The sequence below is a fragment of the Levilactobacillus angrenensis genome (assembly GCF_003946085.1).
Lineage (GTDB): Bacteria > Bacillota > Bacilli > Lactobacillales > Lactobacillaceae > Levilactobacillus > Levilactobacillus angrenensis.
On record NZ_RHOB01000004.1, the window covers coordinates 57,672 to 115,342 of the forward strand.

Genomic DNA, 57,671 nt, shown 5'->3' on the forward strand with positions numbered 1-57,671 from the left:
CGTTTTGAATCATTTGCAAAGCCCGGTGAATGTGTGGCGTTGCTTCGACGTGGACCCCGATGATGTCGGCGCCAGCCTTGGCGAAGTCTTCCACGTAGCGTTCTGGGTTTTGGACCATCATGTGCACGTCTAAGACCATCTTGGTGATTGGGCGAATGGCTTTGACCCAACCTGGACCGTAAGACAGTGCTGGGACGAAGTTACCGTCCATGATATCGATGTGTAAGACTTCAGCTCCCGCTTGGTCCACCTTTTCGATGTCTGGTTGTAAGTTCACATAGTCGGCACTTAAAATTGAAGGCGCTACTTTAATCATAAAATCTCTTCCTCATTTCTTCTTGTTATAAATTGGTTTTTGGTTCTTTAACAACGTGAGTAATTGTAAATAATTGTCGTAACGGCTCTGCATGAGCTCGCCCGCGGCCAGCGCCGCCTTCACGGCACACCCTGGCTCATTGACGTGCACACAGCCCCGAAAACGGCAATCAGCGGCCAACGCCATGAATTCTGGGAAGTAGTGACACAGCTCCCGGTAATCCAGCGTCAGCGTTTCGTACGATGAGAATCCCGGTGTATCAGCTACCAGGCCACCCGCAATGGGCATCAAGCTCACCTTGCGCGTCGTATGGCGGCCCCGGTTGAGCGCGGTCGAAATCTCACCGGTCGCCAGGTCCAAGTCCGGCGCAATGTGGTTCAGCAGGGTCGATTTCCCGGCCCCGGTCTGGCCCATGATCACCGTTTCCTTATCCGCTAAGGTCGCCTTGAACTGGTCCAAACCAGCCGTTGAAAAGGGTTCGCGACTCAAAATCACCGGATAGCCGATCTGGCGATACCCCGCGGCCAGCTGCTCAAAATACTGGTACCGGTCGTCGTCGATCAAATCGGTCTTCGTAAAGTAGATGACTGGAGCGATGCCGCTAACCTCTAAGGCAATCAACTGCCGATCAAGTAACCCCGTCGAGAATTCCGGTTGGGCCACGGCGGTCACCACGACCCCCTGGTCAATGTTGGCCACTGGGGGCCGCGTCAGTGAATTATCCCGTGGTAAAATCTCTAAAATATAGCCCTCTTGCGGCGTCGAACTTTCAAAGGTCACCCGGTCACCGACCAACGGCGTAATCTTACGTTTCCGAAAATTACCGCGCGCGCGGGTCCGGTACAGCTGACCATCGCTAAAGACATCGTAGAAGCCACTGAGCGATTGACGAATCTGTCCTTCTGTCAATGCGCACCTCCTTTGTGGGTTTGTTTCCAGTTTACACTACTTTTCAGATTGGCACTAGTTTTACTGTGGTTGTGTTAAATATCACAACTAAGGCAGTCGTCTCGCTACCCATCCACTAAAATGCCGCCTACCGTTAGGCAAAATTGCAGCCCTTACCTGGCCAGTCGCCTATGGCTGCCAGCTGTGTCGACGGTGTTGGCTGAGGTCTTTTCTCAGCCTACAGCGTGCGGCGACTTTGGAGACTGACTGGTTTTGTCAGGCTTCAAAGCGAACCGGAAGCCCGCTCTTCAGGCTGGAGGTGTCCGCCATAGCAGGCGGAATCTCTGGCTGCCGCAGGCTCCTGGTTTGACTAATTTTAATGAACAGGATACTGTCATTTCGGGAATTACCGCGTTAATGCGACTTTCAATCTCGTCGTTTAACCCTAACAACGGCAAAAAAAGCCCAATTCCCATTATACAGAGAATTAGGCTCAAATTGCAGAAATTTCTTAATTTTTCGTGACATGACTATCTGACGCAATCACGTGACCGTCACGAACCACCTTGTAGGCGCCGGCCTTACCGGAAGCCACAGTAAATGGCAACGTGACGCTGGTGTCAGACGTAATCGTCATTTGCTTGTAGACGGTACTTAACGAGTGGTCCTGGTCCTTTAAGTAGATCTGCACCAGGTTGGAGGCCGACGAGCTACTACTGCTACTGCTATCGTCATCGTCTTCCTCGTCACTGGAGCTTTCGCTAGCACTGTCGTCAAACGGAATCTTCACGTTCACGCTGAACTGATCGACGCTGGAGCTGCTTTCGCTTTCCATGCCGCGTGACATGGTCAGCGTCACCTCGTCACCTTCTTGGACCACGGCGCCTTCGCCAGGCGATTGCTTAATGACCCGGCCCTTGGCCACATCATTGGAGTAGGCGTAATCAAACGCCAGGTTCAAGTTGTGATTGGTGGCGTAGCTTTGTGCCTGGGCCTTGGTCTTGTTGGTCAAATCGGCCAAGGTGACCGTCGCCGACCCGGTCGAAACGGTAAAGGTGATATCCGTGCGGGCAGGCACGACCTTTTTCCCAGCCAAGACGTTTTGTTGCATGATCCGACCGGCGGGCACACTGGTCGAGTGGACCGACTCACGGTGGACCGTGAAGCCCAGCGCCTCTAATTTCGCGGCGGTACTGGCGTAGGCATCCCCCTGGTAATCAGCCAGCTGGTAACGCTTGGGACCAGTACTGATCCACAGGTCCACGACCGTGTGCCGTTTCAGCTGGGTCCCGGACCGCGGTTCTGTGCGCACGGCCCGATGAACCTTGACCGAAGCACTCGCCGTCTTGTGGACTTTGCCCACCGTCAAGTAGGCGTCTGTCAAACGGCTCTTTGCCACCTTTTCCGTTCGCCCGGACACACTAGGCACGCTGGTCATTTGCGGCCGAAAGAGCGCCATGCCAATCAAGATGCCCGCCACTAACAGGAGGACGACTAACCCAGCCAACAAGAACTTACGGCGACGGGGATGGCGGGTCTTCTTACGGCCCTTTTTTCCCTTAGCCTTCACCGGTGTCTCGTCTGAGGCCGTCTTTTCTTGGGGTTGCGTCTGGGTGGCCGCCTCGGCCGACGTCGGCGTCAGGCTACTCAACGCACTGAGGGGCAGGACCTTGGTCTCACCATCATCGTCTTGTGCCGGTGTGAATTTGACTTCACCCGCGCGCTTCGGTGACAGCGAAGTCTTCAGGTCCGCCGCCATACTCGCCGCATCGGCGTAGCGGTCTTCGGGCCGTTTGGCCGTAGCCTTGAGGACCACGTTTTCCAATGCTTGGGGAATGCGGGGGTCGATTTCTCTGACCGACGGAATCTCCGATTGGAAATGCTTCAAGGCAATCGAGACCGCCGTTTCCCCTTCAAAGGGCACCGTACCCGTCAACAATTCATAGAGGATGATCCCCAGTGAATAGATGTCGGACTTCTTCGTCGCCATCCCCCCGCGGGCCTGTTCCGGTGACAAATAGTGCACCGAACCCAGCACCGTGTTGGTCTGCGTCAGACTGTGCTCTGACAAGGCGACGGCGATACCGAAGTCGGTAATCTTGGCCACCTTGTGTTGGTCGATCAAAATATTTTGCGGTTTCAAATCCCGGTGAATGATATTGTGCTCATGCGCCGTTTGGACCGCGCTCAAGATCTGCGTCATGATGTGAATGACTTCTTGATAGGCAATCGGAAAATGGGCCTTGATGTACGCCTTGAGGTCGGTCCCCTCGACGTACTCCATGACCAAATACTGCATGCCATTTTCCTCACCGACATCATACACCTGAACGATGTTAGGATTGACCAGTTCGGTCGCGGCCAGCGCCTCGCGTTGGAACCGCCGAATCGTGCTGGGATCATCCCGCAGATCAAGTCGTAATAATTTCACTGAAACGTCACGATCTAAAATCAAATCGTGCGCTAAATACACGTTGGCCATACCACCCTCGCCGAGCGCGCGAACGATGCGATACCGGCCACTTAACGTATAACCTGTCCGCATTAGTCCGCCACCTCCCGCGAGAAGTTGGTCAGGAGCAAGACGGTAATGTTATCGAGGCCCCCGGCATCATTGGCCAATTCTACCAAGTAATCACATTTTTCTTCCGTCGAGCGGTCACTGGTCAGGACCGCTTGAATCGTTTGGTCATCGACCATGTTGGTCAACCCATCCGTACACATCAACAGTTGGTCGTTTAAGACCAGCGGATAGGTGTTGAGGTCAAAGTGCGCATCGTCAGAAATACCCAGCGACCGAATGATGACGTTCTTTTGGGGATGGTGCCGCGCTGCTTGGCGACTGATCTCGCCACGTTTGACCAGTTCATTGACCAACGAGTGGTCTTCGGTCAGCTGGCGCAGTTGCCCGTCGCGTAACAGGTAGGCTCGCGAATCCCCAATGCTAGCGATGACGACTTCTTCCGTGAAATACAGCGCCGCCACCAACGTGGTCCCCATGCCGTTCAGATCAGCAAATTGATTGGATTTGTCAATGATCGACTGGTTTTCCGCGGTAATCTGTTGCGTAATCCACTCACTAGCCGTTGCGGGCGTGGTGAGCCGGGTCTGTTCAAACTCGTGGCCCAAGTGGGAAACGGCCATGGCACTGGCCACGTCGCCGCCCTGATGCCCACCGATGCCATCCGCGATAATGGCCAAGTGTTGCCCGGCTAAATTCGTGAAAACATCGACATAGTCCTCGTTGTCATTGCGCTGTTTACCAATGGACGTGCGGTATGCCACTTTCATGACGACTCACCCCTACTTTTTCTTCCGAAAGGCACTGACGAAGAACCCATCTGAATCGAAATCATCCGGATAGATGTTCAGCGTGTCCGTGGTCCGGTCAGCCTTCACGTCTAAGGCCGTTTGGACCCGCATGGACTCAAAGTCGGGATGGGCGGCCAAGAACTTGGCGGCCACGTCCGCGTTTTCCGTGTCCAAAATGGTGCAGGTACTGTAGACCAGGATGCCATTCGGCTTTAATTTTTCACTCACTGCATCCAAAATACCCAGTTGAACCCGTTGTAACTGCTGGATATCTTGGGCAGTCTTTTCATAACGAATTTCTGGTTTCCGGCGAATCAGGCCTAACCCAGAGCACGGTGCATCGACTAAGATCCGGTCAAATTGCTTCTTCGGGAACTTGTCGTTGATCTTGCGGGCGTCTAACGCCACGGCGTCGACCCGGTCGGCCACGTGCAAGCGTTCGGCGTTGGCTTCGATCAGGTTGACCTTCTTAGGATGCAAATCTAAGGCCGTAACTTTCCCTCCAGAATGGGCATCGAGTAAGGCCGCAATCTGGGTAGTCTTGCCACCAGGGGCTGCACAGGCGTCTAAGACCTGGTCACCTGGCCGGACCTGTAAGGCCTCGACTGGCAACATGGCACTCTCGTCTTGAATCGTCAGCTCGCCGGTCTCAAAGACGTTGCTTTGGTTGGCGGCTTTGTCATCTAGCCGAAAGGCGTTGGCCGCAACCACACTCGGCGTCACGGTGTAGCCTTGATCCGTCAGGGATTGGGCGACTTCTTCCTTAGTGGCCACCGCCGTGTTGACCCGCACGGACTGCGCGGCCGGTTGGTTGATGGTCTCTAAAATGCTAACGGCTTTGTCGTCGCCGACTTGCTTTTGAATCGCCGTTACCAGCCATTCCGGCACGGAATACTGCAGGCTCAACCGCTTGGTAGCATCTTGAATCTGGCTGATGTCGGGTAAGCCTTGCCGGTCAATGGCGTGCAGCACACCGGTAATAAAGCGCCGAATGCCTTCGTGGCCCCGGTCCTTGGCCAATTGAATGGCTTCATTAAAGATGGCCCGCTTGGGTACCCGGTCCAAATAAAGTTCTTGGTACAAGGCCACCAGCAAGGTCATTTTGACCCACGGCAGGACCTTTTGGTTGGGCTTGATGAAGCCAGCTAAGTAGTACTCCAGCGTCAATTGATGTTGGATGGTCCCGTAGACCAAGTTGGTCACAAAACGCCGATCCACGTCACTTAAGTTGTGACTTTCTAATGTCTGTTCCAGTTGTAAATTTGAGTAAGCCCCGTTTGCGACTCGGGTCAGTGCCTCGACCGCTAAAGCCCGCGGTGTTGTGTTTTTTGTCATTATTCAGCCACCTGTTCGCCAATTGTCAATGCGTCACTCGTCCCGTTCAGAAAGTCCGTGATGCTTAATTTGGGCTTGCCTGCCGGTTGAATCTCGTCTAACCCTAATACGCCGTGTTCGCCGGTCGCAATCGCCAAGTGGTGCTTGTCATGGCTGACCAGAGCCCCTGGCTGCAGGTCGGTCGTCTGATCTAAGACCGTGACCTGCCACAGCTTGGTGCGCACGCCATTCAGGTAAATGTGGGCGATGGGGGCTGGCCGCAATGCGCGGACCTTGCAGTCGATGAGGTGAGCACTGAGATTCAAGTCAATGCGTTCTTCATCGGACTTGATCGTCGGTGAGAAGGTCACCAAGTCCTCGTCTTGTGGGACTGGCGTGATCTCTCCCGCCAACAGTTTAGGCAACGTCTCTAACAAGAGGTCGCGGCCCAAGTCGCTGAGCTTGTCAAACATCGTGCCCACATCATCTTGGTCCGTAATGGGAATGGCTCGTTGGGCTAGGACATCCCCGGCATCCATCTTCTTTTCCATGAACATGATGGATACCCCGGTCTCCTTGTCGCCGTTCATGATGGCGTAATGCACGGGTGCACCACCACGGTACTTTGGCAGTAAGGAAGCGTGGACGTTAACGGCCGCCACCTTGGCTGCCTTGAGCAGCTTGGTCGGCAAAAATTGCCCAAAGGCCGCCGTAACGATGAGGTCCGGTGCCAATTCAATCGCCCGAGCCATTTCTGGACTACCCGAAATTTTTTGTGGTTGGAGCACTTCGATATCGTGGGCCACCGCTACTTCCTTAACGGGCGACGCGGTCAACACGTGCTTGCGCCCCACCCGGCGATCCGGTTGGGTCACTACGGCTAAAACATCGTAGCCGTGGTCGATTAAACTACTGAGGATGGGCGCCGAAAATTTCGGCGTGCCCATAAAGATTACTGAAGTCATGTACTGCACCATACTTTCTGATAATTTTACTGATTATTGGTTCAATTTAAAGCAGAATCTTGCGGTCCGTCTTACCGTTACAGGAAATTCTCGGCTACTTTAGCAGTTATCAGCCACAACACCAGTGACCGTCAGGAACAATCCTACTCCTACATAAAGTTCATCGGTTCAGGGTCGATGGTGATGGTCAGGCCGTGGCGGGCCGGAATTTGGGCCGCCTGGCGGATCTTTTCCAAGACCGGCTTGAGTTGCGGCTCTTGCTTGTATTTAATCACAACTTGATAATAATACTTCCGCTTGACCCGCGCAATCGCCTTGGGCGTCGGCCCTAAAATAATGGCGTTGTCGCTCAGGCCCTTTTGAAGCTGACCCACGATCTGATACATCGCCTTAGCCGCCTTGGCCTCGTCTTCATGACTAGCCGTCAGCTGCACAGCGAAGTAATACGGCGGATAGTTGCCTTGATGGCGCATGTGCATTTCCGTCACGAAGAAGCGCTCATAGTCTTGTTGCTGCGCCAGTTCGATGGCGTAATGGTCCGGGTTGAAGGTCTGGATAAAGACTTCACCCGGCTTTTGCGCCCGCCCGGCCCGACCACTGACCTGCGTCAAGAGCTGGAAGGTCCGCTCACTAGCGCGGAAATCGGGCAACCCCAGCGCAGTATCGGCGTTCAAGACCCCGACCAGCGTTACGTTGGGAAAGTCCAACCCCTTGGCGATCATCTGAGTCCCCAGCAAGATATCGGCTTGGTGCTGACCAAATTGCCGCAGGATTTTTTCGTGAGCGCCCTTACGCCGCGTCGAGTCGACGTCCATGCGTAAAATACGGGCCGTCGGAAATTCCTTTTGCAGGGCTGTTTCCACCTTTTGCGTTCCGGTGCCGTAGTAGCGAATCTTGCGACTGTGGCAGTTGGGGCAGATGTGGGGAATGGCTTCTTCGTGGCCGCAGTAGTGGCATTTCATGGTGTGCGTATCCATATGCAACGTCAAGGAGATGTCACAGTTGGGACACTTCAGCACAAACCCACAGTCCCGGCACATGACAAACGACGAGTACCCCCGCCGGTTGAGCATCAAGACCATCTGTTCTTGCCGGTCTAACCGTGTCTGAATCGCGTTGATCAATGGCTGGGAGAAGTCGCCGTCACTGCGTTGCTTGACCTCTTCGCGCATGTCAACGATGTGGACCGTTGGTAGCGGATGATCGTTGACCCGCTTAGCCAAGACCAGCCGCGTGTACAAGCCCTTAGCCGCTCGTGCGCGCGTTTCTAGTGACGGCGTGGCACTGCCAAGCACGACGGGACAATGGTTGTAGCGTCCCCGCCACAAGGCCACGTCGCGGGCATGGTAACGCGGATTTTCATCTTGTTTATAACTACTTTCATGTTCCTCATCCATGATGATGATGCCAAGGTTGCGGACGGGAGCAAAGACTGCCGACCGTGCGCCCACGACCACGGTTGCTTCCCCGCGGTCGATGCGGCGCCACTCGTCGTACTGTTCGCCCTTGGACAAGCCACTGTGGAGCACGGCGACTCGGTGACCAAAGCGGGCCTTGACCCGGTTGACCATCTGCGGCGTCAGCGCGATTTCTGGCACCAACATCAAGGCGGTCCGTTGCTGTTGCAAGGCGACCGCGATGCTTTGCAGGTAGACCTCGGTCTTCCCACTACCGGTGACTCCTTCGACCAAGAAATTCTCGGTCCGTTGCGCATCCACGGCACTGGTGATCGCCGTCACGGCCGCTTGTTGTTCAGCGTTGAGCTGGAGCGGCTGGGTCGGCTTGACTGGTTGATGGAACGGATCGCGGTAAACTTCCAGCGGCTGTTTGACCAGCCAGCCTTTATCCGCCGCAGTCGAAATGACCGCCGTACTGACATCAGCGGCGTGGCTAACTTGGCTTTGGGCTACCAATTTATCCGGGGTCATCGTCTGCAAATACGCCAGTAACTCGGCTTGCTTCGGCGCCTTTTTAGCCACCGTTGCCTGAATCTCTTGTAGCTTAGCGACTGGCAACGCCGGCTTGATGCCCGTCGTGGTCTTGGCGGCCGCCTTGCTGGTCACCTGGTAAACCACTTCGACCTTACCGGCACGCTGGAGGCGCAATAGCCCGGCCAGCGTGGGAGCATCTAATTTACTGGTATCAAAATCTCGCGGCGCCCCGTCTGGAAAATACGCCTGCATCTCGGCCGGGGACAAGGGTTCGGTCGGCTGAATCTGCCGTTCCGTTTGGGCCTTCAATAAGTTGGGCAACATGGTCTGAATACAGGTGATGCGAAAGGCGTAGGTCGTGTCCGCCAGCCACTTCGCTAGCTGTTGAAGCTCGTCATCCAGCACGGGGGCGAGGTCTAAGACGGCCTGAATCGGTTTTAATTGGCCATCGAAGGTCGTGACATCACTGAGGCCAACCACGACGCCTGACACCACGCGATGACCGCGACCAAACGGTACCGTGACCCGCATCCCCAGCTGCACTTGATGTTCCAATTCAGCTGGAATGGCGTAGGAATAAGGTTCATTCGTCTGCATGGTTGGCACGTCGACAATAATTTGGCCAATCTGGGCCATGGTGGTTCACCTCACTTTTCTGCGAATAATTGCGCGACCCGGTCGACTAACGCCCGGGCAATCACGACTTTACTGGTTTTAGGCGTCTGGTCCGTCACGCCATCTGGCATGATAAAGGTGACCTGGTTGTCATCACCGTTAAAACCGATATCGGCCCGGGAGACGTCGTTGGCGGCCAACAGGTCTAGTGACTTGCTTTGCAGCTTTTTCTGACCGTTAGCCAGCAAATTTTGCGTTTCCGCGGCAAAGCCGACCGTCACCTGGCCTGGCTGTTTGATTGCCGCCACTTGTTTTAAGATATCTGGGGTTTTCTTGAGTTTTAAAATAAATTCATCATTATCGGCCGTCTTCTTGATTTTTTGGTCGGCCGTAACTTCCGGTTGGAAATCGGCTACGGCCGCGGCCATGATTAAGGCATCGGCTTTCGGAAACGCCGCCAAGACCGCTTGAGCCAGGTCCGTGGTACTTTGAATCGGCACCACGGTGACGCCGGCTGGCGGAGTGAGCTTGGTGGGCGCCGTGATCAGCGTCACGGTGGCACCGGCTTGTTGGGCAGCGGCCGCAACGGCATAACCCATCTTGCCAGACGAGTCGTTGGTCAAGAAACGCACGGGGTCGAGCCGTTCCCGTGTGCCTCCAGCCGTAACGATGACCCGTTTGCCCACTAACGTTTGGGGAGCAAAGAGACCCAGGTGGCTGACTTGGTCCACAATTTCTGCCGGCTCTAAGAAGCGCCCTTGGCCCGAATAGCCTTCCGCTAATTGGCCAGTCGCCGGAGTCAACACGTGGGTCCCGTCGGTCGTTAACAATTGCACGTTCCGCTGGGTCGCTGGGGCTTGCCACATGTGACTGTTCATGGCGGGCACCACGACCTTAGGCGCTGCCGTGGCTAACCAGGTGGCACTGGCGGCGTCATTGGCCAAACCATTAGCCAGTTGCGCCATCAAGTTGGCCGAGGCCGGCGCCGCGATTGCCAGGTCAGTCCAGTCGGCCAGCTCCACGTGGGCAATCTGCCCTTGGGCCTGCCACCAACTGTCGTCCGTCAGGACCGGGGCCTTCGTCAGCGCCGCAAACGTCGCCGCGGTCACAAATTGGGCCGCCCCGGCAGTCAACACGATGCGCACTTGTGCCCCGGCGTGTTCCAGTTGGCGGGCCAGCAAGGCGGCCTTATACGCCGCCACGCTGCCACCCACCGTTAACGTGATGTGTTTGTCTTCAAACATTGCCTTTCCTCCAATTCACCTTACCGCGTCCTTGATAAAAAAGGCCAGATTACCCAACGGCAACCTGGTCTTTCCTGAACCACCCAACTTAGGCGTCCAGATCCTTTTCGTCCGGATCGATCATTAAGGCACCGGCAGCGATTTCTTCCAATGCCCGACCAATCGTCTTGGGCGACTTGTAATCGGTCAAGAGTGGCTTCGCACCGGCGTCTAATTCATGCGCCCGCTTGCTAGCCAACATAATCAAAGAGTAACGGGAATCAACTTGTGCTAATAAATCATCAACTGAGGGATAAAGTAACATCTTTTATTCGTCTCCAATCATTTGTTCGTAATCCGGCATGACCCGGGTCACCCGTAAACGTTCACTGCGGATAATCATTTGGATGCGGTCAACAGCCTTGCCGACCTCGTCGTTCACCACGGCATAGTCGTAGTTACGCATCATCCGAATCTCACCAACAGCCTTCTTGATACGTTTGTTAATGACGTCCATGGCATCTGTGCCCCGACCGATCAGACGGTGCTTCAATTCCATCAAGTCCGGTGGTGTTAAGAAGACAAACACAGCGTCGGGGCAGTTAGCCCGGACCTGCATGGCCCCATTGACTTCAATTTCCAAGAAAACATCTTTTCCCTGATCAAGGGTCTCATTTACATATTTTAACGGGGTACCGTAGTAGTTGTCAACATACTTGGCATACTCCAGCATTTCCCCATTACGAATGTTCTCTTCAAATTCTTCCTTCGAGACAAAGTAATAGTCGACCCCATTGACTTCGCCTTCCCGCGGTTTCCGGGTGGTCATTGAAATGGAGTACGAAAAGTCGGTCGCCCCCGTTTCAAACAGCGCCTTACGAACCGTTCCCTTACCAACTCCGGAAGGACCCGAGAGCACAATGAGCATTCCACGTTTAGCCATCGTTTAAAAATCCCTTCATCACAAAATTTAATTAATCCGCCAGCCCCCAAATGGGTTGACGGTTAGCACCAGATTGCTTGGCGCAAACTATAATCTATAGGTTACTATATTACCACTATTCAGCGATAAATACTGCATATCCGGCCTATTTGTCAAAAAAAACCGCCAATTGCGGGTCAGAACTGATTTAGCGAAGCCACTGAGTATTTTGGGGCCAGTGAACCGGAAATCGTCGGCTTTCTTTGGGTGAAAGTCAGGCTGGCCGGGGATGTTCCCCTATCGGCCAAAACAATCGAACAAAAAGGCTTGCAATCTCAAACAAACGTTCGTATAATAAAAATACAAACAAACGTTCGAGGTGATCAGCATGCAAAATTCAATCGCAAAAAGCGTTACCCTGTCTGATCGGGTAGCCACCCTGTCCCAGGAACTCTTCAGTCCGTTACCGGTCATTGATGGCCAAGTCGTTTACGCTCAGATGCCTGACTTCCAGTTAGCCCTCTTCATCCAGCAAGCCATGGACCGCCACTACTTGGTCCGGCTCCAGTTCAAAGCGGCCCCAGACGTCGCCCCCGCAACCGTCATTGGCCAGTTAAAAGAAGACGCCGCTGGTCACCTCATTTTAAAACAAACCAAACAGCTCGCTACCATTGTGACCCCCGCGCTATTGCGGTCGATTCAACGCGTAAAGTAAACCAAACGACCATGATAGGATTCTTGCGTTCTACCATGGTCGTTTTTTTTTGACCTAATTTTTAGTTTTTCCGGGTACGGCGGTATTGCCAGATGCTTAGACTACTGCCAAGCAATAAGAGTCCCCCGATTGCGACGTAGATAGTCTTAGCTTCATTGGTCTTAGGTAGAAGTCGGTCGGCCATGCTGCGGTGGTGTTGGGTTGGGGTGTTGCTAGTACTCCCACCAGCGTTCAAATCGTCAGAAGATTCATTATTGGTTGGACTGAAACTAGTCTTATCTGCGTGACTTCCCTTATTATCAGTGGCGCTTGTGGAACTACTTGATGTCATTGAGTAGACATTACCGCTGTCAGTATCTGAAGAGGCACTACTCGATTGTGTACTCTCCGATGAAGAGCTCAGAGATCTACTGGATCTACTGGAACTACTGGTACTACTCGAGCTACTTGAATCACTTATGCTGCCAGAGCTATTACTATCAACAATCGAGCTGGAAGTTGTCAGATTATCACTGCTCCCCGAGCTGCTATCAGAACCGCTCTCTGGTTCATCTCGTTGTTCAACTGAAACAGCAGCAGTATCAGTTCCTTGTGTATCAGCAATAGTGAACGAAATTGGTGTTTGATCCAATTTATATCCATTCGGCGCTTGTTCCTCAACAAACTCATAGTTTCCTGGTGCCAGCCCCGTAACCGTCAGTGTCCCATCAGCCCCAGTCGTGTACGCTTCAGATTCAACCGGTGAGCCAGCATTATAGTCAGTCCATCCTGATCCATACGCTAATTGATACTGCGCACCCGGTAACTTTTCCGGAGACTGACTATCTAGTTTCGTCAACTTTACCGACCCTTTAGTATCTACCTGACTAACCGATTGCTGTGCAGTGGTATTGTTAGAACTGATTGTAAACTGGATTGGTGTGGAATTGATTTGATAGCCACTAGGAGCCTTAGTCTCGATGAACTGATAGGTCCCCTCGGGTAAGCCATAATCATTGAGAATCCCGTTGCCATCAGACGTACTGGTGGTTGTTAATTGTGTTTGGTAATCCTCAAATAATTTAGTAGTATCATTTTGCTTTTGCAGTTTGTATTCGGCTCCATTCAGCTGCGTACCATCAACTGCTGTTTTAGTCAACTTAACATCACCAATGTAGGTGCCATTAATATCCGCAGAACCACCCCACTGAATATTCTTATGTGCATCTCCCGCTATCGTCGGATCATCTGGATTAGTTCCCGAGCCTGGGTCTGTTCCCGCACTACCAGTTTCACCATCCTCAGCCACCAAATTAACACTATTACTGAGAAAGCCACTGGTTGTCCCACTGAAATGATCAACATCTACCTTTGTATAGTAACTCAGCGTTATCTTACCAGTTACTTTGGTAAATGTGATGGTTAACTTGGAGCCATCAACCTGAACTGTAGGATTCAAGGTGTCCCCAGTTGTATCATCTGTGGCTTTAAGCCCACCAGCATAGGATTGATAGGCTCCCAAGGTATCAGTTAAAGTTACTGTTCCCATACTCTTAGCGGCTGGATTAAAAACAATCTGCCAGACCGCCTGTTTAGGTATACCATTCGCATCAAAGTCATCTTTTTGAATCCAACCGTTTTTGGCAATAACGTAATCATTATTGCCAGAACTCGTATCATCCGCTGTTCCTGTAACTTGAAATGTCAGGCTTCCTTGACGATAAACATTGGCATTCGCTAGTTCATCATTAAAGGTAATTGTTGCCGTATGGCCGGAATCTGCCTCTAAATCAAAATGACCAACTGTGATTTGATTTTGATCACCCGTTTTAACATCAAAACCGACCGCACCATGACTCGCCGAATCAGGTAGGGTCACTGTCGCGGTGTCTTTATCAGCAATTTTAGTACCGTCAGTGACCGTCCAAGAATATGTCAGTCTATAATTTTGACCCGACTTTAGCGGCTCCCCCGTGTCCGTAATATCTGTAAAAGTATTATTCCCTGTCTCTTCTTCAATTTTGCTAGGCACATCTAATCCCGTCACATGATTATCAATACTAGCTGCACTAGCTCTACTTGACCCTCCCCACAAAATCAGAAATCCTACAACCAAACTCAGTAGTCCTAACCCTATCCGTTTTAGCATCTCTCACACCTCATTCAACTTGTTACATTCACATTAAGTATAACGCAATTAACGAATAAAATCGTATGGAATTTGTTAATTGACTAAATAAATTCGTGAAATAAATTTGGCGTAAACAAGCAAAGAGTCCATCAACCCAAGTTTGGCCGATGGACTCTTTTCAAATTATTTCTGTTTCTTCGCATGCTTTTCCTTAACCTCATCAGCCAACCCCAGCAACTCATTGGCGTGTTCCAATGCCAATTTCGTGACTTGGGTGCCGGCTGACATACGAGCGATTTCGCTCACGCGGTCCTTTTCACTCAACCGCGTCAGCTTGGTCTCGGTCCGTTCGCCCACGATTTCCTTAGCAATGAAGTAGTGGTGATCGGCCATCGCGGCAACCTGGGGCAAATGCGTGATACATAACACTTGCGAGGCCCGGGCGATGCCACTGATCTTTTCAGCAATCGCCTGAGCGACCCGGCCGCTGACCCCGGTATCCACTTCGTCAAAGATGATCGACGTGATGCCTTGTGACTCGGAGAAAATCGTCTTCAGCGCCAGCATGATCCGTGACAATTCCCCACCGGAGGCAATCTTCGCTAACGGCCGCATGGCTTCACCCGGGTTAGTTCGCAGGTAAAATTCCACGTGGTCCAAACCAGTGCTCAAAATCGGTTGGGACTTGGAACGGGTAAAATGCACAGCAAAAACCGTCTTATCCATGTACAGGTCGGCCAGCTCGCCGTGAATAGCCGCCTCGAGCTTTTCGGCTGCTTGTTGGCGGGCCTTACTGAGTTGTTCGCCCAGCTTCAACAACGTCGTCCGCTGGGTCGCCACTTGACCCTCCAAGTCGTCAGCTGTCTCGTCGGTGGCTTGCATTTGCTTCAATTCGGCCGCAATCTTGTCGAAATACTTCAAGACCTGCGCTTCGGAATCGCCATACTTGCGTTTTAACTGGTTGATGACGTCTAAACGCCGCTCGATTTCGTCTAACCGGCCTTCGTCCCATTCCAATAAATCTAGCTGAGAGGAGACATCCCCCACCGCGTCGCTCAACGCGTAGTAGGCCGTTTCCAAGCTACTGGCAATCTGCTTGAAGGCTGGGTCGAAATCTGCAATACCTTGCATCGCCTGCATGGCACCACTGATCTGGTCGGTCGCCCCGGGGGCGGTGTCTTCTCCCGTCAGTGTGACCTGAACCAGCTGCAGGGCGTCATTGATTTTTTGGAAATTATCCAACCGGTCGCGTTCCGCTACCAGGCTATCTTCCTCGCCAGGTTCCAGTTGGGCCGACTCGATTTCGTTGACCTGAAATTTGAGCATATCCAGGTGCTGGGCCCATTCCTTTTCATTGGCCCGCTTATTTTCCAACGTCGCCCGCAACTGGGTGTATTGCGCATAGACCGCCTGGTAACGCTGCCGCAACTTGGCCACCGTGGCGCCGGCAAACTCGTCCAGCATCCCCAGGTGCTTTTCTGGCTGCATCAACTCTTGATGCTCGTTTTGCCCGTGAATATCCACGGCCGTTTCCCCGATGCGCTTGAGCGTGTTGGTATTGACCAGCATCCCATTGACCCGACAAGTGTTGCGACCATTTTGATGAATCTCGCGCTGCAAAATCACGCTCCCATCATCGTGGTCGATACCCAGGTCGTCGAGGACCTGATACGTGGTGCCACCCTCAGGAAACACAAAACTCCCTTGGATGATGGCTTTATCGGTGCCGGTCCGGACAAAGCTGGCCGACCCGCGACCACCCGCTAACAGCCCCACGGCATCGATGATAATCGATTTCCCGGCACCCGTTTCCCCAGTGAGAACGGTCATGCCATTTTTAAATGCCACGTCGAGTTGGTCGATGATGGCAAAATTTTTAATAGACAGCTCTTGTAACACGTTGTGACCCCCTAAAAATAAAAGACCACTGCTGCTTCGTCAGCTTTTGCTGGTCGTCAGTCGTGGTCTGGTCTACCTAATCCGCAAGCATGCGGTCAATCGTCTTTTCTAATTGTAAGGCACCCTGATGAGAAACACAAACGGTCAAGACGGAACTGTCGTCACCCACCGTGCCAAAGACAAATTCATACCGCATCTGGTCTAACAGTGACGCAATCACCGGACCGTTTCCGGGCAGGACCTTTAGAATCGTAAATTGGTCTTGGACCGCAAAGGATATGTACGCATTTTGTAAGGTACGTTGTAACTTCTTTTGGGTGTCGATCTTTTTTTGCACGGGAAGACTGTAGCGGTAACCCCCAGATTCTGCCGGAAGTTTGACCAGTTGCATCTCCTTGATATCCCGCGAAATGGTTGCTTGCGTCACGTGGATACCATCTTCTTCTAATAGCCGGACAAAGTCCTCTTGTCGTTCAATTTCTCGTGATGTCAGTAATCGCTTGAGCAATTGTTGGCGTTCCTGCTTCTTCATACCTAGCCCCCCTTATGTGATAAAAATGCATAATCTTATCATATACCAGACCTAAGTATTTGGAAAGTAAATTCTCATAAATTTCTCATAATCTATTGTTTTAAGCCTTTGTAGGCAGCGTCGATGGTGTCAGCCACTGAGACCGAACTTGCACAAACTGCATGTTTATCAACCGAGCGTAAGTGCACGAGGAACTCAATGTTGCCTTCGCCCCCACGAATCGGCGAGAAATCAAGTCCTAACACGCTGTACCCGGTTGCCACGGCAAAGTCGATGATCATCTGAACCACGCGGGTATGGACGTCGCGGTCACGCACGATGCCGTGACTCCCCACGTCTTCACGGTCCGCCTCAAATTGGGGTTTGATCAGCGCAACCACGTCACCGTTTAACGCCAAAATAGCCTTCAATGGCGGCAAGATCATTTTCAGGGAAATAAAGGACACGTCGATCGACGCGAACGTGGGTTGACCCTTGGTGAAGTCAGCTAACTTACTGTACCGGAAATTGGTGTGCTCCATGACGATGACCCGCGGGTCTTGCCGGAGTTTCCACACCAACTGGTTGCTCCCCACATCGAGGGCGTAGCTGAGCTTGGCGCCGTTTTGTAACATCACGTCGGTGAAGCCCCCGGTCGATGACCCAATGTCTAAGACGACCCGGTCGGTCACGTCGATGTCAAAGGACTTCAGGGCTTTGGCTAACTTAAAGCCACCGCGGGACACGTAGGGTAAGGGATGGCCCTTTAAATGTAGTTCCGTATCAATGGGAATCAAGGACCCCGGCTTATCCAGGCGTTCCTCGTTCGTTCCCAGAATCTCCCCGGCCATTACGGCCCGTTTGGCATCATCCAGGGATGTGTATAAGCCCTGTTCGACTAGTAAATCTGCGACCCGTTTCTTCTTCATCTACTTCACCCGTTTCGTATCAAAATAACTAAAGAACGCGGCCAACAAATCGGTATCCACCGCCGTTGGCACCGTCTGCAGGGCGGCTTGGCCCTGAGCAATCGTCTTGATCAAGGCCTGATTGGCCCCCGCCAAGCCCAATTTGCCTGGATAGGTGTTCTTGGCCTCACCGGCATCCTTTTGAGTCGCCTTGCCGAGCTCGGCTGGCGTACTAACAACGTCCAAGATGTCATCGTAAATCTGAAAGGCCAGCCCAAAGGCGTCCGCAAACTGGATGTAGGATGACCACTGCGCTTGCGGGGTTCCAGCCAAAATCAATCCGGCTTGCACAGCGTAGTGCAGAAGTGCCCCGGTCTTTTCGCGGTGCAAGACCCGCAACCGGTCCATCGGCAAATCCACGTGCTCATTTTGAATGTCCTTGGCTTGCCCGGCCACCATTCCGTGGGGACCCGCAGCGACGGCCAAGGCTTGCACCAATGCCGCCTGGGTTGAAACTGGCAGTGCGGTGGCCGTCAGCCATTGAAAGGCCAGCGTCAACAGCCCATCGCCAGCCAGCGTCGCCATTCCAGCCCCAAACTTCATGTGGTTAGTCGGCTCGCCCCGGCGCAAGGCATCGTTATCCATGGCAGGCAAGTCATCGTGAATCAAGGAATACGTGTGCAACAACTCCAGTGCCATGACCGGTCGCCAGTCGCGATCGGCAGTAAACGTCGCGCCGAGAGTTTGCATCGTCGCGACCGTCAACAGTGGCCGTAACCGTTTACCGCCCGCCAAAACGGAATAGCTCATGGCTTCGGCTAAGCGGTCATCCCCACTGTCAGCAGCGATGGCGTCCGCCAGCGGCGCATTTAGCCGCGGGACCCAGGTCGTTTCAAATGTTTGGAGCCGCGAATCAATCGGCATCCCCATTGCCCCCTTGTGGCGTTTCAAAGGCGACTTCTTGGTCAGAATCTTTCATCATGGTCGTCAACGTCTTTTCAGCATCCTGTAAGGTGGCTTGCAGGCTCTTGCTCAACGCCACCCCTTTTTGAAATTGGTCCAGGGCCTGTTCCAAGGGAATGTCACCTTGTTCCAGTTGGGACACGATGGTTTCCAAGGTCGTTAAATTCTCTTCAAAAGTTGGTTGTTTTTCATCACTCATGGTTATCCTCCGTTGCTGGTGTGATTGTCTGAATCTGGGCCTCAGCCGTCCCGTCGCTCAAGTGAATCGTGGCGGTGGCAGGCTTCAAATCGGCCACACTCTTGACTACATGGTCGTTTTGCGTCACGTAACTATAGCCGCGACCCATGATCTTTAGCGGACTCAAGTAGTCCAGGCCGTTGATCAATTGGGCCACATGTTCTTGCTTCGTCGTCAAGTAGCGTTTGGCTTCGGTATTCAACCGCGCCGTGGCCTGACTGACGGTCAATTGGTCACGGTGCACCCGTTCTAATGGTGACTGACCGCGCAGACCTTGACGAGCCAATTGGAACCGTTGTTCGCGTTGACGCAATTGGTTTTGCATGGTTTGTCCCAAGGCCTGTTGGGCGCGGTCCAGCCGCTGCACGTACGTTTCGTACAAGCGCTGAGGTTGCCGGAACACGTAGGCCGTCATTAATTTGTTCAGCCGTTCTTGTTGGAAATTGATGCGGTTGTTCATCGCATTGTACAGCCGCGTGCGTTGCTGGCTGAGCTTGAGTAATTCCTCACTCAAGACCGGCACTGCCAGTTCGGCCGCCGCAGTCGGTGTCGCTGCCCGAACATCAGCCACCAAATCGGCAATCGTTGTATCGGTTTCGTGGCCGACCGACGAAATGATGGGCAGACGACTGGCCGCAATGGCGCGGGCCACGCTCTCTTCATTGAACGGCCACAAGTCTTCGATCGACCCACCACCCCGACCAATGATCAGGGTGTCAAACGAACCGTTGGCGTTGGCCCGTTGAATCTGCCGCACGATGTCAGGCGCCGCCGCTTCCCCCTGCACGACCGCCGGATATAGCACGATTTGTGCAATGGGATAGCGCCGCCGAGTGGTCGTAATGATATCGCGAATCACGGCCCCACTGGGACTGGTCACAACGGCGATGCGCTTCGGAAAGCGTGGTAAGGGGCGCTTGGGGGCCGTAAATAATCCCTCGTCAGCCAATTTTTGCTTCAGCTGCTCGTAGGCTTGATACAACTGCCCGACGCCATCTGGTTCCATGCGCTCCACGTAGATTTGATAATTACCGGTCGGTTCATACAGCGAAATCCGGCCAGTCACCAGCACCTTCATCCCGGTCTCTGGCGTGAATTTTAACTTCTCAAAGGCCGACTTGAACATGATTGCGCTGATTTTGGCGTGGTCGTCCTTTAAGCTGAAATACTGATGAGCGTGTGGCCGTAGCCGAAAGTTAGAGATTTCTCCCGTTAGATAGACTTTCCCCAGGTACGGGTCCACGTCGAATTTGCGCTTCAAATATTGGGTCAGCGCTGTGACCGTTAAATAATCAGTTTGTGCCACGTTCCTCACTCCACTCACAAAGGTCAACCGTCTGTTGCATCAGGGTCGCAATCGTCATCGGCCCCACGCCACCAGGTACTGGCGTAATCGCGCCGGCCCGTTTAACAACGCCATCAAAATCCACGTCGCCGGTCAACTTGCCGTTTTCGTCTCGATCCATGCCGACGTCGATCACGATGGCGCCGGGCTTGACGTCTGTTTCTTTAATTAAATGGGTGACGCCGGTCGCCACGACCAACACGTCGGCTTGTTGGGTCAACGCACTCAAGTCCTTAGTGTACACGTGGGCGACACTGACCGTCATGTCGGCGTTCAACAGCATCGACGCCATCGGCCGCCCCACGATCATACTACGGCCTACGACCACCGCGTGTTTGCCCCGCAAGTGCGTATGCAACGAGTCGAGCATGGTCATGATGCCCCGAGGCGTGCAGGAAACGGGATGATGACCCGGTAAATTGGCAAATAACTTGCCGACGTTCAACGGGTGAAACCCATCCACATCCTTGGCGGGGTCGATGTGGGCCACCACGGCTTGTTCATCCAAGCCAGTTGGCAGCGGTGACTGAACCAAGATACCGTGAATCGCCGGGTCTTGATTGTATTCTGTTACGACTTGTAACAGATCTGCTTGCGAAATCGTTGCGGGAAGCTGCCGTACGACTGAGTTGATGCCCAGTTGGCCGGCCTTCTTGTGCTTGTTACGCACATAAATGGCGCTGGCGGGATCCTCGCCCACGATAATGACTGCTAATCCGGGCACGATGCCCCGTTGCGCTAAGCTTGCCACCCGATCCTTAGTTTGGGCGTTGAGGTCCTTGGCCAGTTGTTTACCGTCGATAATGGTCGTCATGAAGTACTTCCTCCCGTAAATTTCAAGTTATCTTCCATTTTAGCATAGTTGACTTGAAAACGGGACTGCATCACGCCGCAAAATGAACCGTAAGCTACCCGTTAAATGGTTTAACTTTTTGACAGCAAATGCGGTCTTACGAGCCAGAGAAAATGCTGAGACCCGCTTTCGAGCGATGAGATCAGTTGCCGGCAGCGGGACAGTGAAAATTAACCGCCCACCGTCCGTCAAATAGGGATCATCAGCCCCGGAACAACAAAAAAGACTGGCCGCTAGCTAGCAGTCAGTCGATTTGTGACTAGGATTGTGAATCCAAAGGGTCGTCCAACGTGTGCGCAAGCACCCCGTTGATGAACCGACGAGAACGGTCATCACTGAAGTTCTTGGCTAATTCCAAGGCTTCGTTGACCGCAACTCTGTTCGGCACGTCTTCCACGTAGTCAATTTCATAAAAAGCGATCCGCATGATCACCAAGTCAGTCTTGGCGATCCGCTTGAGTTGCCAGCCAGTGCTCAGGTACTGGTCGATTTTAGCATCCAAGTCAGCTTGGTGGGCTAAAACGCCAGTTACCAATGTCTGGAGGTACTCAGGCACCGGAACGGTTTGGTCGGGGTCATCCGTCAGGACACGTTGGTACAACGCATCGTGATCGGCATCAGGATTGGCATTCAGTGCAAACAGCATTTGAAATGCCCGTTCCCGAATTTGATGTCGTGTAAGTGTCACTTTTGGTCACTGTCTCCTTCATCGCTCTGGTCAAACAGGTTATCAGGGTCGACCTGTTGCGCCGTCTTTTCGGGAATGACACCCTCAACGTGGACGTTAACTTCACGCAACTTGAGGTCTGTCATGAACAACAATTGTTGCTTCACGTTATCTTGAATGGCCAAGGCAACCTTAGGTACCGCTACCCCGTAGTTCAAGTAAACGTAAACGTCAACTGCTAATTCGTCGCCGTCAAAGACCAGCTTCACGCCCTTACCATGTTGTTCCTTACGACCCAACAGTTCGGTGACGCTATTCGCTAAAGAACCCCGCATCCGAGCGACGCCTTCGGTTTGGCTAGCCGCAATGCCGACGATGATTTCGAGGACTTGCGGTGCCACTTCGATTTTGCCCAAAGCAGGTTCCTTGGATTCTAAAATAATATTAGTATCTTCTGCCATTCGTTGACCCTCCCTTACTGATTCAATGGATCGTAAAACCTAGGCGCGAGAAATGTAAGTCCCATCGGTTGAGTTGATGGAGAGCTTGTCGCCTTCGTTAACGAAGAATGGCACTTGAACAACTAAACCAGTGTTCATCGTAGCTGGCTTGGAACCACCAGAAGCGGTGTTGCCCTTGATGCCAGGTTCCGTTGCAACAACTTCCAAGACGACCGTGTTTGGCACTTCGATACCGAGAACTTCGGAACCGTATTGAACCAAGTCCACGTTCATGTTTTCTTGTAAGTAAGGCAATTGATCCTTGATCTGTTCGCCAGGCACTTCGATTTGTTCGAAGTTGTCGGTGTCCATGAAGACCCGGTTGTCACCGTCTTCGTACAGGTATTGCATGGAACGCGTTTGGATATCAGCTTGTTCCATCTTAGCACCGGCACGGAAAGTCTTTTCTTGAACGGCACCCGTCCGTAAGTTCTTCAGCTTTGAACGAACGAAAGCGCCACCCTTACCAGGCTTAACGTGTTGGAATTCAATGATGCGCCAGATTGCGTGATCGACTTCAATTGTTAAACCATTTTTAAAATCAGCAGTAGAAATTGCCATAATGTGTTAGCCTCCTAAAATATGTCCTCTTTATAATATCAATTCTTACCCATAAAAAGCAAGATTGGCGTGCCACTTACAAAATAATTAAATTTCGTGGCACGGTCGTCAGGACCTCGTGACCCGCGTCGGTGACCAATAAATCGTCTTCGATGCGGATGCCCCCCTTGCCCGTGAAATAGACACCGGGTTCAACAGTAATGACTTCGTTGGCCGTTAAAACGTCCGGCCATCCCCGGCCAATGTTGGGACCTTCATGGATATCTAAGCCAATCCCGTGGCCGGTCCCGTGAATAAATGCCGGGCCGTACCCGTGATCAGTCAAGTATTGCCGCCCAATGACGTCGAGCGCATCACCGGTGACGCCGGGACGCACCGCCGCCATGATTTTTTCTTGCGCCGTTTGGACTGCGTGATAGGCCGCCGTTAATTCGGTCCCAGGATCGCCCAACGCGACAGTTCGCGTCAGATCCGAGGTGTAGCCATCGACGTAAAAGCCACAGTCAATGGTGACCAATTCGCCGGTCGCCAACACCTTATCACTGGCCTGCCCATGTGGCCAAGCCGAACGCACGCCACTAGCCACGATGGTGCCAAAACTTGGTCCCGTCGCGCCGTGGTCTTGCATCCAACGTTCCAACCATTGCGCTGCTTGGCGTTCCGTCATGCCGGCGTGCAACACCTCTAGTAAGGCGAGAACGCCTTCACTGGTCAGCGCTGTTGCTCGACGAATGGCGGCCACTTCAGCCGGTTCTTTGACTTGACGCAGGGTGTCGACGACATTGGGCAATGGCACGATGTCCGTCATTAAATGCTCGTCTAACCACTCAAATTCAGCCAAGGTTAAACTATCTTCAATTCCCAGTACCGTGGCACCAGCGGCCTCTAAGGCATCATCTACGGCTTGTAAGTAGTCGCGGGTGATGTTCTTCGGCACTGCCGGCATCGTGCTGGCCAGTTCCGCTTCGTAACGCGCGTCCGTGATGAACACCGCGTCCGTTTGCGTAACCAACAGGTACCCGTCGCCGGGTTCGACACTGGTTCCCACCAGGTAACGTTGATTACTGGGGGAGGAAACTAAAAAACTATCAATACTCAGTCCTGCAAACTCGGCCTGCAGGCGTTCGATTCTAGTCGTCATTTAACCTCAGCCTCCTTGAAAATTGGAAGAAAAAAGAAGAACTCAAAGCGAATTGGTCTCGCCTCAAGCTCTTCAGTCGTTACGAGGAAAACCTCGTGTTATTTAGCTGCTTCTTCTGCAACTGGGTATACGGATACTTGGCGCTTGTCACGGCCCAGACGTTCGAATTTAACGACGCCAGCAGCCTTAGCAAACAACGTATCGTCACCACCGCGGCCTACGTTCAAGCCTGGGTAGATGTGCGTCCCACGTTGGCGGTAAAGGATAGAACCAGTGGTAACCGTCGAACCATCAGCAGCCTTCGTCCCAAGACGACGACCAGCAGAGTCACGACCGTTAGCAGTGGACCCACCACCTTTATGGTGAGAGAAGAATTGTAAGTTCATGTTCATCAGCATAAGTTTCACCTCCGCAATTTAGTCTTTGATTTCAGCGAATTCAACAAAATCCGCGTAATTTGTGGCGACATCTCTTAACCCATCCGCAAAACTCTGGAGGAGTGTTTGTCCCTTAAGTTCGGTCGATGCTTCCAGCTTTGGTGGTAGGTGAACTTCCAGAAAGCCCCCTGCCTGATCACGATTTTCGACGGACACCGGAATCTCAGCGACCCGTTGTAAACCGTTAACCGTCGTGATCGCAAGCACCGAAACCGCAGCGCAAACAATGTCTTGACCATACTCACCTGAGTCAGCGTGGCCAGTGATTTGAAATGAGTTGATTCGCTTCGCACCATAGTGGATTGTCGCGTGAATCATCGAGATCGCCTCTCTTATTCGTTAGGCTTAAGCGTTGATAGCATCAACGACAACCTTAGTGTATGGTTGACGGTGACCCTTCTTCGTGTGTTGGCCCTTCTTGGCCTTGTACTTGAAAGTAACAACCTTCTTTTCCAGACCCTGCTTTTCAACAGTTCCAGTTACGGTTGCACCAGCAACAGTTGGCGTCCCAATCTTAGGCGTGTCGCCACCGACAAAGACAACTTGGTCAAAAGTAACCTTTTCACCAGCTTCAACGTTCAACTTTTCGACGTAAACAGCTTGGCCTGCTTCGACCTTGTACTGCTTGCCGCCAGTTACGATAATTGCGTACATGTATGTGCACCTCCTTCATATAATTAGACTTAGACTCGCCGAAAACGAGTGCTCCGCAAGCGGAAAACTTAAAACTCGTCCCGAGCGGTTGCAGCTGTGGAAGTCCACAAATACAACATGAAAATTGTACTTGATGGGGCCCCTCGTGTCAAGCTTTTTCTGCATTCACGGGAGAATCAATGCCGACCGGGGCGAACCAAGTCGCCAGGGGCGTGGTTTCCGGCGCCAATAGCTGACAAAAAGTTCGTGCCAAAAATTCCGGTCGGTACCGCCGATTATCATTCAACCAGTGGTGCACCAGCCCGGTAAAGGCCGTGGCCAAGTACGCTGCTTGAATATCGACTGGCGGTTCATCCCCCGCCGGCGCCGGTAACTGCCGGCCATAAGCGAGCAGTTCGCGCTCAAAGCGTTGCAGGAGCCGCGGTTGAAATTGTGTGAATTGCGGGTGGAGCAAGACCAACAGGATTTGGTGGTGCTCATCCACGTAGCGCAAGGCTGGTCCCAGTGCAAAGCCATTGGTGGGGTCTCCTTGCGGTGTGATCGTCGTCGTTTTGGCAGTCGCAAACCACTCATCGATAACTTGTTGTTCGGTCTGTTCTAAAAAATCCAACTTGTCTTTGTAATGCAGATAAAAGGTTCCCCGAGTAATCTGCGCTTTTTGCGTCAGTTTCTGGACAGAAATTTGTTTCAATGATTGCTGCTGTAACAAGGTACTAAGCGCCTGTCGCAGGCGTTCATTGGTCCGCACGACGCGTGGGTCTTTTTGACTGATAGGTCTCGCTCCTTCCCTGCTAGAAAGGGGCTGTGCCAACGTGTACACAGTCCCTTAGTTTCACCATTTCTACGCTATTCCAAAATCTTTTTATGCTTAAATTGATCACGCCAGTTGCCTGCGGTACTGCAGATCTTGATTGCCGCCTTACCGTTGCGCAAAATCTAGGCTGGAACGCTGGGGGAGGACGGCCCGAGCTGTAACCAGCTGTGTCGACGCAGTTAGCTGACGTTTCACAGTCAGGTTACTGCGTGGGCGACTTGGAAGACTTGCGCATTTGGCAAGGCTTGCCAAGCGAGGTGGAAGCCCGTCTTTTGGCTGGAACCGTCCCCCACAGCAGGTGGAAGCTCTGGCAGCCGCAGGCACTGGCTTAGTCGTTAGTAATTATGCGCCTGGCGATCTAAGTTGACTTGACGTTTGGCTTCGTAGGCGGCTTGGATTTGATCTTGGCTGAAGCCGAAATCAACGAAGCCCCACTTCAGGAACAACCGCCAAGCATGCCGGAAGTCCTCTTGCCGGTGGGCAAAGTGACTGTTGAACAGCATCCGTTTTAAAATTAAATACTGCTGATCCAAGTCCTTGGCTGGGCGGCTATTGGCCAACGTGGTCAAGTCCTCTTCCGTCAACATGATCAGATGCGTCCAGGTCTTCTTAGCCGATACCAAGAAGAAGAAATCCATGGCATCCGTGTATTCCGTCAATAAAGTCTCTGCCGGCGTTTGCCCGGCATCTGCCTTGCCACGGTGGGTCTTCCAAACCTTGAACCACTCCGAGGTGTTGGCCACCTCAGCGAGTTCAACGTCTAAAGCCACGTAGGCATTTTCAATCTGGGACTTCCGGGACATTTCAATATCGCGGTCGCGGGTAATCTGCTCGTCTAGTGCAATCGATTGTTGAACTAACTTTGCTAACTCTAACACGTGCTACCTCCTAGCCGAAAATCAGGGGATCGGACTTGATTTCGAGGTCCGTTAAGTTTTCTAAGTACCAGTCACGCATGAAAGGATACTTCAGTAAGACGTCGAACCAAGAAACTTTTTGGTCGTCGTCGTGGACCGTCAAGACCCACTCTGGTTGCCCTTCCAATTGGTTGTTGAAGATATCGACCACGACACCTTTGTCCAAGGCAATCTCTGCCCCGTTGCCGTTCACACCGTTGGTCAGCATGTAGTCTTCCTTGGCGGCCATCACAAATAAGCGATCGACGACGCCAGCTGGTAAATCAGCGGCCCGTACGGCATAATTTTGCCGGTTAGCTGCGTCCAGCAAGTTAAAGTCCACAGAGTAGCCGTAATCTTCTTTTAAGTAGCGGGCAAAGTCCACCAAGATCTGGACGGACGTCTTGACCGTTTCGGCCGGCACCGTATCGTGGAGGTCGATGATAAATAATTGCGTCAACGCATGGCTGTTAAACCGGAACATTTTGCGTTCCAGGTTCAAGTAAAACAGCGACTGGCCCGTTGCCCGTTCGCGGTAGTAGACGCCACCATTTTCAGACGTTTCGACCCGGAAGTTAAAAGTCCCCCGGTCACCCAATGGTGTTAATTGTTGGGTTAATTCTTCGTGGTGGTCCCGTGACTGTAAGATCACGTTTTTCCCTTGATCGTGCAATTCAAGCATCCGTGACATGAATAACAGGTAGTAGTCGGCATTGCTGTATTGGTGCGGGAAGGTCACGTAGTCCGAATCAAGCTTAAAGTCGGCCAATTCCGTTGCGGCGGCCACTAACTCATCTGGATCCGTGGTCTTGATCAATTGGTCCATCAGCTTCGTGAACCGTAGACCCGTTTCCAGGCCGTCCTTAATGGCGTCATTATAATTTAATAACCGGCCACTAGTCGTCAAAGTCGAGGGGTCATTTTCGTTAATCATTCTTTGCCACCTCGCCCTCACTCTTGCCTAACAAACTGTTCAAGTAGTCCGCATACAGACTCGCATTGTGTGCTTCAAAATGTTCGAAGTCATCAAAGGAATCGCGAATACTTTGCTTTTCGTAATTCAAAATCGTGTCTTCTTTCGACAGCACTAAAATCTTATCGTCATTTTCTTTAATGGTCTTGTGGGCGTTCAAGGCTTGTTCGTCTTCATCAGCCAGTTTGGTCAACTGGTCAATGATATTTTGCCGTTCGTCCTTGAGCTTACCGGAGTCCCAAGGCATACTGCTCTTGGAACTATTTTCCTTCAGCTGTTCGCGCAAGTCGGCCTTCTGGTTATCCCGCGTGGTTTGTGCATCGACCAGGCGTTGTAATTGTTCGCTTTGACCGGAAATAGATTCAATCTGCGCGGTATTCAGCCGTTGGCCATGGGCCTCTAAGGCAAAGGAGTCCTTGAGCTTTTGGTATTCCTTTTCGTCGAACTTAAACTGAACGTTGATGACGTCTAAGTCGCCGAATAAACGCCGGTCCCACCAGTTCCCAAAGTAAATGTGGAACAGTCCCGTGGTGTATTCTTCGTAGTAGAAAAACGGGTAGATGTGGCCTAAATAATCAATCAATTTGTCACTTAAATAGTGGCTGATTTCTGGGTGAATGTTGTCGACCAATTCGGCCAGATGATTAACGGTCCGCGTCGAACGGGTCTTCTTAACTTCTTGTGTGTAACGTACTTGGTCCAACAGTTCATAGACCTGGCGATCATCGCCGTGCTGAACCGCCGCCTGTAAGGTGCTTAAGTAATCGAGCTTGTTGGCGATTGCCTGTGTTAAGGTATCGGCGGCACTAGCTTGTTGTTCTTGATTTTCCATGGATTATCCCTCATTATTCTGATGTTCCCTAGCGCTTGCCGTGAACATTTGGTTATATCTTCATGTTACCAAAAAATCTGTGAGAAAAAAGCAGTTTGCCCGAAGTTTTAGGGGAAATGCAGGAATTTTTCCTTATCGCCCGGTTTTCTGTCTGCAAATCTGATGGGTGACACTGGCCGCCTTGCCGTTCGCTGAATGTGGGTTGAAGCGCTGAGACGCCGGGCCGAGCCATAGAACGGTCTCGGGACTCTCACGGCCATGATGACGCGTGCCACAACAATCAGTTCAAATTCAGCTGTCAGTGACTATTTCAACGGAACTCCCTACAAATCAGCCTGCAGCGCAAACGTTTCAGTTACCAGGTAATTCCTCATCTTGCAACGAATTTAGACGTTGGCCTGCCCGCGGTCACAGCAGCAAGTAACGGTAACGCCAATCATTTCGGCTGGCGCAGTCACTTGCTGGTTAACTCTATGTTTATGACTACCGCTACCGTAGCCGATAGTTCGCTAGAGATGAGTTCAGCCGTGGGCGTTTTCTAAGTGGCACGACCCTAGCCACTTAGAAAACTGGCAACTTGGAGACGTGACCCATCGGCTCCAAGTTGCCGGTCGAGACCGCTCTTTGGCTCGGCCCGACGCCCACCGCGTTCCAACTCATCTCTAGCGAACGGCAAGGCGGCCAGCTCTCACTGTGTTGTCATCCCCAGCCAACTAGTCCTGCGTGCCAAAAAGAGAGCCCGGACCGACAGTCCTGAGCTCTCCCATGATTTTCAGTTAACCTGAGTTTAGTACAGTTCCAGGTATTGTTCCCGTTCCCATTCAGAAACTTGGGTCCGGTAAGAATTGTATTCCAGGTTCTTGGCTTCAATAAAGCTTTGATACAAGTGATGACCCATGGCACCACGCATCACGTCATCAGCGGCCAAGTCCTTCAACGCGTTGTGCAACGTGTCTGGCAGATTGGTGATGTGGTTTTCTTGCCGTTCTTCGGCATCCATGCGGTAGATGTTGCGGTCAATGGCCTCACGCGGCGCCAATTTGTTCCGCAAGCCATCCAAGCCGGCTTCCAAGACAGCCGCAATGGCCAGGTATGGGTTAGCCGCTGGGTCAACGCTCCGCAGTTCCAGTCGGGTGGACAAGCCACGAGAATTTGGTACCCGGATCAGTGGTGACCGGTTAGAACCGGACCAAGCCACGTAAACAGGGGCTTCGTAGCCAGGAACTAAGCGCTTGTAACTGTTAACGATTGGGTTGCAGATCGCGGTGAAGCTCCGGGCATGTTTCAACAGGCCGCCCAGGAAGTGGAAAGCATCTTCGGACAATTCCATGTCACCGTTCTTGTCAAAGAAGGCATTGCCTTGGTCGTGGAACAAGGACATGTTCAAATGCATCCCGGAACCGTTGATACCGGCCAAAGGCTTTGGCATAAACGTGGCATACAAGCCGTACTTGCGGGCAATCGTCTTGACCACCAGCTTAAAGGTTTGGATGTTGTCAGCCGCAGCTAAGGCATCGGCGTACTTGAAGTCGATTTCATGTTGGCCGGGCGCAACCTCGTGGTGAGCAGCTTCCACGTCAAAGCCCATTTCTTCCAGCGTCAAGACGATTTCACGCCGGCAGTTTTCACCCAAGTCCATTGGGGCCATATCGAAGTAGCTCCCCTTGTCGTTGAGTTCCGTAGTTGGCTTGCCGTTTTCATCCATCTTAAACAGGAAGAATTCGGGTTCTGGTCCAATGTTGAAGTCCGTGAAACCAGCCTTACGCATGTCGCCTAAGACCCGGATCAAGTTGTTCCGTGGGTCACCTTCAAATGGCTTACCATCAGTCGTGTAGACCTCACAAATGACGCGGGCAATCTTGCCTCGTTCCGTACTCCACGGGAAAATCATCCAAGTGGAGAGGTCGGGGTACAAGTACATGTCACTTTCTTCAATCCGGACGAAGCCGTCGATCGAAGAACCATCAAACATCAATTTGTTATCGAGTAACTTGCCGAGTTGGCTAATAGGTACTTCCACGTTCTTAATGGTGCCAAATAAATCGGTGAACATTAACCGCAAGAACTTTACGTTTTCGTCCTTGGCCATCTGACGGATCTCATCCTTGGAATATTCCGGTTTTGCCATGAAAATCGCTCCCTGCTATTTTTTTAAAATCCCATACCTGTCTTAAAGGGGTCGTTGCATCCCCGGCGCCGGGTGTCCCAGCCCGCCTTGACGAATGAATTCATCTTGCAAAATGCGTCGCACGTCTTCATCCGTCAGTGGCTTTTGCTGAGCCGCGGCCTTCGCCTGAGCTACCTGTTGTTGCTGATCATAAATGGCTTTGATACCCGCCACATTGACCCCGTCAGCCAGATAATCCTTGATCTCCAAGAGCCGGTCGACGTCGTTTAACGAATACATCCGCCGGTTCCCTTCGTTGCGTTCGGGAAAGACCAACTGCTGGGCCTCGTAGTAGCGAATCTGGCGCGCCGTTAGACTGGTGAGCTTCATGACCGTTCCGATCGGTAAAACCGCTAGTGAACGGCGTAATTCTTTTTCCTTCATCACTACTGGCCCCCTTCAACTATAACGCTATCATACCACCCTGAAAGCGGTAGTCAAGCATTCATGTCAGATAATCTAACATCGGCGTCAAGCTTTAACTATTCCTTAATTAATTGTGAGAACTAAGTCCCGCCCAGGCAGCCACTTGCGCCTGAATCTGCGTGTACGTTTCCGGGTGTTGGACCAGGTCATACCAGGTCGCCGTCGTCTGGTTACGGAACCAGGTCAGTTGGCGTTTGGCGTAGTGCCGGGAGTCTTGTTTGACCTGTTCGATGGCTGCCGGATATTGGGTGGGCTGGTCGATTACCGGCAAGAGTTCTCGGTAACCAATGCCCGTGGCCGCTGGCAATTGCGTTCCGCCCTGTTGTGCTAGCCACCGGACCTCGTTGAGCAACCCGGCATCCACCATTTGGTCGACTCGCTGATTGATCCGTTGGTAGAGTAGCTGGCGGTCGGTATTCAATGCCAGGTACAGCTCGTCATATTGGGGGCCGCCGTTGTCCTGATGGGAAAATAGCTGACCCGTCACCTGAATGACCTCTAGGGCCCGGACAGTCCGCCGCACGTTAGTCGGGGGAATCTTCCCTGCCGCTACCGGGTCCAGTTGCTGGAGGCGTTTCCAGAGGGCTTGTGGCCCCTGAGCTTGGGCCTCGGCACGTAACTGTTCGCGAATTGTCGGGTCACCAGGCGCGGCCGCCCCTAATTTCAAACCGTCAAACAGCGCTTGCAGATAGAACCCAGTCCCACCAGCAATGATGGGCAAATGCCCGCGGCCGGTGATCTCTCGAATCAGCCGCTGGGATTCCGCCACAAACTGGGCCACCGTGAACTGCTGATCAACGTCACAAATATCAATCAAGTGATGGGTCGCGGCGGCCTGTTCAGCCGGCGTAGCTTTAGCGGTCCCAATATCGAGATGGCGATAAACTTGCATCGAGTCTCCCGAAATAATTTCGCCGTCAAAGGCCTGGGCCAGTCGAATGGCCAATGCGGTTTTACCGACCGCGGTCGGGCCGACGACTGCTAAAACTTTTGTCATTGTTCGTTGCCTCCCTGAATTTTCGTTCGTAACGCCACCGCACGCGCTGGATAATCGGTAATCAATCCAGCGAAATGGTGCCGTAGACAGTACGCCATGTCGGCGGGACTATTGACGGTCCACGGCCGGAGCTGTACGTGTGGTAACCAGAAGCGGTGCGCCTTGACCCAGCGAATGTCTGGATGCAAACCGCCGACCAGGTGTTGCCGTTGCATGCGACGCGCTTGGCGCCCAGCCGTCTTGAATAGCTTGGCGTACTCCGCTTGCGGGTACAGGCTCCGTAAGGTCATGATCGACTGCGCCCGAAAGCTCGAGAAGACCAGTCGAAACGGCACCGGTTGCTGGGTAAAATAATCCGCCAAGGCCTGTTCGATCCCCTCGTAATGAATCTTATTGGTCTTGAGTTCCAGGTTAAAGACGCCAGTGAAGTTGTCTTGAATCAATAACTGAATGACCTCATCTAACGTCGGTACCTTGGTCCCAGCAAATTCACTGCCAAAATGGCTGCCGGCATCCAGTCGTTTCAATTCCGCCAGAGTGTGGTCTTGCACCAGCCCCGTGCCGTTCGTGGTCCGGTCGACCTTCTCATCATGCATAATGACCAGTTGCTGGTCCTGTGAAAATTGGACATCCGTTTCAATCCCGTCGGCGCCAGCATCTAGTGCTGCTTGAAACGCCAACAAGGTATTTTCCGGGCGCGTCCCCTTGCTACCCCGGTGGGCAATAATCTGTGTGGATTGTCTCTTAAACACGAATCCCCATTCCTTTCACGTTCAGACTTCTGTAGTAAGGGTACCACAGAACGGCTCCCCTGCTACGTAAAATTGGTGAGAAAATATTTCTGGACGACCCGCACAGTCATCAGGTAAATTGCTAGCAATTTCCGCCCAAAACAAGCATAATGGAAGCGGATAACTTAAAATCTTACATGATGGGAGTCGAATACGATGAAGCACTTTACGAAAGGTTTCTTATTTGGCGTTGTTGCTACCGCTAGCGCCGTTGCGGGTGCCGTCTTTTCTTTCAAGAAGAAGGTCGTCCAACCGATCGAAGACCAAGAAGCACGGTTTGAAGAAAACCGGAAACGGGCTAACCGCAAGAGCCACGCTGCCCACCACGGCTAAATCACCTCTGACTAACACCCAGCGACCAGGACTTTACTGTCTTGGTCGCTTTTTTGGTTTAAGTCGATTGTCACTGGCCTCGTAGCCAAAACGTGCATCAACAGGCAACCGATGGTGCAAAAAAAATAGTCGTTTACAGCTTCGTAGTTTGAGCTGGCCCCCTACCGTCCGCCAACTATGGGTTGGAACGCGGTGGGCGGACCGGACCGAGCCTGAAAAGCGGTCTCGGCCTCGCTTTGAGCCGGAAACCCGCCTCTCAGGCTGAAGGTGTTCCCCAGAGCAGGCGGAACCCTGGCTGACGCAGGCCCTGGTTTCACTAATTTTAGTGGACAAAACACCGTCGGCTCCGGGAGCCAAGGTATTAATTCAGCTTCCTAACAAAAAATGAGCCTGGGAGGCTTGTCCCGGCTCATTTTTTAATTGCTGACCAATTTAATTGGACTTTTTCGTCTTGCCTTGCCAACGCGCATATCCCGTCTTCAAGATCGAGATATCCTCGTAGCCTTCCTTACCTAAGACCAATGCTGCCCGCGTACTGAGGGCCTTTCCTTGGTCGTACAGGTAAACTGGTAAGTCTGAGCGGATACCCGTGTGGTAGGTCTTAAACGTGGAATATGGGATGTTACGTGCCCCTAAGATGTGGCCCGCATCAAAGTCCTTCTTTTCCCGCAAGTCAATGACCTGCGCCTTACGCATGCCTGCTTGGAAGGTCTCCTCGTCAATGACGGTAGAAACCTGATTCCGCCGAATCACGGTGATGAGCTGCCATGCGGCCCACGCGATGATCAAGACTAGCAAAATGATGGTGTAGACCGTCATTCCTGAAATTGCTGCAATTACCAAACTAAATCGTCCTTCCTAAACCACAAGTTCTAGTTACTCTTTTGGAAACGCAAAGCTAATGAAGCGGCACCAATGACCCCGGCATCGTTCCCTAATTGGGCTAAGCGCAACTTAGTGGAGTCACGAACGGCCGGGAAGGCATTTTCTTGGAAATACCGCGTCGTTGGTTGTAATAATGTATTACCGGCGTTGGAAACCCCACCACCGATGATGATGTTGGCTGGGTTCAAAATGTTGGCCACGTTGGCCAAAGCTAATCCCAGGTAGAAGGTCACGCGATCGACCACTTGGTTGGCTAAGATATCGCCATTGTCAGCTAAGTAGAAGACCATCTTGGACGTCACACTTTCTTGGTTATCTTCCATTTCCTTCAAACGAGACGTGCCCATGAAGTCCTTGGCCATGTCCTTAGCCACGTGAACGACCCCGGTTGCAGAAGCGTATTGTTCCAAGCATCCGCGTTTGCCACAAGTACATAAGTACCCGTTAGGTTGCACCGTGACGTGGCCCAATTCGCCAGCGCCACCATTGATACCGTGCAACAGATGGCCGCCAGCGATCACACCGCCACCAACACCGGTTCCCAACGTAACGAAGACGACATCGCTGTCCTTTTCGCCGGCACCCTTCCAGTATTCACCGAGGGACGCCACGTTGGCATCGTTATCTAAGATAAATTGGAGGCCCAGACCTGCTTGAATCTGGTCACGTACCTGTTGGCGCTTCTTCCAGTTCAAGTTGAAGGCGCCAATGACCGTGCCGTTTTCAATGTCGACAGAGCCAGGTGTCCCCATCCCGATACCTAAGAAGTCATCTTTACTGAATTCTGAATTCGTAATGTGTTGACTGATCGAATCAATAATATTTGGCACAATGTGACTACCTTCATCGGTAATATCCGTTGGAATGCTCCACTTCGTCAGAATATCCCCTGCCAGTGAGAGAAAAGCCATTTTCGTGGTCGTCCCACCTAAATCGATTCCAATTAAATTCCGTGCCATAACGCTAAATACCTCCAATGGATTGGTGATTATTTTTTGCTCGTTGTTCCTCTAACCGGTGCTCATGTGTCAAAACAATCTTGGCCTGGGCAAACGTCGAATCGTCCACGACTCGTGCTTGTCGGAGGTGGTCCAATTCTAGTGCCATGACCTCGATGTCAAATAGGCGTCTGCCGATGTACACATAAATACCAAACTTTTTAAGTAGCTGCTGAACATCATATAACGTTTTCATTGTGCCACAACCTCCATGAAATTGCACGAGACTTTTCGTGGTTTACTGCGCCATACCGTGCAAATACAACCAGACCAATCCACCAATTAGGACAATGGTCGCTACCACTCTTTTAATTGGGCTAACTTTACCAATTCGCGGAACACCGACTGTATACGCTACCAGAAATCCGGCTGCTAACCCGCCCAAATGCCCGGCCAAATCGATACCGGGTGTAAACAGATCAAAGGCGATGTTCATCACGACAAAGGCTAAGAAGGTCCGCGCCAACTGCCGAATCACCGGATTTTGCCAGAAAGATTCGCCTAACATCATGAAGGCACCAAACAACCCAAAAATCGCGGTGCTGGCTCCGGCCGACAGACTATTGGAAAAACAAAACGACGCAATATTTCCACCGACGCCGGCGACCAAAAACATCGCCAAGAAGCGGGTGTGCCCAAAGGCGGCTTCAATCTGCATCCCGACGAAGTACAGGGTCACCATGTTCATCAGAATATGGGTGAACCCAATGTGTAAGAACATTGGCGTGAACAGGCGCCACCACTCCCCCTGTTGAATCAGCGGGTTGAGCTTGGCCCCAAAGGTGATCAACACGTTCACACTGGTACTACCACCGGCTAACGTCATGGCCAAAAAGACAAGCACCATGATCACGATGAGCCCGACCGTCATAAAGGGGGTCTGGTCCAATCGCCGTAGCCGGTATTTAAAATTCGTCACCGCAAGGCTTCCTTTCTATTCGGTGGGTGCCATTAACACGGCATCCAATAAGACATCAAAGGGTTCGACCGACCAGCTTGGCTCACGCGTCTGCTGAGCAGGTAGCGCCAAGGCCACCTTGAAGCCAGTCGTTTGGGGTAAATAACGGTCGTAGTAGCCGCCGCCAAAGCCCAGACGTTCACCCGTAGTCGCAAAGACCAGGCCGGGCACGACAATTAAATCAAACGCTGCTGGTTCGATAATCGCACCATTGACCAGTTCCTGCAAGCCAAACGAACTAGTCGCAAAAGTCGTCTGCCCATCTACCACGTGAAACGCCATTTGACGGTGCGGTAAAGTGGCCGGCACTGCGATGACTTTACCATCAGCGTGAGCGCGGTCAATGATAGGCTGTGTCGCCAATTCAAAACCGCCACTGATGGTCGTGGCGACATGCTTGGCGTTCTGCCAGGCTGGTAAGGCAAAGAGCTGTTGATACAGATCCGCCGATGCTCGTTGCCGTAAATCCGCGGGCATGGCGTTCAAGGCCTGAATCGTTTGCTGCCGAATTGCTGCTTTCGTTGGCATAATTTACCCCCTCGGTCGATTTTTTCAACAAAAAAAGGTGCGGACTCTCGCCCGTACCTTACTTAGTTTCACGATGCAAAGTTACTTTCCGTTCGCGCGGGCAGTACTTCTTAAATTCAACCCGGTCCGGGTTATTACGCCGGTTCTTGCTGGATAAGTAGTTGCGTTCGTGGCATTCCGTACATTCTAAAGTGATGTGTACACGCATTGTGGGTAACCTCCCAACTTGTTTAGAATTACAGGCTAGAGCCCTTAACTCGTAATATATTACCATTAATCAGCGGCAATTACCAGGGATATTACCAAATATGTTAAGGAAAAATACTTAACAGCTGATTTTTGCCGGTAAAATTAGTGGTTTCTGGCAAGGCTAGTGTGTACTGGCCGCCTTGCCGTTCGCTAGAGATGGGTTGGAACGCTGAGGGCGTCGGCCCGAGCCATAGAGCGGTCTCGGACCTCACCTTGGAGCCGATAAATCGCGTCTCCAAGGTGCCAGTTTTCTAAGCGCCATGAACCCCGCCGCTAAGAAAACTCCCACAGCTGAACTCATCTCTAGCAAACTATCGGCTACGGTAGCGCTTGTCAAAATGACGTACTTCACCAAACAACGGCTATTAGTGACCACCGCTATCCTTAAAGCGGTCGGCTTAAACACCACGGTTACCACAAGCCGCCTGACAACAATGCGTACCTCATTTAGTCATGGAGAATTCCCATCATTCTTCATTATCAGCGCCTCGCGTCATCAGATACCAGAGGCAATCCACCGTCACAATCAAGCACCAATCTCGGCGGAGCAGCCGGTCTCAACGATGATCACCCTCCTGTAGTCACAAAAATAGCCGTCGCAACCCCGTAGCGGCCACAACGACTATTTCTATCCAGAACAACCCCGGATTAACCGTTGGTGTTCTGTGCGGCCCCAGACTTCGTTGCCTTAGTTGGGTTCGTCAACGTTGAGGTCGATTGAACCGAGCTCCAGTAAGCGGAATAAATCTGTTTAGCCAGCTTCATGTTGTTATCTTCAGCGCTCGTACCTAAGTTTGGCATTGCTAAGGCCACGACCACTTGCGGATCGTTAGACGGCGCGTATGAGGCCAAACTCAAGGTCACAGTTTCGCTCCCCTTGTAGTAGGTTTGCGCAGTCCCCGTCTTGCCGGAGATACCTGGTGAGATGGAAGCCAGTTCGGCCCCCGTCTTATAGGTGTTAGTCCCGTGAACCACGTCGTAGAGACCTTCAGTGACTAGTTTCTTTTCGGCCGCTGTCATGTCGATACGGTTCAAGATCTTTGGCGTGACTGTTGATTTCACAGCGCCAAGAGACCCGTCTGACTTGGTTCCACGGATAGATTCAACCACGTGTGGTGCGATCCGTGTCCCGCCATTGGCAATCGTGGACATGTATTGGGCCACCTGCAAGACCGTGTAGGCATCGTAGTTCCCAAAGGACAGGTCCAAGGCGTTCCCAATGTGGGCCTTACTGCTGGACCCACGTAACCCGGTACTTTCGCCAGGTAAATCAATTCCGGTGGCGACCCCCAACCCAAATTGGTTGAAGTAGCCCCGTTCCTTAGCGAAAATGCTGGTTCCCATGGTCAGTGCTGCCCCAGAGACGTAGTTAAAGTTGGCTTCTTTCATCGCCAACTGCATCATGTAGGAGTTAGAAGAAACTTCCAGCGCAGTTGAGGCGTTGACGGCCATGTCAGCACCACCGTTGGCGTTAAACCAGGAAGCCTTTTTGACCCCACCGACCGTGATCGGTTTATCGGTCAAGGTGTTGTTCGTTGGCGTGATGACGCCATCCATCAATGCCCCAGAAACCATGGCCCCCTTGACGACAGACCCCATAACGATGTCACTATTCATGGCACCTAAAGCGTTCGTGGTGATCTTACCCGTTGACGGATTGCGGTCGACCCCGGCCATCCCGATGATTCCCCCAGTCTTGGGGTTCATCACGATAGCGTAGGTCCCAGTGGAGACGCCCCCCGCACCGGATTCGGCGGAGTGCACCAGCGACTGGAGTTTCTTTTGGAACGTGGAGTTGATGGTCAGTTGGAGGTTATCCCCTTTAGACCCACCATACTTCTTTACTTCCTTGGTCACTGTCGACCCAGAAACTTCGACTTGCTTTTCGGCCTTGGTCCCTCGCAGAACAGATTCATACTCCTGTTCCAGGTAAGACTGACCCACACTGTCGTTTCGAGAGTACCCTTGTGCCAAGAGTTCGTTGACCTTGTCACTAGGCAACCCCGTCTTTTCAGATGAGACCGTCCCGATGATCGACTTGATCGACGACCCGTTCGGATAGTTCCGTGACCAGCTCGTCCCTACTTGAACCCCGGGCATTTCGGACAAATGCTCACCAATTTCCGCAATTTCCTTACTGGAAACTCCGGAATCCTTGATGTAGGTGGTGGATAACGAGTAAGCCCCGCTCATCTTGGCAAAAATGGCTGCCGCGTTCTGTTGGGTCTTGGTCAGCTTGAACGACGAATCATTTTCCAAATAAGACAATGCCTTGTTGTAAAGCTGCGTCGTTGACAGACCTTTGGTGCCGGACAGCTTGGCTTCCACTGCTTTCAACCGATTCGCATCGGTCAAGTAGTAGTCGATAGACTGCCGTGGTGTCAGAGAACTGGTTGAGACGGTTAAGTACTTACCAAGCTTATTCGCGATATCATACATGCTAGTGGATAGCACGCTGACGCCTTTGGTATAGGTGATGGCTTGGTGGGCCTTGTTGCCGACCAGAACCTTACCATTGGAGTCGTAAACCATCCCCCGTTGCACGTTGGTGGTTTCAATCGTGGTATCAGTCGAATTGACCTCGGCTTTGAATTGCGACCCATACATTACCTGCAAATACGCCAACTGACCAATCAGCGCTGCAAATAACAGGGCAACAATAATGAAAAGAAAATTCAACCGGAACGGAATCTGTGACTTGATGGGACCGCCACTAGATCGCTGATTTCGGTTGCTAACGCGATTATAAAAATTCTTCACAATCTCTGCTCCTTGTTGTACAGCTACTATTTTACCAAATTTCGTTGCCGGTCACTATCCCGCTTCCGAAATTTAAACAATCTATGCTATTCTAGAGACCGGAATAAAATGACGCTCACTTGGTATTCTAGCATACTGTGATTCGACGCCAAACGGCCTGCTCCCCATTTTACCAAAAATAAATAAAATATGGGGCTTTTCGACCGAATTCCCGTGAGTTCCGCCAGTAAGTTGCCGTGAGTGTCTTGCTTTTCTGATCAATCGGCTGCCAGCTAAAGATGAATCTCAACTAGAAACATTGTCACCACACACACCTCATAACGTAAAAATTTGTCGTTTACAGCTTCGGCGTTCAAGCTGGCCGCCTACCGTCCGCCAACTATGGGTTGGAACGCGGTGGGCGGACCGGAAGACCGCTCCTCAGGCTGGAGGTGTTCCCCATAGCAGGCGGAATCTCTGGCTGACGCAGGCTCCTGGTTTCGCTAATTTTAGCGGACAGAACACTGTCGGTCCAGGGACTATCGCGTTAATGCTACTTTCTTTAGTCTCCAGGTTGATAACCGCTCAGGCAGTCAAAGTTAGTTGAGTTCTGAATTATCTTTAAAAATGTTTTACCAACCCACCCTCGCGACCACAATATAGTATGATGGTAGGTAGCCGCTGAAGTTCGCCACGGCCGCCAGCATTTTGCAATTTTTAAAATCAACTTTAAACTTTTGAAAGATTGAGGTGGCTTCCTTGCAAAAAAAGAAACAGCGTCGGGCCCTCACCCGGCGACAGTTAACCTTACTCGGGGCGTTTTTGACCCCCTTCTTGCTGATGACGATTTACTTTATCTACCGGCAAATGGCACCGTTTGGGTCCAATAGCCTGCTGACCGTCGATTTAGGCCAGCAGTATATCGACTTCTTTGCGTACCTGCGTCGCGCCATCCTGCACGACCCCAGCAGCATCGTTTATTCCTTCGCTAATGGCCTGGGCGGCGAAATGCTGGGAACTTGGGCCTACTACCTATTGAGCCCGCTCAACTGGCTGCTCTTGCTCTGTCCGGGGGCCAGTCTCACCACCGGCGTCTTCTTGCTGACCGTTATCAAATACGGGTTAGCCGGACTGGCCTTTGCCTGGTTGCTTGACAAAACAACTCGTCAAACTGGCTTCAAAGCGGTGACCTTTGCTACGGCCTATGCTTTGATGGGCTGGTCGATCGCCAACCAACTCAATATCATGTGGCTAGACGCCGCTTACCTACTGCCGCTAATCTTCTACGGGCTATACCTCCTGATGCACACGGGCAAATGGCGGACCTACGTGGTCTGGTTGACTCTAATGCTGATTATCAACTACTACATGGCCTACATGATCTGTCTCTTTATGATTTTAGCCTTCATTTGGCTAGCCGTTGATCGGTTCACCAACTGGCGGCATTTCTGGGGTCAGACCGTAAAATTCGCCGCCACCTCCGCCGTGAGTGGCTTACTGGCGGCCGGCGTGCTCTTGCCAACTTGGTGGTCGCTGGCTCAAAGCAAGGCTCAGTACACGGTCACCACGTTCAAATGGAAATTCGAGTTCTTTCCACCAAAGATGATTGCCAAGTTCTTCATGGGCGCCTTCAACTTCGATCAAATGCCTAATGGGACGGCCAACCTGTTCATTGGGGCCATTGCCTTACTCGGTAGCCTCTTCTTCTTTGGTGACCACCGAATTTGCTTGCGTAGCCGCATCACCGCGGGAATTATCACCGGATTTTTGGCCTTGTCACTTTGTGTTCAACCTTTAGACTTGTTGTGGCACGCGGGCCAATTTCCCGTCTGGTACCCCTACCGTTTTTCTTTCGTCGTCAGCTTCTGGCTGATTTGGTTAGCCGCGCAAACGTTGACCGACGATTTTGAACCCGGTTGGCTGGCCATCGCCGTGGTCACGATTATCATCGCGCTGGGCGCGGCCTACGTGGCGCTCAACCTCAAGTCGTTTAAATTTCTGCAACTGAACCTCGTCTTGCTGGGCATCTTCTTTGTCGTCTTGGCACTAGGCCTGACAACGCTGCCCGTCAAGCATCACTGGATCTACCCGCTGGCCTTCTTCGTGATTGGCGTCACGGAAGTCTCGGCCAACGCCTTCGTCTCGTTAAACAACATTAGCTACGTTTCTCAAGGCGAGTACGGCAACTACACCAATGAGCTCCAGCGGCTGGTCAATCGCGTGCAGAAGCGCGATGACGGGGCTTATCGGATTGGTAAGACCTTCCTGCGCACCAAGGGCGATGCCTTTCAAACCGGTTACGCCGGCGGGGGCGTCTTCTCCTCGGTACTGCCCAAGGCCACACCCGCATTTTACGGCCACATTGGGAGTCCGGACGGCGACGGCTTCGTCGAATACAGCAACGGAACGCTGGTCACCGACTCGCTGTTAAATATGAAATACTACTTCCAGCAAAAGCAGCTATCCGGTGCGCTGAGTGGCACCAGCATGTTGCCGGCCTCGACGAACAAGGCTGACTTGGCCAGCTACCAAGCCGTCGGTCAGGACCAATGGGCCACCACCTACCGGAATCAATACGCCCTGCCAATGGGCTACGCAGCTAGCTCTCAGATTTTGACGTTAAAGAACAAGACGGCAGATCCCGCACAGTATCAGGCCAACTGGTTAGCCGTGCTCACGGGCAAAGCCACGGACCGCAGTCTGTACACGGCCAAGAACTTTGACCAGGTCACGTTCCAAAACATTGCCCAACAAACCAAGATCACGGGCGCGGTCCTTCAACGGAAGAACCTGTTGAAGCCGGCCAAAATCACGCTGACCTTTACACCAACGACCAACGATGCGTACTACCTGACCTTTGGCTCGACGGTCAATCCGGACAACGCCACCTTTATTTTAAATGGTAAGACGTTGGACCAGTACAAGACCTACCGCAACACTATCATGGTCAGTGCCGCCGACCACGCCAAGGGTAAGCAACAGAAGCTAACGATTCAGCTCAAGAAGGGCTCATTGTGGCTGGAAAACTTCACGCTGTATCAGCTGAATACCGCTAAGTTCCAACAAGCAGTCACTCAGCTCAAGCAACAGCCGTGGCAGTTGACCAAGCACAGTAGTCGCTACTTCAGCGGCACCATCACCAATCGCCACGCCAATCAGGTGCTCAATACCTCGATTCCATACTCAACTGGCTGGCACGCCACCGTCAACGGCAAATCGGCTAAGACTTACAAGACCGTCGGCATGTTCACGGCCATTAAGCTACCTCAAGGCAAGAGTACCGTGACCCTGTCCTACTGGCCACCCCTGCTCAACGCCGGCCTCTTGATCAGCGGTCTGACCCTCATCGGCTTGACCGGTGGTTGGTGGGTCATTCACCGGCGCCGTTCTTAATTGCAACAAACAAAACCACTGCAGCCTCACATGATGAGGTTGCGGTGGTTTTGTTTTACACATTATCTGAAGGGTGAAAGATGAATATCAACTAGAAATGTTGTCACCATGCGACTGATGCCATTAAAATTAGTCGTTTACAGCTTCGTAGCGAAGAATGGCCGCCTACCGTCCGCCAACTATGGGTTGGAACGCGGTGGGCGGACCGACCGAGCCTGAGAAACGGTCTCGGCCTCGCTTTGAGCCGAAATCCCACGTCTCAAAGACGCCAGCTGCCTAAGCGGCATGAATCGCGCCGCTAAGGCAACTCCCACGGCTGAACCCATATTTGGCGGACTCTCGGCTACTAAGGTATGTACTAGCAACAGTCGGCTTAGCCCCAGATGGTGATTGATTTAGCGACTGATCTCTAACACAATTGTTGCTGACGCAGGCTCCTGGTTTCACTAGTCTTAGTGAACAGAACGTCGTCACTCCGGAGGGCAAGGTATTAATTCAGCGATCAATTATCAATAGCTCCGCCAAGTATGAGCTAGATTACTATCGGCCAACAGCAGAAAAAAACCACCAACCAACGCGGTCAGTGGTTGACGGTGAACTGTTATTTATCCAGTTCACCGTTGTCATCATAAATGTATACTGGGCCGTCAGTTTTGGCATCGTAATCGATTGTCAGGTCGTAGCCGACGAAGAACCATTGGTCACCTTCCGTAATGTAATAAGTGACGTCGTCTTTCTTTTCTGCGACGATTGGGTGACGGGGATGGTCGTCCGGCGTCATGCCCAATGAGAATCCTTCATGCACAGGCGTCTTGCCGTAAACCTTGCCAAAGAAACGGACACCATGACCGGCCATACCCATGCCTTCACGGAACCATTTACTTGCTGCATCAGTAACATTAATTTTCATTTTGTAAGACTCCTCTTTGACAGTCTATGAATCCGTTTTCATAACCATTTATACCACGCCAAGTAGGGTCTTGGCAAGTATCATTTCACTAACTACATGATACACAATTAAATTGTTGCCCGCAAATTAACTGCTCAAAAGTAAGTAAAAAGGCGCCCTGACCGCAGTCAGCGCACCCTTGACCCATCAACAATTTTTCAGTTGACCGGTAAAACTTTTTTCTTAGTCGACTGCCAAAATCTTAACAGTCATGTCGCCACCTGGCGTATCAAACGTGACTTCTTCACCATTTCGGTGACCTAACAGGCCCTTGGCGATTGGTGAATCGTTGGAAATTTTTCCAGACATCGGATCAGCTTCGGCAGCACCCACGATGGTGTATTCTTCCGGTTCTTCATCTGGTAATTCCTTGAAGGTGACCTTCTTACCTACCGTGATTTCGTCCTTGTCAGAGCCATCGTTGTCGATGATCTGTGCGTATTGCAGCATCCGTTCAACGGTGCTGATCCGCGTTTCGAGCATACTTTGTTCATCCTTGGCTGATTCGTATTCTGAGTTTTCAGAAAGGTCACCGTAAGACCGCGCAATCTTGATCCGGTCGATAACCTTTGGCCGTTGAACCATCTTTAAATCTTCCAGTTCGGCTTCGAGCTTCTCCTTACCTTCTTCAGTCATTGGATACATTTTATCTTGTGCCACATTGGCCACCCCTTTAACGTATTTTTGTGATTGTGGAAAGACCACAACTTAAATTTAATTTGATAGAAAAGGCTAGCCTTTTACCAGCTAACCTGTCCTATTCTATATGGTTGTATCTGGATTGTCAAAAACTTGGTCATTGCCACTGGCTTCGAGAATCGCCCGAATCTTGGTAACCAAGAGGTCGATGGCAACTTGGTTCTCGCCACCTTCAGGCACAATCAGGTCAGCGTAACGCTTCGTAGGTTCAACAAATTGATGGTAAGTTGGCTTAACCGTTGCCAAATATTGTTGGATAACGGATTCCAACGACCGCCCGCGTTCGTTCATATCCCGCTGGATTCGGCGAATGATTCGGATATCATCATCGGTATCGACGAAGACTTTGATGTCCATCAAGTCCCGCAACCGTTCATCATCCAAGATTAAGATGCCTTCCAAAATGATGACGTCGCGTGGTTCCTGGTGAATCGTTTCCTTGCTTCGCGTGGACAAGGTGTAATCATAGACGGGTTTTTCAATTGGTTCGTAGTTCAACAACTGCTTGAGTTGTGAGATCAACAAGTCGGTGTCAAAGGCCAACGGGTGGTCGTAGTTCACGGCGGCCCGTTCCTCCATCGTCATGTCGTCTTGGTTATTGTAATACGAATCTTGTTGCAAAATCATGATTGAGTGACCAATCAATTGATTGAAGATTGCCCGACTAACCGTTGTTTTCCCGCTACCGGAACCCCCGGTAACCCCAATGATAATCGGTCGTTTTTTGTTTGCCAACACTGTCGCCATCCTTTATTTATTATCGCTCGCTAATGAACTGGTTTTTTCTTGATGCTGTGCGTAAGTCTGTGAGAAGTAAACCTTCCCTGTCTTGGTATTTGCAATGAAGTAGTAGTACCCCTTACTACGATCCTTCGGGTGGAGAACCGAGTGGATCGAAGAAGTGCTAGGATTGGCAAACGGTCCGGGACCATACCCCGTGTGGATATACAGATTGTACGGCGACTTGACCTTCAAATCTTTGTAGGTCAGCGTCGACTTGGTGGTCTTCAACGCATATTGCACGGCAATATCCGATTGTAAGGCCATCCCCGCTTTAATGCGGTTCAAGAAGACCCCAGCAATCTTATCGCGGTCCGTTTGGGTGACCCCTTCACGTTCCACTAAGGAAGCCAGCGTCAACGTCTCTTGGACCGTCAATTTTTGCTTCTTGATCGTCGCGTAACTGCTTTGCAAGTTCTGATCCATCTTAGCCACCATTTCGGTAATCAATTGTTTCAGGGTCATCTTCTTGCCCGCTTGATACGTCGCGGGGGCTAAGTACCCCTCTAAGCGGTACCGCACGTTTTTCGCCTGCTTGGCCGAGCTCAATAATTTCGGATACTTGGCAGCCAACTGATTGAAGAAGGCCTTATCCGTAATCAAGCTCATGAATTCCTTTTTGGTGAAGTCCGTTTGAATCGGGATTTCCGCGGCCAATTGGTCGATGGTCTCCCCTTCACGCACTAACACCTTGCCCGCCGTACTCTGGATGGGTTCTGCCGAGCCACCCTTTTGCAATTGCCGGGCAATTTGCTTTAACGTCATAGACGGTTTCAACTGGTAATAGCCCGCCTGAAAGTTCGTGAACTTATTCGACTTGACGTAGTAGTTAAAGACCATACCGCTCTTAACCACTTTCTTGTCTTGAAGGATTTCCCCAATCTTATTGGAGGTTGCCCCCATTGGAACGTGAACCTGAACCACGTCGTCATCACTGGCGTTCAGCGGCTGCAGCGCCGTTTGAAAATAGTGATAGCCGAAGAACCCAATAACGATAGCCAGGATCACCAGCAAGCTGACCACACCAATCATGATGCGGCGGCCAAACGACCGTTTTTTCCCCGACTCTTGCCGCGACGGGGTAGGATTTGTGCCATTATCCAACTTATTTCCTCCGTTCTAATGCCATAGTCTTCTCTATTATACAGAAATTCCGGGCGAGCGGAAACCAGAAATGGGGATTTGGGAAAAATGTAATAAATAGAGTGTGGCGAAGGGCGGTTAGCTGGCGAGCATTAACGTCGCTAAGTTATGAACCCTGGGCTAGGGGGTTCATGACTTAGCGGGGTTAAGCGCAACCCGCTGCCCGGTAGCCACACGTTTCAGAGGCTGCCAACTTCCAACCACCCTAGTCACCGACAGCTTACGCCCCTAATAAATTCACCTAACAAAAAGCACGCTCACTTCCCCACCGGAAACGTAAACGTGCTTTCAATTAGCTTAGCCATTCCAAAACTGAAACGTGCTCGCCGGCGTCACTACGTAGATTGGACTGACACCAGCAGTTGCTTTCCCCAGTTTCCGGTGCAAGCCGACCTAGCGAATCTCAGCACCAAGGTCGTCTTGCAGGCGCTTTTCAACCTTTTCAAAGGCCTGGGTCACGGCGTCATCGACCAACGTGGCGTGCTTGTCTTGGTACGTCAGCGTGTAAGCCAAGGACTTCTTGCCCTTCGGTACCTTCACACCATCGTAGACGTCAAACAGCTTGACGGATTGTAGGAAGGCGCCACCGCGCTTTTCAATCAAGGCCACGATTTGTTCGTTGGTGATCTCATCATCGACCAGCATCGCCACGTCACGGGTGATGGCTGGGTAACGCGAAATCACGTCGTATTGATTTTCTTGCTTAGGCATATCAATGATGGCCTGCAGGTTCAGTTCAAAGACGTAGGTTGCGCCAATCTTGAACTGCTTGGCAATCGTTGGGTGAACTTGGCCCATGAACCCAATGCGGTGGCCGTGAACCAAGATGTCTGCGGTCCGACCTGGGTGCATTTCTGGCAAGTCATGGTTGGCCACGTAGGTCACATCCCCATTGACCGCCATATCCTTCAGGTAGGCTTCCACGATTCCCTTAACTTGGTAGAAGTCGACGGGTTGGGCGGGTAGATCCCAGGCCGTTGGCAACAACGTCCCCGTAATCGCCCCAGCGATGTATTCTTGTTCGCTTGGCCGGTCGACACCGTCTTCACGGTAGAAGACCCGTCCTTGTTCGTACAAGGCCACGTCCTTCACCTTGCGGGCACTGTTGTAGGCAATGTCGTCCAGCAGGCCCGTGATGACGTTCATCCGCAAGACCGCGTGATCGCTACTCATTGGCCAAGCCAACTTAGTCGTTTCACTGGGTTGCATCAAGAACATCTTAGCCTTGTCTTCAGTCGTCAACGCGTAGGAAATGGCTTGGTTCAGGCCCAGGCCTTCCAGTGAGTGACGCGTTGCCCGCATTAATTTTTGGGCAGGCGTCAGTTCACCCATGGTCATCCGTCCCGTTGGCAAGGTGGCTGGTAAGTCATCGTAGCCGTAGATCCGGGCGATTTCTTCCAGCAAATCAGCAGGAATGTGGATGTCGTTGCGCCGGACTGGGACCGTCACGGTCAATTTCTCACCCTCAGCAGCAACGTCACAGCCCAATGTAGTCAGGATGTGGGTCACTTGGTCTTGGGACAATTCCGTTCCCAAGACGGCGTTGATGTGACTCATGGTAATGTCGATGACAGCGGGTTCGGGTTCATTGTCCGTTGCGACGACCGTGCCGGCTTGAACCTCACCACTGGCCAGGTTCGTCATCATCTCTGCGGCGGCGTCTAAGGCTTCTTGGACCCCAGCTTGGTTCACACCCCGTTCAAAGCGTTGGGAAGCGTCCGTGTGCAAATTATGGCGTTGTGCAGCCTTTCTGATGTGGTCATGTTCAAAGACAGCGGCTTCGATGGCAACGGTAACTGTTCCGTCAGCGATCGCGGTGTCTAACCCGCCCATGACCCCGGCCAAAGCGATTGGCTTCTGGTCGTCAGCGATCACGATGTCGTGGTCGTCTAAGTCATGTTCGCCTTCGTCTAAGGTGGTTAATTTTTCACCAGCCTTCGCGGTCCGGACGTAAACGTCTTGGCCGCTGAACTTGTCATAGTCGAAAGCGTGCAGTGGTTGACCGTATTTCAACATGATGTAGTTGGTGATATCCACAACATTGTTGATTGGCCGGTAGCCGGCATTCCACAGCCGAATCTGTAGCCACATGGGACTGGGCGCTAATTTGACTTGCTTGACCAAACGCATCCGGTATTGTGGAGCCAATTCGGCATCGGCATGGACCGTCAGCTGATCCGCAATGGCTGCCCCCGTTTCTTGAACGGCAGGTTGGTCAAATTTAACGGGCAAATCGTAAATAGCTGACAAGTCATGTAACGTCCCATACAGACTCAACATGTCCCCGCGGTTGGGCGTAACGTCCAAATCAATCAGACTGTCATTCATGCCCAGGTAATCGTAAACAGCGTCGCCAGGCGTGGCATCGGCTGGCATCACGTAAATCCCATCGGCGTATTTTTTAGGAACCACGTCTTCTGGAAAACCAATTTCTTGTAAGGCACAGATCATCCCGGCAGACGGCACACCGCGCATCTTAGACTTCTTGATCTTAACGTTGTCGGCGATGCGTGACCCTGGTAAGGCCACGATGACCTTTTGATCCTTGGCGATGTTCGGGGCCCCACACACGATTTGTAAGGGGTCGTCTTCACCGACGTCCACTTGGCAAATGTGCAAATGATCGGAGTCCGGGTGCGCTTCGACAGACAAGACGTGGCCGACCACAATTTTCTTGAGGCCGTCGCTAGGCTTGATGACGTCATCAACTTCGACGGAAGTCCGTTCGATTTTTTCCGCCAAATCAGCTGGTTTGACGTTTAAATCCAAATATTCTTTAATCCAATTGTATGAAATCTTCATGGTTGGCGGTTATCCTTTCTTCGTGAATTGCTTGAGGAAGCGAACATCATTTAAGTAGAAGTTCCGGATGTCATCGACGCCGTACTTCAACATGGCGAACCGGTCAGGCCCGACCCCAAAGGCAAAGCCGCCGTAAACGTCGGGATCTACGCCCGCCATCTTCAAGACGTTCGGGTGCACCATCCCGGCACCTAAGACTTCGATCCAGCCGGTGTTCTTGCAGACCTTGCAGCCCTTACCACCACAGTTAAAGCAGGTGATATCGGCTTCAACGGAAGGCTCCGTGAATGGGAAGTAGCTGGGCCGCAACCGCACGTCGAACTTGTCGCCGAACAGTTCGTGAGCCAAGACTTGTAGCGTCCCCTTCAAGTCGGCCATGGTGATATGCTTGTCGATGACTAACCCTTCCACCTGATGGAATTGGTGGGAGTGCGTGGGGTCATCGGTATCACGCCGGTAAACCACACCGGGGGAGATCATCTTCAGTGGTCCCTTGGTGAAGTCATGGGTCTCTAACGTCCGCGCCTGCATCGGTGAGGTCTGCGTCCGCATCAAGATTTCCTTGGTGATGTAAAAGGTATCTTGCATGTCCCGGGCGGGGTGGTTCTTTGGCAGGTTCATCATTTCAAAGTTGTACTTGTCTTCTTCAACTTCGGGACCGCTCAAGACCTGGTAGCCCATCCCCAAGAACAGGTCTTCAATCTGGTCGATGATCTGTTGGATCACGTGGGGTTCACCCTTGGCGACCGGCGTGCCGGGTAACGTCACGTCAATGGCTTCGTTGGCCAGCTTGGCGTTCAACACGGCATTTTCCAGTTCCTCGCGCCGCTTAGCCAAAGCCGCGGTCAAATCATCGCGAATCTCATTGGCAAACGCCCCGACCTTGGGCCGTTCTTCGGCGTCTAAGTCGCGCATCCCCCGTAAAACCTCGGTGATGGGACCCTTTTTCCCTAACAATGACACCCGAACTTGGTTGACGTCCTTGAGGTCAGCAGATTTTTTAATTTCCGCCAGACCGCGGTCGTGCAGTTCGGTTAATTTATCTTTTAAAGACATACGTCATCCTCCATTTTCTATTTTGACAACACTTGGGCAAACAAAAAAGCCCCGCCCCATAACTAGGGACGAAGCTTCGCGGTACCACCCTGATTCAGCTAAAAGTCGAGACTTCTAGCCACACTCAGAAATGATAACGGTCATTCACCGGAAAATCATTCATCGCTTTCACGAATCCCGATTACAACTCAAGAACTGAATTCACCCAGTAATTTGAAGTTTGCTTCCAGTCTAGGCAAACTCTTCCTGACAAATTGCACCGGCTACTGCTTTTCTATCATCGTTTTTAACTATTACTTTCATAGCCTAGCGGATTTCTCAGCGCCTGTCAACTACTTCTGGTTGACTTCGGTGGGACAATACCACTTATCCGACCACGCGTGGACGGCGGCCATGATGTCTTTGAATTCTTGGCCCTTTTCCGTCAATTCGTATTCGATCAACGCATTGTCGGGGAACGTCCGACGTACGATCACGCCGTTTAATTCCAGTTCCTTCAACCGTTCGACCAATACCCGGTCACTGCACCGGGGAATGTTGTGGGCTAAGTCGCGGAACCGTTGTGGACCCTCTTGTAAGAGTACATCGATGATTAAGCCGTTCCACTTCTTACCCAGAAACGAAAAGGTCTGTTCGAATCGGGGGCAAAGTTCAAAATCCACCGTTGATTCGTCTTGGGCCTTTGGTGACATCATTTGCATGTTATCTTGCCTCCCATCCATGTTTCACTGAAACTAGGCGTTAGGCGTTACTTTGTTCATGAGGGCTTCGACTCGCTTACGGGCAGGCCCACAAAACTCGTGGACTGCTTCATAATCATCGACCAGAGAAACAATAGCACTTTCCCGGTATTTCGGCATAGCGAGCGTTGCGCCCCACATGTGCTTCAAGATAATATCCTTTTCCATCGGGCTTAAGTCGGTCAGCTTCTCAGCATTGCGCAAAGCGACCCGTGGATGGATAAACGCGTGCGAACCCAAATTGAACTTCGTCGTCCGCCAATCATAATAAAACAAATCATGTAACAACCCACCCCGCGCAGTGGCCCGGGTATTCAAACCAAGTTTCTTCGCAATCAAATAACTGTTGTAAGACACTGAAATGCAGTGCGTCAATCGGTCGGAATGATGGTGCTGGGTGTAATTCGCCAGGCGTTGGACCGGCTCCTTGGCCAACAAATCAGAAACTAAAGCAAGGTACTCGGGGTCATCACGCCAAGTCAGTTTGGTCATAGAATGCTTCCTTTTCATTTATAGAATTATGATGTTCAGTCATCTTATCCCTATATGATACTTGGTTTTGGCCAAATTGCAACCATCTTGCTTGATTTTTCAGTGGGTTTACCATTTCTTTAGCTTTTCTCGCCGTTCCCGGGGTGCGTCGTTGACCGCTACGTAGGTTATGCTGGCCGCCTATCTAGCAAACTCTCGGCCACCTAAGTTCACGCCAGTAACCAGTGACTTAGCCCTAGTTAGCAATCCATTGGGCGCTTAATTTCTAAATTAACTGAAGGTTGAAAGTAGCACTAACGCGGCAATTCCCGGAACGACAGTGTTCTGTCCACTGAAATTAGTGAAACCAGGAGCCTGCGTCAGCCAAGCCTCAAACTATTCTAGGGAGGGCTGCTAGCCCACCAGCCGAAACATCACGACGCCGGCCGCCACTGCGACGTTCAGCGATTCAGCTTGCCCCTTGATGGGGATATAGAGGTTGCGGGTGGTCATCTGCTGCAGGTCGGGGGCCATACCGTTACCCTCGTTACCCATGACGATGGCCCCGGCCGTCAATGGCGGCACATCGCGGTAGCTCTTAGCGTTGCGGTCGAGATTCGTGCCATAGACTGGCAAGTGCCGCGCCGTGAACGCACTGATCCAGTCGTGGAGGTCGGCTTCGACCAGCTGAATGTGAAATTGACTCCCCTGCATCGACCGTAAGACCTTTGGCAAGAAACGACTCGCGGTCCCTTTACCAAAGACCACCCCCGTTAACCCAGCGGCATCGGCTGTCCGCACCATGGTCCCGATATTGCCGGGGTCTTGAACGTAATCCAAGAACAGCCAGACCCCTTCAGCCGTTTGCGGGTCGCCCGCGGTATCCTTAGGCAACGGAACCGTGGCGAAAATGCCTTGTGGCGTGCCGGTATCCCCAATAGTTTGCGCGATACTGTCGGTCAGTTCGTAGGTGGTGACCCCCGCTGGCAGCTCGGCGGCGTGCTCGGCCAATTGGTCGGCAGTCCCCATGATAGCCGTTAAGTCATGGTGGGCCTTAATGGCTTCTTGGACTAAATGCCACCCTTCTAATAGGTAAGTTTGCGTTGCCTTGCGTCCCTTCTTAGTGGTCAGTGCCCGCCACTGTTTGACTTTTTTATTTTGTCCCGACGTAATTTTTTCTGTCACGGTAAATTTACTCCCATCTGAATTCTTTTCCTAATTCTACCATATCCCTAGGCAGCACCGGCGACTCGCGGTATGATTAAGGTGAATTTTTTCGTGAAAGGAGGCCTGGGGATGCAGACACAAAAAATTTTGGTCAGCGGTCAAGTTCAGGGGGTGGGCTTTCGCTGGTCAACCAGTAAGCTTGCCCACCAATTAGGGGTGACGGGAACGGTCCAAAATCTCCCCACTGGCCAAGTCGCCATCGTGGCCAGCGCTGCGGCTACCGTGCTCAGCGACTTCACTCACCAACTTCGGGGCGGTTTGGCCCCCTGGATTCAAGTCACGGACCTAACAATCACCGACGTACCCACCCAACAATTCAGTGACTTTCGGATTATTATTTGAAAAAGCCCGCCAAATCAAGTAAGATGTTTGATGTTAACGGCGATTTTGCCGCTGGGGGCGTCCGCGCTCTACACGTTTAATTAAAAGGGGTTCAAAATAGAATATGAAAATCTCCAAGAAATTTTCGGTTACCGCGGCCCTCGCGGCACTGGCACTGGTCCTCAGTGGCTGTGTCCAGACCAAAAACGGTAAACCCTATGGCTTCGTGTACGACTACCTAGCTGTACCCGGGCAACACGTCATGGACTGGCTGGCCCACATCTTTGGCGGCAGCTATGGTTGGGCCATCATCGTTTTGACGGTGATCGTCCGGATGGTCTTACTGCCAGTCATGGTCAAGCAAATGCGTAACGCCACGATTCAACAGGAAAAGATCTCCATGATCCGCCCACAGATGACCGCGTTGCAAAAACAACAAAAGGCCGCAACGACCCAAGAAGAACAACAAGCTGCGAGTCAAGCCATGATGGCGCTGTACCGCAACAACGGCATCAGCATGACCGGTGGGATTGGGTGTCTGCCATTATTGATTCAAATGCCTATCTTCGCCGCCCTGTATGCCGCGATTCGTTATTCACCTGAGCTCTCCAAAGCGGTCTTCATGAACATTCCGTTGGGGAAAGCCAGCTGGATTCTGGCACTGCTCTCCTTCCTGTCCTACCTGTTACAAGGATACTTATCCCTGCTAGGCATGCCGGAAGAACAAAAGAAACAAATGCGCTTCACCCTGCTGCTCTCACCCGTGATGATTCTGTTCTTCACGATGAGTTCTCCAGCCGGATTAGGGTTGTACTTCTTTGTCGGTGGACTGTTCGCCTGCCTGCAAACGTTGATCATCAACTTCTACCGGCCACGGATTCGCCGTGAGATCCAAGAAAAAATGAAAGATCAACCGGCACCCGCTGCCCCTGTCGTTCCGAAGAAAGTCGTAACGCCTGCTGCCAAGCAAGCTACGGCCAAGAAGGTCAGTCAGAAGAATCGGAATCGAAACGCTGGTAAGCAACAACATCACAAATAATTACGCACTGACAAATAAACTTCGATGATTGGACATTCGTGTCGCCCACAATCGTCTGTATCTCATTAGGATTCCTAGATTGAAGTGACAATAGTAAAGAGATGGTCCGCCTCAAGACTGAGGATTGGACCATCTCTTTTTAATCTAGAAAGTTTTAACTTTTCCCAAATGCCTGCGTACTAGTATATATACCCCGCATCCCTGCCAAGAAGTGGCCGTTAGAGATGATCTGCTTGATTACTTAACAAAAAGGCCCCCATCTTCTAAAACATAGTGGCTACTATACAGCGGCAGTATTTCACTCGAAATATTATGGTCCACTTCGATAACGGTCAAATCTGGAACTTGTAATATTGTTCTATGAATATCCGCTGCTGTTTTTGGATCAAGCGAGGCAGTTCCTTCATCCGTTTTCATTTCACCTGCACGATATCTGGTTTATCCATAGTAAAAACCTCACCAATTTATTTGATGAGGTAATCATATCGTGTTGTGACCATCAATCATAGACGATTAGTTATTAGGCGCTTACCTAAAGGATGTCGCCAATAAAAACTATAAGGCCACGAAATGGGCCTACTACTATGGTTCCAAGCTGCATGTCGTCATGGGTAATGATGGCTACTTCATCGATTAGGAGCTAACGCCAGCCGCAATAGATGACTATAAAAGTCACAATCGCTAGTTTAATACGGCCCGCGATTCGGTACTTACTTTTTTCGAAACCATTGCATTCCTCACTGTCTGCTAGTTGGCATTAGCAAGAAACATTCTCACGCGATTGAGACAGCCACGCAAACCTGGTAAGCGACTCCCCTGACATGGTCCACTTGGCGCTAATCCACCATCAAGTTCTGCCGCACGCCACTGGGGACTGCGGCCCGTTCGGCCCTTTCCCAGGTCTCGACATTTTGCCCTTTAGTGGTGATCTTCAGAAATTTATTAGGCTTCAACCGCCACTGCGCATCGAAGGTCAACGTGCGGGCCTCCCCCTTGGCATTGTACGTTAGCAGCTGGTACACGTACTCGTCCTCACCGCCACCCCCGATGTAGTGACGCACCGGCTTAGCGTTGGTCGAGGCGTAAACGGTTTCCGTCTTGACTAGTGGGTTGACGTTGTCAGCGGCCATCGCCCACTCACTGTGCTTATTCTTGGTCACACCGGGCAAAATGACAGATCCGACGACACCCAAAACGGCTAAACCAGCCACGACCGCGATTAACTTACTTAAAATTTTCATCTTAAAAGATCCCCCTATGTTGGTTAGTTACTCATGTAATTAACTAGTTACCATAGAATACTGAACTTTCGCGGCGTTGTCAATCCACATTTCTTAAGGTTTGTTAAAACACAAAAAAACTGAGTGGGTTACTGTGACAACCGTAAGCTGGACGATTATTTCAGGGCCTAAAAAAGGACTGCTTCGCCACTAGGCCGCAGTCCTTCAAAATTTTTATGATTTTGGCGTTTCATCCGTTGGTTGGTCCGTCGTTGACGTATCCGCCAGCAGTTCTGACTTGATTCCTGGCACATCATTAGCTGCTTGGGCCTGTTCCTTCTTTTCCGTCAAGATCTGGGCGTCTTTGTCCGACAAAATCGGCAGGGAGATGCGGAAGACGGAGCCTTGCCCCAGCGCACTTTCAATGGTGATGCGCCCATGGTAAGCCTCAATCAGCCGCTTGGCAATGGCTAAACCTAGCCCGTTGCCTCCCTTGGTGCGAGAACGCGCCTTATCGACTCGGTAGAAGCGGTTAAAGACGCGGTCACGGTTCTCCTGCGAGATACCTTCCCCAAAGTCTTGGACGGCCACTTCTAGACTGCGAGAATCGCTCTCGTAGCTCATGTGGACTTCCTTGCGCGTCTGCGAATACTTGACGGCGTTGTCCATCAAGATGATCAGGATCTGTTCCAGGTGATTCCGATAGATTTGGGCTTGCACTGGCCGTTGGACGTCATCATCCAGGATAAAGACGTAATCTGGATGAATCATCTTGAAGTTATCAAACACCTGCTCGACCACCTCACTGACGTCCGAGACTTCATTGGGATAGTTGACCTCAATCTGCTCGGCTCGCTGCAGATCCAACATTTCTTGGACCAAACTCTTCATGCGCTTAGTTTCTTGGAGTGACGCCTTGATCGACTCATTCAGCACCTCAGGGTCGTCCTTGCCCCAACGGTCCAGCATTTCCATGTGGCCCTGGATAATGGCCACGGGTGTCCGCAATTCATGGGAGACATCTTCCACGAACTGTTGCTGCTGATCCATGTAGCGCTGCGTCGTGTCTAACATGTCGTTAAACAGGCCGCCCAAGTCACTGAGTTCATCTTGATGGTGCATTTCCGGCACCCGGCGATCCGTCTTGGGGTCCTCGCGCATAGCGTGGATGGTGTCCCGAATGGCTTCGACCGGCCGCAACAGGAAGGTCGCCAGGCTATAACTCAACACAGCGGCGGCCAAGACCGCCATCATGCCGAGGACCAGGTCAATCTGTAACAGCTTGACCTGGGTGGCGCGATAGTCGCGGAGATTGTCCGTGACCTGCACATAACCTAAAATCGTATCGCCCTGCTTGGCCCGAATCGGCGCGATGCCAACCAGGTTTTTGCGATTGTTGATTTTTCTGGTCGAGATGCGCTGCTTCTTTGATTTCTGAAACTTCAAAGGACTTTGCCGCGTCGCAAACAGCGGCTGGCCTTTTCGATCATAGACCGTGACGGTTTGACTGTCGCGGGCCAGACTAGTGAGCACCGCATTGTTGTATGGGCCCGTGGGCTTCTTAGTCTCTGACAAGACCGTCCGGGGCCGCAACAGCTGATTGACCTGAGCGCCCGTCAACGGTTGCTTTTGGGTATTGAGCTTTTCGACCACCACGTTCATCGTATCCGCGACGTGGGTCTTTTCCTGGCGCATCAACACCGTCATGAAGCTGTTAAAAATCAGCAACACGATGACCGCAAAGATGACCAGCACCCCAAAAGCCGTTGACAAGGCCCATTCCCATTTTAACGAGAAGCGAAACCCGGGCTTTTTAGCTTGGTCATCCGCCGCAGCCGCTACTGATGGTTCAGGGACAGCTGGTTTTTCAGGAATCTTTGGTTCTTCTGGCGATTTCACGAACGCATCACGTACCCTGTCCCCCGAACCGTTTGGATGTAGCTCTTCTGGCCGGCGACGTCAATTTTATTACGCAGATAACGGACATACACATCGACCACGTTGGTCTCAACTTCGGACTCATAGCCCCAAACCTTGGTTAACAGGACGTCACGGGCTAAGACCACGTTGATATTTTCCATCAAAGCCAGGAGTAATTCGTATTCCCGCTTAGTCAGGTTGATGACCTCATCGCCACGCCGCACGATCCGGTTTTCCTTTTCAATCGTCAAGTCCTTGAACTTCACGGTCGTTTGCTTGGTGTTCTTCTGTTCGCCTTCCAAGTGAATCCGGCGTAACAGCGCCCGGACCCGCGCCA

58 protein-coding genes and 1 other annotated feature (2 of these 59 cut by a window edge) are annotated in these 57,671 nt (G+C 51.8%); of the genes, 5 read left to right on the forward strand and 53 right to left on the reverse strand.

The window, feature by feature from the left end:
- The 10 genes from rpe to gmk form a co-directional block, all read right to left on the reverse strand.
- Positions 1 to 316, reverse strand: the beginning of a protein-coding gene (gene rpe / locus EKM83_RS03045) for a ribulose-phosphate 3-epimerase (protein ID WP_125575177.1). Its footprint begins 338 nt before the window's first position; the window shows 316 of its 654 coding nt (coding positions 1-316); it begins with the start codon at positions 314 to 316; its stop codon lies off the left edge, out of view.
- A 12-nt stretch (positions 317 to 328) separates the two neighbouring features.
- Positions 329 to 1,225, reverse strand: a complete 897-nt coding sequence (gene rsgA / locus EKM83_RS03050) for a ribosome small subunit-dependent GTPase A (RefSeq protein ID WP_125575178.1) — start codon at positions 1,223 to 1,225, stop codon at positions 329 to 331.
- A 490-nt stretch (positions 1,226 to 1,715) separates the two neighbouring features.
- Positions 1,716 to 3,749 (reverse strand): Stk1 family PASTA domain-containing Ser/Thr kinase, encoded by a 2,034-nt coding sequence (pknB, locus tag EKM83_RS03055; RefSeq protein ID WP_125575179.1) that lies wholly within the window; start codon positions 3,747 to 3,749, stop codon positions 1,716 to 1,718.
- The gene (locus EKM83_RS03060) at positions 3,749 to 4,495 is read right to left on the reverse strand and encodes a Stp1/IreP family PP2C-type Ser/Thr phosphatase (RefSeq protein ID WP_125575180.1); all 747 of its coding nucleotides are present in this window, start codon (positions 4,493 to 4,495) and stop codon (positions 3,749 to 3,751) included. Before EKM83_RS03060 ends, pknB begins: the two co-directional genes overlap by 1 nt.
- 12 nt (positions 4,496 to 4,507) lie before the next feature.
- Positions 4,508 to 5,851, reverse strand: coding sequence for a 16S rRNA (cytosine(967)-C(5))-methyltransferase RsmB (rsmB, locus tag EKM83_RS03065; protein ID WP_125575181.1), 1,344 nt, complete (start codon positions 5,849 to 5,851; stop codon positions 4,508 to 4,510).
- Positions 5,851 to 6,795, reverse strand: coding sequence for a methionyl-tRNA formyltransferase (gene fmt / locus EKM83_RS03070; protein WP_125575182.1), 945 nt, complete (start codon positions 6,793 to 6,795; stop codon positions 5,851 to 5,853). The genes rsmB and fmt overlap by 1 nt, the downstream gene beginning before the upstream one ends.
- Before the next feature lie 149 nt (positions 6,796 to 6,944).
- Entirely contained in the window at positions 6,945 to 9,362 is a 2,418-nt protein-coding gene (priA, locus tag EKM83_RS03075) for a primosomal protein N' (RefSeq protein WP_125575183.1), read from the reverse strand.
- 11 nt (positions 9,363 to 9,373) lie between these two features.
- The gene (gene coaBC / locus EKM83_RS03080; RefSeq protein ID WP_125575184.1) at positions 9,374 to 10,585 is read right to left on the reverse strand and encodes a bifunctional phosphopantothenoylcysteine decarboxylase/phosphopantothenate--cysteine ligase CoaBC; all 1,212 of its coding nucleotides are present in this window, start codon (positions 10,583 to 10,585) and stop codon (positions 9,374 to 9,376) included.
- Between the two features lie 88 nt (positions 10,586 to 10,673).
- Positions 10,674 to 10,889 carry a DNA-directed RNA polymerase subunit omega gene (gene rpoZ / locus EKM83_RS03085; RefSeq protein WP_061776946.1) on the reverse strand — a complete coding sequence of 72 codons (216 nt, stop codon included), beginning with the start codon at positions 10,887 to 10,889 and terminating at the stop codon, positions 10,674 to 10,676.
- Positions 10,890 to 10,892: 3 nt separating this feature from the next.
- Positions 10,893 to 11,507 (reverse strand): guanylate kinase, encoded by a 615-nt coding sequence (gene gmk / locus EKM83_RS03090; protein WP_125575185.1) that lies wholly within the window; start codon positions 11,505 to 11,507, stop codon positions 10,893 to 10,895.
- A 367-nt stretch (positions 11,508 to 11,874) separates the two neighbouring features.
- Here gmk and EKM83_RS03095 point away from each other — a divergent pair, with 367 nt between their 5' ends.
- Positions 11,875 to 12,201, forward strand: coding sequence for a hypothetical protein (locus EKM83_RS03095; RefSeq protein ID WP_125575186.1), 327 nt, complete (start codon positions 11,875 to 11,877; stop codon positions 12,199 to 12,201).
- 61 nt (positions 12,202 to 12,262) lie between these two features.
- Here the strand turns inward: EKM83_RS03095 and EKM83_RS03100 are convergent, their stop codons facing one another.
- The 23 genes from EKM83_RS03100 to EKM83_RS03210 form a co-directional block, all read right to left on the reverse strand.
- Positions 12,263 to 14,329 (reverse strand): SpaA isopeptide-forming pilin-related protein, encoded by a 2,067-nt coding sequence (locus EKM83_RS03100; RefSeq protein ID WP_125575187.1) that lies wholly within the window; start codon positions 14,327 to 14,329, stop codon positions 12,263 to 12,265.
- Between the two features lie 165 nt (positions 14,330 to 14,494).
- Positions 14,495 to 16,210 (reverse strand): DNA repair protein RecN, encoded by a 1,716-nt coding sequence (gene recN / locus EKM83_RS03105; protein WP_125575188.1) that lies wholly within the window; start codon positions 16,208 to 16,210, stop codon positions 14,495 to 14,497.
- A 76-nt stretch (positions 16,211 to 16,286) separates the two neighbouring features.
- Positions 16,287 to 16,742: an arginine repressor gene (locus EKM83_RS03110; protein ID WP_125575189.1), complete on the reverse strand. Its 456-nt coding sequence runs from the start codon at positions 16,740 to 16,742 to the stop codon at positions 16,287 to 16,289.
- Between the two features lie 92 nt (positions 16,743 to 16,834).
- Positions 16,835 to 17,650: a TlyA family RNA methyltransferase gene (locus EKM83_RS03115; RefSeq protein ID WP_125575190.1), complete on the reverse strand. Its 816-nt coding sequence runs from the start codon at positions 17,648 to 17,650 to the stop codon at positions 16,835 to 16,837.
- Positions 17,651 to 18,553: a polyprenyl synthetase family protein gene (locus EKM83_RS03120; protein ID WP_125575191.1), complete on the reverse strand. Its 903-nt coding sequence runs from the start codon at positions 18,551 to 18,553 to the stop codon at positions 17,651 to 17,653.
- The gene (locus EKM83_RS03125) at positions 18,543 to 18,791 is read right to left on the reverse strand and encodes an exodeoxyribonuclease VII small subunit (protein WP_125575192.1); all 249 of its coding nucleotides are present in this window, start codon (positions 18,789 to 18,791) and stop codon (positions 18,543 to 18,545) included. The genes EKM83_RS03120 and EKM83_RS03125 overlap by 11 nt, the downstream gene beginning before the upstream one ends.
- Complete coding sequence (xseA, locus tag EKM83_RS03130; protein WP_125575193.1) at positions 18,784 to 20,136, reverse strand: exodeoxyribonuclease VII large subunit; 1,353 nt, start codon at positions 20,134 to 20,136, stop codon at positions 18,784 to 18,786. The genes EKM83_RS03125 and xseA overlap by 8 nt, the downstream gene beginning before the upstream one ends.
- Entirely contained in the window at positions 20,123 to 20,989 is an 867-nt protein-coding gene (locus EKM83_RS03135) for a bifunctional 5,10-methylenetetrahydrofolate dehydrogenase/5,10-methenyltetrahydrofolate cyclohydrolase (protein WP_125575194.1), read from the reverse strand. The genes xseA and EKM83_RS03135 overlap by 14 nt, the downstream gene beginning before the upstream one ends.
- A gap of 298 nt (positions 20,990 to 21,287) precedes the next feature.
- Entirely contained in the window at positions 21,288 to 21,716 is a 429-nt protein-coding gene (nusB, locus tag EKM83_RS03140; RefSeq protein WP_125575195.1) for a transcription antitermination factor NusB, read from the reverse strand.
- Positions 21,713 to 22,156 (reverse strand): Asp23/Gls24 family envelope stress response protein, encoded by a 444-nt coding sequence (locus EKM83_RS03145; RefSeq protein ID WP_125575196.1) that lies wholly within the window; start codon positions 22,154 to 22,156, stop codon positions 21,713 to 21,715. The genes nusB and EKM83_RS03145 overlap by 4 nt, the downstream gene beginning before the upstream one ends.
- 39 nt (positions 22,157 to 22,195) lie before the next feature.
- Positions 22,196 to 22,756, reverse strand: a complete 561-nt coding sequence (gene efp, locus EKM83_RS03150) for an elongation factor P (RefSeq protein ID WP_125575197.1) — start codon at positions 22,754 to 22,756, stop codon at positions 22,196 to 22,198.
- Positions 22,757 to 22,832: 76 nt separating this feature from the next.
- Positions 22,833 to 23,897: a M24 family metallopeptidase gene (locus EKM83_RS03155; protein WP_125575198.1), complete on the reverse strand. Its 1,065-nt coding sequence runs from the start codon at positions 23,895 to 23,897 to the stop codon at positions 22,833 to 22,835.
- Positions 23,898 to 23,995: 98 nt separating this feature from the next.
- On the reverse strand, positions 23,996 to 24,289 hold the full coding sequence (gene rpmA / locus EKM83_RS03160) for a 50S ribosomal protein L27 (RefSeq protein ID WP_125575279.1): 294 nt from the start codon (positions 24,287 to 24,289) through the stop codon (positions 23,996 to 23,998).
- 24 nt (positions 24,290 to 24,313) lie between these two features.
- Positions 24,314 to 24,652, reverse strand: coding sequence for a ribosomal-processing cysteine protease Prp (locus EKM83_RS03165; RefSeq protein WP_125575199.1), 339 nt, complete (start codon positions 24,650 to 24,652; stop codon positions 24,314 to 24,316).
- Between the two features lie 27 nt (positions 24,653 to 24,679).
- A complete protein-coding gene (gene rplU, locus EKM83_RS03170; RefSeq protein WP_011667708.1) occupies positions 24,680 to 24,988 on the reverse strand; it encodes a 50S ribosomal protein L21 in 309 nt (102 codons plus the stop codon).
- A 21-nt stretch (positions 24,989 to 25,009) separates the two neighbouring features.
- Positions 25,010 to 25,088 (reverse strand) — a sequence feature (ribosomal protein L21 leader region).
- A gap of 48 nt (positions 25,089 to 25,136) precedes the next feature.
- Positions 25,137 to 25,736 carry a TetR/AcrR family transcriptional regulator gene (locus EKM83_RS03175; protein ID WP_225418608.1) on the reverse strand — a complete coding sequence of 200 codons (600 nt, stop codon included), beginning with the start codon at positions 25,734 to 25,736 and terminating at the stop codon, positions 25,137 to 25,139.
- Between the two features lie 401 nt (positions 25,737 to 26,137).
- Positions 26,138 to 26,680 (reverse strand): dUTPase, encoded by a 543-nt coding sequence (locus tag EKM83_RS03180; protein WP_125575200.1) that lies wholly within the window; start codon positions 26,678 to 26,680, stop codon positions 26,138 to 26,140.
- 10 nt (positions 26,681 to 26,690) lie between these two features.
- A complete protein-coding gene (locus tag EKM83_RS03185; protein ID WP_125575201.1) occupies positions 26,691 to 27,632 on the reverse strand; it encodes a hypothetical protein in 942 nt (313 codons plus the stop codon).
- Positions 27,625 to 28,503 (reverse strand): exonuclease SbcC, encoded by an 879-nt coding sequence (locus EKM83_RS03190; protein ID WP_125575202.1) that lies wholly within the window; start codon positions 28,501 to 28,503, stop codon positions 27,625 to 27,627. The genes EKM83_RS03185 and EKM83_RS03190 overlap by 8 nt, the downstream gene beginning before the upstream one ends.
- A 787-nt stretch (positions 28,504 to 29,290) precedes the next feature.
- Positions 29,291 to 30,631 carry a type I glutamate--ammonia ligase gene (gene glnA / locus EKM83_RS03195; protein ID WP_125575203.1) on the reverse strand — a complete coding sequence of 447 codons (1,341 nt, stop codon included), beginning with the start codon at positions 30,629 to 30,631 and terminating at the stop codon, positions 29,291 to 29,293.
- Positions 30,632 to 30,673: 42 nt separating this feature from the next.
- On the reverse strand, positions 30,674 to 31,054 hold the full coding sequence (locus EKM83_RS03200; RefSeq protein ID WP_125575204.1) for a MerR family transcriptional regulator: 381 nt from the start codon (positions 31,052 to 31,054) through the stop codon (positions 30,674 to 30,676).
- Between the two features lie 109 nt (positions 31,055 to 31,163).
- The gene (miaA, locus tag EKM83_RS03205) at positions 31,164 to 32,093 is read right to left on the reverse strand and encodes a tRNA (adenosine(37)-N6)-dimethylallyltransferase MiaA (RefSeq protein ID WP_125575205.1); all 930 of its coding nucleotides are present in this window, start codon (positions 32,091 to 32,093) and stop codon (positions 31,164 to 31,166) included.
- Positions 32,090 to 32,845, reverse strand: coding sequence for a glycerophosphodiester phosphodiesterase (locus EKM83_RS03210; RefSeq protein WP_125575206.1), 756 nt, complete (start codon positions 32,843 to 32,845; stop codon positions 32,090 to 32,092). Before EKM83_RS03210 ends, miaA begins: the two co-directional genes overlap by 4 nt.
- Before the next feature lie 195 nt (positions 32,846 to 33,040).
- Between EKM83_RS03210 and EKM83_RS03215 the strand changes: the two genes are divergently transcribed.
- Positions 33,041 to 33,217 carry a DUF3042 family protein gene (locus EKM83_RS03215; protein WP_125575207.1) on the forward strand — a complete coding sequence of 59 codons (177 nt, stop codon included), beginning with the start codon at positions 33,041 to 33,043 and terminating at the stop codon, positions 33,215 to 33,217.
- Between the two features lie 432 nt (positions 33,218 to 33,649).
- Here the strand turns inward: EKM83_RS03215 and EKM83_RS03220 are convergent, their stop codons facing one another.
- The 7 genes from EKM83_RS03220 to EKM83_RS03250 all read right to left on the reverse strand — a co-directional run bounded on the left by EKM83_RS03220 (position 33,650) and on the right by EKM83_RS03250 (position 39,595).
- Entirely contained in the window at positions 33,650 to 34,060 is a 411-nt protein-coding gene (locus EKM83_RS03220; protein WP_125575208.1) for a rhodanese-like domain-containing protein, read from the reverse strand.
- Positions 34,061 to 34,089: 29 nt separating this feature from the next.
- Entirely contained in the window at positions 34,090 to 35,061 is a 972-nt protein-coding gene (locus tag EKM83_RS03225; RefSeq protein WP_125575209.1) for an ROK family glucokinase, read from the reverse strand.
- Between the two features lie 4 nt (positions 35,062 to 35,065).
- Complete coding sequence (locus tag EKM83_RS03230; protein WP_125575210.1) at positions 35,066 to 35,296, reverse strand: YqgQ family protein; 231 nt, start codon at positions 35,294 to 35,296, stop codon at positions 35,066 to 35,068.
- A gap of 42 nt (positions 35,297 to 35,338) precedes the next feature.
- Entirely contained in the window at positions 35,339 to 36,019 is a 681-nt protein-coding gene (locus tag EKM83_RS03235) for a rhomboid family intramembrane serine protease (RefSeq protein ID WP_125575211.1), read from the reverse strand.
- 15 nt (positions 36,020 to 36,034) lie between these two features.
- The gene (locus tag EKM83_RS03240; RefSeq protein WP_125575212.1) at positions 36,035 to 36,586 is read right to left on the reverse strand and encodes a 5-formyltetrahydrofolate cyclo-ligase; all 552 of its coding nucleotides are present in this window, start codon (positions 36,584 to 36,586) and stop codon (positions 36,035 to 36,037) included.
- A 58-nt stretch (positions 36,587 to 36,644) separates the two neighbouring features.
- Positions 36,645 to 36,794 (reverse strand): 50S ribosomal protein L33, encoded by a 150-nt coding sequence (gene rpmG / locus EKM83_RS03245; protein ID WP_081721478.1) that lies wholly within the window; start codon positions 36,792 to 36,794, stop codon positions 36,645 to 36,647.
- A gap of 689 nt (positions 36,795 to 37,483) precedes the next feature.
- Complete coding sequence (locus EKM83_RS03250; RefSeq protein ID WP_125575213.1) at positions 37,484 to 39,595, reverse strand: peptidoglycan D,D-transpeptidase FtsI family protein; 2,112 nt, start codon at positions 39,593 to 39,595, stop codon at positions 37,484 to 37,486.
- A gap of 738 nt (positions 39,596 to 40,333) precedes the next feature.
- Between EKM83_RS03250 and EKM83_RS03255 the strand changes: the two genes are divergently transcribed.
- On the forward strand, positions 40,334 to 42,967 hold the full coding sequence (locus EKM83_RS03255; RefSeq protein WP_125575214.1) for a YfhO family protein: 2,634 nt from the start codon (positions 40,334 to 40,336) through the stop codon (positions 42,965 to 42,967).
- 601 nt (positions 42,968 to 43,568) lie between these two features.
- Here the strand turns inward: EKM83_RS03255 and EKM83_RS03260 are convergent.
- From EKM83_RS03260 to EKM83_RS03300, 9 genes are all read right to left on the reverse strand, one after another.
- Positions 43,569 to 43,877, reverse strand: coding sequence for a HesB/YadR/YfhF family protein (locus tag EKM83_RS03260; RefSeq protein ID WP_125575215.1), 309 nt, complete (start codon positions 43,875 to 43,877; stop codon positions 43,569 to 43,571).
- Between the two features lie 222 nt (positions 43,878 to 44,099).
- On the reverse strand, positions 44,100 to 44,576 hold the full coding sequence (gene greA, locus EKM83_RS03265) for a transcription elongation factor GreA (protein WP_125575216.1): 477 nt from the start codon (positions 44,574 to 44,576) through the stop codon (positions 44,100 to 44,102).
- A gap of 102 nt (positions 44,577 to 44,678) precedes the next feature.
- Positions 44,679 to 45,362, reverse strand: coding sequence for a uridine kinase (udk, locus tag EKM83_RS03270; protein WP_373300822.1), 684 nt, complete (start codon positions 45,360 to 45,362; stop codon positions 44,679 to 44,681).
- Positions 45,363 to 45,365: 3 nt separating this feature from the next.
- Positions 45,366 to 46,499, reverse strand: a complete 1,134-nt coding sequence (gene mltG, locus EKM83_RS03275) for an endolytic transglycosylase MltG (protein ID WP_125575218.1) — start codon at positions 46,497 to 46,499, stop codon at positions 45,366 to 45,368.
- A gap of 432 nt (positions 46,500 to 46,931) precedes the next feature.
- Positions 46,932 to 49,340, reverse strand: coding sequence for a phenylalanine--tRNA ligase subunit beta (gene pheT / locus EKM83_RS03280; protein WP_125575219.1), 2,409 nt, complete (start codon positions 49,338 to 49,340; stop codon positions 46,932 to 46,934).
- Between the two features lie 9 nt (positions 49,341 to 49,349).
- A complete protein-coding gene (gene pheS / locus EKM83_RS03285) occupies positions 49,350 to 50,396 on the reverse strand; it encodes a phenylalanine--tRNA ligase subunit alpha (protein ID WP_125575220.1) in 1,047 nt (348 codons plus the stop codon).
- Between the two features lie 332 nt (positions 50,397 to 50,728).
- On the reverse strand, positions 50,729 to 51,097 hold the full coding sequence (locus EKM83_RS03290; RefSeq protein ID WP_125575221.1) for a winged helix-turn-helix transcriptional regulator: 369 nt from the start codon (positions 51,095 to 51,097) through the stop codon (positions 50,729 to 50,731).
- Positions 51,098 to 51,130: 33 nt separating this feature from the next.
- The gene (locus tag EKM83_RS03295) at positions 51,131 to 51,628 is read right to left on the reverse strand and encodes an HD domain-containing protein (RefSeq protein ID WP_125575222.1); all 498 of its coding nucleotides are present in this window, start codon (positions 51,626 to 51,628) and stop codon (positions 51,131 to 51,133) included.
- A 393-nt stretch (positions 51,629 to 52,021) separates the two neighbouring features.
- Positions 52,022 to 52,792 (reverse strand): TrmH family RNA methyltransferase, encoded by a 771-nt coding sequence (locus EKM83_RS03300; RefSeq protein WP_125575223.1) that lies wholly within the window; start codon positions 52,790 to 52,792, stop codon positions 52,022 to 52,024.
- Positions 52,793 to 52,903: 111 nt separating this feature from the next.
- Here EKM83_RS03300 and EKM83_RS03305 point away from each other — a divergent pair, with 111 nt between their 5' ends.
- A complete protein-coding gene (locus EKM83_RS03305) occupies positions 52,904 to 53,176 on the forward strand; it encodes an acylphosphatase (RefSeq protein ID WP_125575224.1) in 273 nt (90 codons plus the stop codon).
- A gap of 103 nt (positions 53,177 to 53,279) precedes the next feature.
- Positions 53,280 to 54,194: a membrane protein insertase YidC gene (gene yidC / locus EKM83_RS03310; RefSeq protein WP_125575225.1), complete on the forward strand. Its 915-nt coding sequence runs from the start codon at positions 53,280 to 53,282 to the stop codon at positions 54,192 to 54,194.
- Between the two features lie 237 nt (positions 54,195 to 54,431).
- Here yidC and EKM83_RS03315 read toward each other — a convergent pair whose 3' ends face one another.
- The 4 genes from EKM83_RS03315 to EKM83_RS03330 form a co-directional block, all read right to left on the reverse strand.
- Entirely contained in the window at positions 54,432 to 54,611 is a 180-nt protein-coding gene (locus EKM83_RS03315; RefSeq protein WP_125575226.1) for a hypothetical protein, read from the reverse strand.
- Positions 54,612 to 55,030: 419 nt separating this feature from the next.
- Positions 55,031 to 55,435, reverse strand: a complete 405-nt coding sequence (locus EKM83_RS03320) for a YxeA family protein (protein WP_125575227.1) — start codon at positions 55,433 to 55,435, stop codon at positions 55,031 to 55,033.
- A 213-nt stretch (positions 55,436 to 55,648) separates the two neighbouring features.
- On the reverse strand, positions 55,649 to 57,313 hold the full coding sequence (locus EKM83_RS03325; RefSeq protein WP_225418609.1) for a HAMP domain-containing histidine kinase: 1,665 nt from the start codon (positions 57,311 to 57,313) through the stop codon (positions 55,649 to 55,651).
- Positions 57,310 to 57,671, reverse strand: partial view of a response regulator transcription factor gene (locus EKM83_RS03330; protein WP_020090053.1) — the 3' portion only. Its footprint extends 325 nt past the window's final position; the window shows 362 of its 687 coding nt (coding positions 326-687); its start codon lies off the right edge, out of view — the gene reads right to left on this strand; its stop codon occupies positions 57,310 to 57,312. Before EKM83_RS03330 ends, EKM83_RS03325 begins: the two co-directional genes overlap by 4 nt.

Excerpts from the sequence above, each read along its gene's own strand:
- pknB (WP_125575179.1), bottom strand. The coding sequence starts at position 3,749 with ATGCGGACAGGTTATACGTTAAGTGGCCGGTATCGCATCGTTCGCGCG.
- EKM83_RS03060 (WP_125575180.1), bottom strand. The coding sequence starts at position 4,495 with ATGAAAGTGGCATACCGCACGTCCATTGGTAAACAGCGCAATGACAAC.
- rsmB (WP_125575181.1), bottom strand. The coding sequence starts at position 5,851 with ATGACAAAAAACACAACACCGCGGGCTTTAGCGGTCGAGGCACTGACC.
- fmt (WP_125575182.1), bottom strand. The coding sequence starts at position 6,795 with ATGACTTCAGTAATCTTTATGGGCACGCCGAAATTTTCGGCGCCCATC.
- priA (WP_125575183.1), bottom strand. The coding sequence starts at position 9,362 with ATGGCCCAGATTGGCCAAATTATTGTCGACGTGCCAACCATGCAGACG.
- coaBC (WP_125575184.1), bottom strand. The coding sequence starts at position 10,585 with ATGTTTGAAGACAAACACATCACGTTAACGGTGGGTGGCAGCGTGGCG.
- rpoZ (WP_061776946.1), bottom strand. The coding sequence starts at position 10,889 with ATGTTACTTTATCCCTCAGTTGATGATTTATTAGCACAAGTTGATTCC.
- gmk (WP_125575185.1), bottom strand. The coding sequence starts at position 11,507 with ATGGCTAAACGTGGAATGCTCATTGTGCTCTCGGGTCCTTCCGGAGTT.
- EKM83_RS03095 (WP_125575186.1), top strand. The coding sequence starts at position 11,875 with ATGCAAAATTCAATCGCAAAAAGCGTTACCCTGTCTGATCGGGTAGCC.
- EKM83_RS03100 (WP_125575187.1), bottom strand. The coding sequence starts at position 14,329 with ATGCTAAAACGGATAGGGTTAGGACTACTGAGTTTGGTTGTAGGATTT.
- EKM83_RS03110 (WP_125575189.1), bottom strand. The coding sequence starts at position 16,742 with ATGAAGAAGCAGGAACGCCAACAATTGCTCAAGCGATTACTGACATCA.
- EKM83_RS03115 (WP_125575190.1), bottom strand. The coding sequence starts at position 17,650 with ATGAAGAAGAAACGGGTCGCAGATTTACTAGTCGAACAGGGCTTATAC.
- EKM83_RS03120 (WP_125575191.1), bottom strand. The coding sequence starts at position 18,553 with ATGCCGATTGATTCGCGGCTCCAAACATTTGAAACGACCTGGGTCCCG.
- EKM83_RS03125 (WP_125575192.1), bottom strand. The coding sequence starts at position 18,791 with ATGAGTGATGAAAAACAACCAACTTTTGAAGAGAATTTAACGACCTTG.
- EKM83_RS03135 (WP_125575194.1), bottom strand. The coding sequence starts at position 20,989 with ATGACGACCATTATCGACGGTAAACAACTGGCCAAGGACCTCAACGCC.
- EKM83_RS03145 (WP_125575196.1), bottom strand. The coding sequence starts at position 22,156 with ATGGCAGAAGATACTAATATTATTTTAGAATCCAAGGAACCTGCTTTG.
- efp (WP_125575197.1), bottom strand. The coding sequence starts at position 22,756 with ATGGCAATTTCTACTGCTGATTTTAAAAATGGTTTAACAATTGAAGTC.
- EKM83_RS03155 (WP_125575198.1), bottom strand. The coding sequence starts at position 23,897 with ATGACGACTAGAATCGAACGCCTGCAGGCCGAGTTTGCAGGACTGAGT.
- rpmA (WP_125575279.1), bottom strand. The coding sequence starts at position 24,289 with ATGAACATGAACTTACAATTCTTCTCTCACCATAAAGGTGGTGGGTCC.
- EKM83_RS03165 (WP_125575199.1), bottom strand. The coding sequence starts at position 24,652 with ATGATTCACGCGACAATCCACTATGGTGCGAAGCGAATCAACTCATTT.
- rplU (WP_011667708.1), bottom strand. The coding sequence starts at position 24,988 with ATGTACGCAATTATCGTAACTGGCGGCAAGCAGTACAAGGTCGAAGCA.
- EKM83_RS03185 (WP_125575201.1), bottom strand. The coding sequence starts at position 27,632 with ATGATTAACGAAAATGACCCCTCGACTTTGACGACTAGTGGCCGGTTA.
- EKM83_RS03190 (WP_125575202.1), bottom strand. The coding sequence starts at position 28,503 with ATGGAAAATCAAGAACAACAAGCTAGTGCCGCCGATACCTTAACACAG.
- glnA (WP_125575203.1), bottom strand. The coding sequence starts at position 30,631 with ATGGCAAAACCGGAATATTCCAAGGATGAGATCCGTCAGATGGCCAAG.
- EKM83_RS03200 (WP_125575204.1), bottom strand. The coding sequence starts at position 31,054 with ATGAAGGAAAAAGAATTACGCCGTTCACTAGCGGTTTTACCGATCGGA.
- miaA (WP_125575205.1), bottom strand. The coding sequence starts at position 32,093 with ATGACAAAAGTTTTAGCAGTCGTCGGCCCGACCGCGGTCGGTAAAACC.
- EKM83_RS03215 (WP_125575207.1), top strand. The coding sequence starts at position 33,041 with ATGAAGCACTTTACGAAAGGTTTCTTATTTGGCGTTGTTGCTACCGCT.
- EKM83_RS03225 (WP_125575209.1), bottom strand. The coding sequence starts at position 35,061 with ATGGCACGGAATTTAATTGGAATCGATTTAGGTGGGACGACCACGAAA.
- EKM83_RS03230 (WP_125575210.1), bottom strand. The coding sequence starts at position 35,296 with ATGAAAACGTTATATGATGTTCAGCAGCTACTTAAAAAGTTTGGTATT.
- EKM83_RS03240 (WP_125575212.1), bottom strand. The coding sequence starts at position 36,586 with ATGCCAACGAAAGCAGCAATTCGGCAGCAAACGATTCAGGCCTTGAAC.
- rpmG (WP_081721478.1), bottom strand. The coding sequence starts at position 36,794 with ATGCGTGTACACATCACTTTAGAATGTACGGAATGCCACGAACGCAAC.
- EKM83_RS03260 (WP_125575215.1), bottom strand. The coding sequence starts at position 43,877 with ATGAAAATTAATGTTACTGATGCAGCAAGTAAATGGTTCCGTGAAGGC.
- udk (WP_373300822.1), bottom strand. The coding sequence starts at position 45,362 with ATGGCGACAGTGTTGGCAAACAAAAAACGACCGATTATCATTGGGGTT.
- pheT (WP_125575219.1), bottom strand. The coding sequence starts at position 49,340 with ATGAAGATTTCATACAATTGGATTAAAGAATATTTGGATTTAAACGTC.
- pheS (WP_125575220.1), bottom strand. The coding sequence starts at position 50,396 with ATGTCTTTAAAAGATAAATTAACCGAACTGCACGACCGCGGTCTGGCG.
- EKM83_RS03290 (WP_125575221.1), bottom strand. The coding sequence starts at position 51,097 with ATGCAAATGATGTCACCAAAGGCCCAAGACGAATCAACGGTGGATTTT.
- EKM83_RS03295 (WP_125575222.1), bottom strand. The coding sequence starts at position 51,628 with ATGACCAAACTGACTTGGCGTGATGACCCCGAGTACCTTGCTTTAGTT.
- EKM83_RS03305 (WP_125575224.1), top strand. The coding sequence starts at position 52,904 with ATGCAGACACAAAAAATTTTGGTCAGCGGTCAAGTTCAGGGGGTGGGC.
- yidC (WP_125575225.1), top strand. The coding sequence starts at position 53,280 with ATGAAAATCTCCAAGAAATTTTCGGTTACCGCGGCCCTCGCGGCACTG.
- EKM83_RS03315 (WP_125575226.1), bottom strand. The coding sequence starts at position 54,611 with ATGAAAACGGATGAAGGAACTGCCTCGCTTGATCCAAAAACAGCAGCG.
- EKM83_RS03320 (WP_125575227.1), bottom strand. The coding sequence starts at position 55,435 with ATGAAAATTTTAAGTAAGTTAATCGCGGTCGTGGCTGGTTTAGCCGTT.